Annotated in this window: 60 protein-coding genes and 2 tRNA genes (3 of these 62 cut by a window edge); 30 read left to right on the forward strand and 32 right to left on the reverse strand. The window is 44.2% G+C overall.

Annotation, left to right across the window (positions count from 1 at the left end; genetic code table 11):
• The 3 genes in view from JKJ11_RS10100 to JKJ11_RS10110 are tightly spaced (at most 48 nt apart) and all read right to left on the reverse strand, a layout consistent with a single transcriptional unit that may run on beyond the window.
• Positions 1–994, reverse strand: the 5' portion of a protein-coding gene (locus JKJ11_RS10100; RefSeq protein WP_006071821.1) for a zinc-binding dehydrogenase. 278 nt of this gene lie to the left of the window's left edge; the window shows 994 of its 1272 coding nt (coding positions 1–994); the start codon lies at positions 992–994; the stop codon falls past the left edge of the window.
• A 48-nt stretch (positions 995–1042) separates the two neighbouring features.
• Entirely contained in the window at positions 1043–2446 is a 1404-nt protein-coding gene (locus tag JKJ11_RS10105) for a PTS mannitol transporter subunit IIBC (RefSeq protein ID WP_286036698.1), read from the reverse strand.
• Between the two features lie 13 nt (positions 2447–2459).
• Complete coding sequence (locus JKJ11_RS10110; RefSeq protein ID WP_038222468.1) at positions 2460–2903, reverse strand: PTS sugar transporter subunit IIA; 444 nt, start codon at positions 2901–2903, stop codon at positions 2460–2462.
• Between the two features lie 611 nt (positions 2904–3514).
• On the opposite strand from JKJ11_RS10110, the gene JKJ11_RS10115 reads away from it, so the two are divergent.
• A complete protein-coding gene (locus JKJ11_RS10115; RefSeq protein ID WP_006071826.1) occupies positions 3515–3886 on the forward strand; it encodes a c-type cytochrome in 372 nt (123 codons plus the stop codon).
• 64 nt (positions 3887–3950) lie between these two features.
• Here JKJ11_RS10115 and cyoE read toward each other — a convergent pair whose 3' ends face one another.
• From cyoE to JKJ11_RS10145, 6 genes are all read right to left on the reverse strand, one after another.
• The gene (gene cyoE, locus JKJ11_RS10120) at positions 3951–4817 is read right to left on the reverse strand and encodes a heme o synthase (RefSeq protein WP_006071827.1); all 867 of its coding nucleotides are present in this window, start codon (positions 4815–4817) and stop codon (positions 3951–3953) included.
• Positions 4818–4824: 7 nt separating this feature from the next.
• A complete protein-coding gene (gene cyoD / locus JKJ11_RS10125) occupies positions 4825–5136 on the reverse strand; it encodes a cytochrome o ubiquinol oxidase subunit IV (RefSeq protein WP_252038115.1) in 312 nt (103 codons plus the stop codon).
• Positions 5133–5732 (reverse strand): cytochrome o ubiquinol oxidase subunit III, encoded by a 600-nt coding sequence (gene cyoC, locus JKJ11_RS10130; RefSeq protein WP_252038116.1) that lies wholly within the window; start codon positions 5730–5732, stop codon positions 5133–5135. The genes cyoD and cyoC overlap by 4 nt, the downstream gene beginning before the upstream one ends.
• Positions 5722–7758 (reverse strand): cytochrome o ubiquinol oxidase subunit I, encoded by a 2037-nt coding sequence (gene cyoB / locus JKJ11_RS10135; protein WP_252038117.1) that lies wholly within the window; start codon positions 7756–7758, stop codon positions 5722–5724. The genes cyoC and cyoB overlap by 11 nt, the downstream gene beginning before the upstream one ends.
• A gap of 5 nt (positions 7759–7763) precedes the next feature.
• Positions 7764–8645 carry a ubiquinol oxidase subunit II gene (gene cyoA / locus JKJ11_RS10140; RefSeq protein ID WP_124939862.1) on the reverse strand — a complete coding sequence of 294 codons (882 nt, stop codon included), beginning with the start codon at positions 8643–8645 and terminating at the stop codon, positions 7764–7766.
• 476 nt (positions 8646–9121) lie between these two features.
• Positions 9122–9988 carry a LysR family transcriptional regulator gene (locus JKJ11_RS10145; RefSeq protein ID WP_252038118.1) on the reverse strand — a complete coding sequence of 289 codons (867 nt, stop codon included), beginning with the start codon at positions 9986–9988 and terminating at the stop codon, positions 9122–9124.
• 146 nt (positions 9989–10134) lie between these two features.
• Between JKJ11_RS10145 and JKJ11_RS10150 the strand changes: the two genes are divergently transcribed.
• Entirely contained in the window at positions 10135–11394 is a 1260-nt protein-coding gene (locus tag JKJ11_RS10150; RefSeq protein ID WP_107307001.1) for an adenylosuccinate synthase, read from the forward strand.
• Positions 11395–11489: 95 nt separating this feature from the next.
• Here the strand turns inward: JKJ11_RS10150 and JKJ11_RS10155 are convergent, their stop codons facing one another.
• Positions 11490–12560 (reverse strand): class I SAM-dependent methyltransferase, encoded by a 1071-nt coding sequence (locus JKJ11_RS10155; protein WP_006071841.1) that lies wholly within the window; start codon positions 12558–12560, stop codon positions 11490–11492.
• Positions 12561–12588: 28 nt separating this feature from the next.
• Positions 12589–12981 carry a hypothetical protein gene (locus JKJ11_RS10160; protein ID WP_006071843.1) on the reverse strand — a complete coding sequence of 131 codons (393 nt, stop codon included), beginning with the start codon at positions 12979–12981 and terminating at the stop codon, positions 12589–12591.
• A 70-nt stretch (positions 12982–13051) separates the two neighbouring features.
• On the opposite strand from JKJ11_RS10160, the gene JKJ11_RS10165 reads away from it, so the two are divergent.
• From JKJ11_RS10165 to JKJ11_RS10270, 22 genes are all read left to right on the forward strand, one after another.
• Positions 13052–13720 carry a beta-ketoacyl synthase chain length factor gene (locus tag JKJ11_RS10165; RefSeq protein WP_240206052.1) on the forward strand — a complete coding sequence of 223 codons (669 nt, stop codon included), beginning with the start codon at positions 13052–13054 and terminating at the stop codon, positions 13718–13720.
• 15 nt (positions 13721–13735) lie between these two features.
• On the forward strand, positions 13736–14524 hold the full coding sequence (locus JKJ11_RS10170) for a lysophospholipid acyltransferase family protein (RefSeq protein ID WP_252038119.1): 789 nt from the start codon (positions 13736–13738) through the stop codon (positions 14522–14524).
• A 10-nt stretch (positions 14525–14534) separates the two neighbouring features.
• The gene (locus JKJ11_RS10175) at positions 14535–14795 is read left to right on the forward strand and encodes a phosphopantetheine-binding protein (protein WP_006071847.1); all 261 of its coding nucleotides are present in this window, start codon (positions 14535–14537) and stop codon (positions 14793–14795) included.
• Between the two features lie 15 nt (positions 14796–14810).
• Entirely contained in the window at positions 14811–15068 is a 258-nt protein-coding gene (locus JKJ11_RS10180; RefSeq protein WP_006071849.1) for an acyl carrier protein, read from the forward strand.
• Complete coding sequence (locus tag JKJ11_RS10185) at positions 15068–15625, forward strand: COG4648 family protein (RefSeq protein ID WP_006071852.1); 558 nt, start codon at positions 15068–15070, stop codon at positions 15623–15625. Before JKJ11_RS10180 ends, JKJ11_RS10185 begins: the two co-directional genes overlap by 1 nt.
• Positions 15626–15649: 24 nt before the next feature.
• Positions 15650–17029 (forward strand): AMP-binding protein, encoded by a 1380-nt coding sequence (locus JKJ11_RS10190; RefSeq protein WP_252039109.1) that lies wholly within the window; start codon positions 15650–15652, stop codon positions 17027–17029.
• A 70-nt stretch (positions 17030–17099) separates the two neighbouring features.
• Entirely contained in the window at positions 17100–17468 is a 369-nt protein-coding gene (locus JKJ11_RS10195) for an ApeI family dehydratase (RefSeq protein ID WP_240206054.1), read from the forward strand.
• A complete protein-coding gene (locus tag JKJ11_RS10200; protein ID WP_252038120.1) occupies positions 17461–19239 on the forward strand; it encodes a glycosyltransferase family 2 protein in 1779 nt (592 codons plus the stop codon). Before JKJ11_RS10195 ends, JKJ11_RS10200 begins: the two co-directional genes overlap by 8 nt.
• Entirely contained in the window at positions 19223–20761 is a 1539-nt protein-coding gene (locus tag JKJ11_RS10205) for an HAL/PAL/TAL family ammonia-lyase (RefSeq protein WP_252038121.1), read from the forward strand. The genes JKJ11_RS10200 and JKJ11_RS10205 overlap by 17 nt, the downstream gene beginning before the upstream one ends.
• Before the next feature lie 85 nt (positions 20762–20846).
• Positions 20847–21299 carry an acyl-CoA thioesterase gene (locus JKJ11_RS10210; protein WP_088877568.1) on the forward strand — a complete coding sequence of 151 codons (453 nt, stop codon included), beginning with the start codon at positions 20847–20849 and terminating at the stop codon, positions 21297–21299.
• The gene (locus tag JKJ11_RS10215) at positions 21289–21942 is read left to right on the forward strand and encodes an outer membrane lipoprotein carrier protein LolA (RefSeq protein WP_252038122.1); all 654 of its coding nucleotides are present in this window, start codon (positions 21289–21291) and stop codon (positions 21940–21942) included. The genes JKJ11_RS10210 and JKJ11_RS10215 overlap by 11 nt, the downstream gene beginning before the upstream one ends.
• On the forward strand, positions 21914–24286 hold the full coding sequence (locus JKJ11_RS10220) for an MMPL family transporter (RefSeq protein ID WP_252038123.1): 2373 nt from the start codon (positions 21914–21916) through the stop codon (positions 24284–24286). Before JKJ11_RS10215 ends, JKJ11_RS10220 begins: the two co-directional genes overlap by 29 nt.
• A 71-nt stretch (positions 24287–24357) precedes the next feature.
• Positions 24358–24954, forward strand: a complete 597-nt coding sequence (locus tag JKJ11_RS10225) for a DUF3261 domain-containing protein (protein WP_252039110.1) — start codon at positions 24358–24360, stop codon at positions 24952–24954.
• Between the two features lie 9 nt (positions 24955–24963).
• Positions 24964–26169 (forward strand): beta-ketoacyl-[acyl-carrier-protein] synthase family protein, encoded by a 1206-nt coding sequence (locus JKJ11_RS10230; protein WP_252038124.1) that lies wholly within the window; start codon positions 24964–24966, stop codon positions 26167–26169.
• Positions 26162–26626, forward strand: coding sequence for a hotdog family protein (locus tag JKJ11_RS10235; protein WP_006071868.1), 465 nt, complete (start codon positions 26162–26164; stop codon positions 26624–26626). The genes JKJ11_RS10230 and JKJ11_RS10235 overlap by 8 nt, the downstream gene beginning before the upstream one ends.
• Positions 26623–27348 carry a 3-ketoacyl-ACP reductase FabG2 gene (locus tag JKJ11_RS10240; RefSeq protein ID WP_006071869.1) on the forward strand — a complete coding sequence of 242 codons (726 nt, stop codon included), beginning with the start codon at positions 26623–26625 and terminating at the stop codon, positions 27346–27348. The genes JKJ11_RS10235 and JKJ11_RS10240 overlap by 4 nt, the downstream gene beginning before the upstream one ends.
• Positions 27345–28571, forward strand: coding sequence for a beta-ketoacyl-ACP synthase (locus tag JKJ11_RS10245; RefSeq protein ID WP_252038125.1), 1227 nt, complete (start codon positions 27345–27347; stop codon positions 28569–28571). The genes JKJ11_RS10240 and JKJ11_RS10245 overlap by 4 nt, the downstream gene beginning before the upstream one ends.
• A gap of 262 nt (positions 28572–28833) precedes the next feature.
• Positions 28834–30828 (forward strand): alkyl/aryl-sulfatase, encoded by a 1995-nt coding sequence (locus JKJ11_RS10250; RefSeq protein WP_252038126.1) that lies wholly within the window; start codon positions 28834–28836, stop codon positions 30826–30828.
• A gap of 235 nt (positions 30829–31063) precedes the next feature.
• Complete coding sequence (locus tag JKJ11_RS10255; RefSeq protein ID WP_063603842.1) at positions 31064–31954, forward strand: LysR family transcriptional regulator; 891 nt, start codon at positions 31064–31066, stop codon at positions 31952–31954.
• Positions 31955–32041: 87 nt separating this feature from the next.
• Positions 32042–33124, forward strand: a complete 1083-nt coding sequence (locus tag JKJ11_RS10260) for an efflux RND transporter periplasmic adaptor subunit (protein ID WP_236109517.1) — start codon at positions 32042–32044, stop codon at positions 33122–33124.
• Positions 33125–33134: 10 nt separating this feature from the next.
• Positions 33135–36209 carry an efflux RND transporter permease subunit gene (locus JKJ11_RS10265; protein ID WP_252038127.1) on the forward strand — a complete coding sequence of 1025 codons (3075 nt, stop codon included), beginning with the start codon at positions 33135–33137 and terminating at the stop codon, positions 36207–36209.
• Between the two features lie 3 nt (positions 36210–36212).
• Complete coding sequence (locus JKJ11_RS10270) at positions 36213–37718, forward strand: efflux transporter outer membrane subunit (protein ID WP_252038128.1); 1506 nt, start codon at positions 36213–36215, stop codon at positions 37716–37718.
• 392 nt (positions 37719–38110) lie between these two features.
• On the opposite strand, the gene JKJ11_RS10275 is transcribed toward JKJ11_RS10270, so the two are convergent.
• From JKJ11_RS10275 to JKJ11_RS10295, 7 genes are all read right to left on the reverse strand, one after another.
• Positions 38111–38494, reverse strand: coding sequence for a hypothetical protein (locus JKJ11_RS10275; protein WP_006071882.1), 384 nt, complete (start codon positions 38492–38494; stop codon positions 38111–38113).
• Positions 38491–38664 carry an ANR family transcriptional regulator gene (locus JKJ11_RS26080; RefSeq protein WP_006071884.1) on the reverse strand — a complete coding sequence of 58 codons (174 nt, stop codon included), beginning with the start codon at positions 38662–38664 and terminating at the stop codon, positions 38491–38493. The genes JKJ11_RS10275 and JKJ11_RS26080 overlap by 4 nt, the downstream gene beginning before the upstream one ends.
• Before the next feature lie 14 nt (positions 38665–38678).
• Positions 38679–39329: an EAL domain-containing protein gene (locus tag JKJ11_RS10280; RefSeq protein ID WP_124939879.1), complete on the reverse strand. Its 651-nt coding sequence runs from the start codon at positions 39327–39329 to the stop codon at positions 38679–38681.
• 49 nt (positions 39330–39378) lie between these two features.
• Positions 39379–39747: a winged helix-turn-helix domain-containing protein gene (locus JKJ11_RS26085; RefSeq protein WP_006071887.1), complete on the reverse strand. Its 369-nt coding sequence runs from the start codon at positions 39745–39747 to the stop codon at positions 39379–39381.
• Positions 39748–40370: 623 nt separating this feature from the next.
• Positions 40371–40447, reverse strand: a tRNA-Val gene (locus tag JKJ11_RS10285).
• A 40-nt stretch (positions 40448–40487) separates the two neighbouring features.
• Positions 40488–40564 (reverse strand) — tRNA-Val (locus JKJ11_RS10290).
• 171 nt (positions 40565–40735) lie between these two features.
• Positions 40736–41395 carry a DUF2726 domain-containing protein gene (locus JKJ11_RS10295; RefSeq protein WP_038225778.1) on the reverse strand — a complete coding sequence of 220 codons (660 nt, stop codon included), beginning with the start codon at positions 41393–41395 and terminating at the stop codon, positions 40736–40738.
• Between the two features lie 147 nt (positions 41396–41542).
• On the opposite strand from JKJ11_RS10295, the gene JKJ11_RS10300 reads away from it, so the two are divergent.
• Entirely contained in the window at positions 41543–42082 is a 540-nt protein-coding gene (locus tag JKJ11_RS10300; protein WP_236109513.1) for a lipocalin family protein, read from the forward strand.
• On the opposite strand, the gene JKJ11_RS10305 is transcribed toward JKJ11_RS10300, so the two are convergent.
• Complete coding sequence (locus tag JKJ11_RS10305; RefSeq protein ID WP_252038129.1) at positions 42079–42840, reverse strand: MBL fold metallo-hydrolase; 762 nt, start codon at positions 42838–42840, stop codon at positions 42079–42081. The two genes, JKJ11_RS10300 and JKJ11_RS10305, sit on opposite strands and share 4 nt — an antisense overlap.
• 109 nt (positions 42841–42949) lie before the next feature.
• On the opposite strand from JKJ11_RS10305, the gene JKJ11_RS10310 reads away from it, so the two are divergent.
• Positions 42950–43666, forward strand: coding sequence for a glycerophosphodiester phosphodiesterase family protein (locus JKJ11_RS10310; RefSeq protein ID WP_252038130.1), 717 nt, complete (start codon positions 42950–42952; stop codon positions 43664–43666).
• Here the strand turns inward: JKJ11_RS10310 and JKJ11_RS10315 are convergent.
• The gene (locus JKJ11_RS10315; protein ID WP_252038131.1) at positions 43650–44576 is read right to left on the reverse strand and encodes a LysR family transcriptional regulator; all 927 of its coding nucleotides are present in this window, start codon (positions 44574–44576) and stop codon (positions 43650–43652) included. The two genes, JKJ11_RS10310 and JKJ11_RS10315, sit on opposite strands and share 17 nt — an antisense overlap.
• Before the next feature lie 102 nt (positions 44577–44678).
• On the opposite strand from JKJ11_RS10315, the gene JKJ11_RS10320 reads away from it, so the two are divergent.
• Both JKJ11_RS10320 and JKJ11_RS10325 read left to right on the forward strand, forming a co-directional pair.
• Positions 44679–45611 carry a DMT family transporter gene (locus JKJ11_RS10320; protein WP_006073762.1) on the forward strand — a complete coding sequence of 311 codons (933 nt, stop codon included), beginning with the start codon at positions 44679–44681 and terminating at the stop codon, positions 45609–45611.
• Positions 45612–45721: 110 nt separating this feature from the next.
• Positions 45722–46828 (forward strand): M20/M25/M40 family metallo-hydrolase, encoded by a 1107-nt coding sequence (locus tag JKJ11_RS10325; RefSeq protein WP_062457403.1) that lies wholly within the window; start codon positions 45722–45724, stop codon positions 46826–46828.
• Positions 46829–46881: 53 nt separating this feature from the next.
• On the opposite strand, the gene JKJ11_RS10330 is transcribed toward JKJ11_RS10325, so the two are convergent.
• The 3 genes from JKJ11_RS10330 to JKJ11_RS10340 form a co-directional block, all read right to left on the reverse strand.
• A complete protein-coding gene (locus tag JKJ11_RS10330) occupies positions 46882–47235 on the reverse strand; it encodes a ribosome recycling factor family protein (protein ID WP_031493027.1) in 354 nt (117 codons plus the stop codon).
• Positions 47214–47651, reverse strand: coding sequence for a DUF3859 domain-containing protein (locus tag JKJ11_RS10335; RefSeq protein ID WP_006073772.1), 438 nt, complete (start codon positions 47649–47651; stop codon positions 47214–47216). The genes JKJ11_RS10330 and JKJ11_RS10335 overlap by 22 nt, the downstream gene beginning before the upstream one ends.
• A 76-nt stretch (positions 47652–47727) precedes the next feature.
• The gene (locus JKJ11_RS10340; RefSeq protein WP_088877588.1) at positions 47728–48096 is read right to left on the reverse strand and encodes an ATP-binding protein; all 369 of its coding nucleotides are present in this window, start codon (positions 48094–48096) and stop codon (positions 47728–47730) included.
• 182 nt (positions 48097–48278) lie between these two features.
• On the opposite strand from JKJ11_RS10340, the gene metA reads away from it, so the two are divergent.
• Positions 48279–49220 carry a homoserine O-acetyltransferase MetA gene (metA, locus tag JKJ11_RS10345; protein ID WP_038225793.1) on the forward strand — a complete coding sequence of 314 codons (942 nt, stop codon included), beginning with the start codon at positions 48279–48281 and terminating at the stop codon, positions 49218–49220.
• 93 nt (positions 49221–49313) lie between these two features.
• Here metA and JKJ11_RS10350 read toward each other — a convergent pair whose 3' ends face one another.
• Both JKJ11_RS10350 and JKJ11_RS10355 read right to left on the reverse strand, forming a co-directional pair.
• Complete coding sequence (locus tag JKJ11_RS10350) at positions 49314–49565, reverse strand: DUF3081 domain-containing protein (RefSeq protein ID WP_006073778.1); 252 nt, start codon at positions 49563–49565, stop codon at positions 49314–49316.
• A 94-nt stretch (positions 49566–49659) separates the two neighbouring features.
• Positions 49660–51327, reverse strand: a complete 1668-nt coding sequence (locus JKJ11_RS10355) for an AMP-binding protein (RefSeq protein ID WP_038225794.1) — start codon at positions 51325–51327, stop codon at positions 49660–49662.
• 250 nt (positions 51328–51577) lie between these two features.
• Between JKJ11_RS10355 and pilW the strand changes: the two genes are divergently transcribed.
• Positions 51578–52303 (forward strand): type IV pilus biogenesis/stability protein PilW, encoded by a 726-nt coding sequence (gene pilW / locus JKJ11_RS10360; RefSeq protein WP_252038132.1) that lies wholly within the window; start codon positions 51578–51580, stop codon positions 52301–52303.
• Here the strand turns inward: pilW and rlmF are convergent.
• Positions 52295–53353: a 23S rRNA (adenine(1618)-N(6))-methyltransferase RlmF gene (gene rlmF / locus JKJ11_RS10365; RefSeq protein ID WP_124939889.1), complete on the reverse strand. Its 1059-nt coding sequence runs from the start codon at positions 53351–53353 to the stop codon at positions 52295–52297. The genes pilW and rlmF overlap by 9 nt on opposite strands.
• Positions 53334–53846 (reverse strand): M48 metallopeptidase family protein, encoded by a 513-nt coding sequence (locus JKJ11_RS10370; RefSeq protein WP_031495766.1) that lies wholly within the window; start codon positions 53844–53846, stop codon positions 53334–53336. Before JKJ11_RS10370 ends, rlmF begins: the two co-directional genes overlap by 20 nt.
• 155 nt (positions 53847–54001) lie before the next feature.
• On the reverse strand, positions 54002–55114 hold the full coding sequence (ribB, locus tag JKJ11_RS10375) for a 3,4-dihydroxy-2-butanone-4-phosphate synthase (protein ID WP_124939890.1): 1113 nt from the start codon (positions 55112–55114) through the stop codon (positions 54002–54004).
• 13 nt (positions 55115–55127) lie between these two features.
• Positions 55128–55970, reverse strand: coding sequence for a sugar phosphate isomerase/epimerase family protein (locus JKJ11_RS10380; RefSeq protein ID WP_006073790.1), 843 nt, complete (start codon positions 55968–55970; stop codon positions 55128–55130).
• Between the two features lie 16 nt (positions 55971–55986).
• Entirely contained in the window at positions 55987–56895 is a 909-nt protein-coding gene (locus JKJ11_RS10385) for an AEC family transporter (RefSeq protein ID WP_006073791.1), read from the reverse strand.
• Between the two features lie 2 nt (positions 56896–56897).
• Positions 56898–57671 carry the 3' portion of a triose-phosphate isomerase gene (locus JKJ11_RS10390; protein ID WP_252038133.1) on the reverse strand. Its footprint extends 3 nt past the window's final position, so the window shows 774 of its 777 coding nt (coding positions 4–777); the start codon falls outside the window, past its right edge — the gene reads right to left on this strand; the stop codon is at positions 56898–56900.
• Position 57671 carries a 1-nt sliver of a dihydroxyacetone kinase subunit DhaL gene (gene dhaL, locus JKJ11_RS10395; RefSeq protein WP_062457366.1) on the reverse strand. It continues 632 nt past the right edge of the window, so a 1-nt sliver of its 633-nt coding sequence is all that appears in the window; its start codon lies beyond the right edge, outside the window; the stop codon is cut by the window's right edge — 1 of its three bases falls inside, at position 57671. Before dhaL ends, JKJ11_RS10390 begins: the two co-directional genes overlap by 4 nt.

The raw sequence follows: 57671 nt of genomic DNA on the forward strand, positions 1-57671 counted from the left end.
TTGCAGAAAGGTCTAGAGACTCAATCATGTCTCCGGTAGAACCACCTGACGTCCCGACAATGTGAGTCGCTTCGTAGTGCACATTATAGAAGTTAAACGGTACTTTGAATTTCTTATCTGTAGGACCAGCAAAGAAGTTTAAACAGCCGTCGTTACCTAGCAACTCATCCGCTTGCTCTAATACTTGTGATACAGCGGCGTAGACCATAACGTCATCGTAACCTAATCCGCCGTTCAGTGATTTAAGGTACTCAACTGGATCTTCCACATTCGCCGTATTCACATAGTGAAGCTCAACACCATTCTCCGCCGCTGTGCTTACTGGAATTAAGCTCTCAGCGCGTGCGAGACGTTCCGCATCAATGTCAGTAACAACCAGTAGTTTAGGTTTTACTGGACCATTGATCGCGTAGTCGATAGCACCGATACCCATTGGACCAGCACAAGCGAGAAGCGCGAGTGACCCGCCCTCTTTGATACCCATATCATGTTCATACACGTAAGGAGTTGTATGGTAGCTCGCATGATAGGCGCCAATAATGCACGACATTGGTTCTGCTAGCGAAGCGTCAGCAAAGTAGTTCCCTTCATAAGGAAGCACGCAGCCAAGGTCGATAGCGATTTTTGGGATAATTGAATAAGTAGCGTTACCACCAAATGTCTCGTAGCTGTAGCCGGCAGAGTAACCAGATGGTAAGCCCATTGCTGGTTGGAGTACAAAAGAGTCTCCTGGCTTGAACTTGTCTTTTAGGTTGTCACCAACTTCAACAATAATACCGGCATACTCGTGACCTGTGATAACTGGTGTTTCTGCAATATCTTCTGGTACACGCTTATGTTTACTACCTAGAAGCGCTGCTTTATACGTTGATAAACAAACGCTGTTAGAAATGTTTTTGACCAGTAGTTCATCCGCCGAAATAGCTGGTAGGTCAAAAGTGCGAAGTTGAATGTTCTTTTCTCCGCAGATGACAGCTGCCGTAGTTTCAACCATGTTCTCTCTCCTCATAGGGGCGCCGAGACGCCCCCGAAATAATAGTTATTAAGCTTGTTGTTCGATAGTCACCAGCAGCTCATCTAGTGCTGGGTCATTAATAAAGTTCTTGATAGTAATTACAGGCAACCCTGTTGCTTTCACTGCTCGACTTTCTAGGCTCTCATGAGTCACAACTATATCTGCGTCGCTAGGTACTTTTTCGATAGCGAAGTTCTTCACTTCGACATCGTAGCCCGCTTGTGTCAGTTTTCTCTTGAAGGTAGACGCTCCCATAGCACTTGAGCCCATACCAGCATCACAAGCAAATGCAACGAACTTGATGTTTTTGCCTTCAGCTGTAGCTTGAGTTGCAGCCGCTGTGTTGATAGCACCTTCCGCTTTCATGTCCTTCATATTGGTGACTGATTGCTCGAAGTCTTCTTCAGACTCTGTGCTCTTGGACATTTTCAGAATGGCACTTGCTACCAAGAAAGAAACAATTGTTGCTGTTGTCACACCAGCGATAGTCGCTAGGAAGCTTCCTTTCGGCGTTAGCGCCAAGTAAGAGAAGATAGAACCTGGACTTGGACCCGCTACTAGACCTGCATCAAGTAGATTGAAGGTTGCGATACCTGTCGCTGCACCAGCAATCATTGCTACGATCATGATTGGCTTCATCAAAACATATGGGAAGTAAAGCTCGTGGATACCTCCGAAGAAGTGGATGATGATGGCACTTGGCGCTGAACGCTTCGACAAACCTTCACCAAATTTTGCATACGCAAGTAGCATACCTAGACCAGGGCCTGGGTTAGACGCCACCATAAAGAAGATGGATTTACCAGTTTCAGCCGCAGCTTGAAGACCTAGAGGGTAATAAATGCCTTGGTCGATTGCATTGTTTAGGAACAATACTTTTGCTGGTTCATTGATAATCGCAAGTAGAGGTAAGAAACCTGTTGCTACCAAAGCTTCAATGCCTGATTTAACGAACAAGTTTGCAGCAGTCACAGCAGGACCAACAACCTCATAAGCAAATAGGCACAAAAGCATACCTACGATACCCAGTGAGAAGTTGTTCACGACCATCTCAAAGCCAGACGGGATACGGTGTTGGATTCGCTTATCCATTTGCACCACAACCCATGCACTAAGTGGGCCCATAATCATTGCACCAACAAACATTGGAATGTCAGCACCTACGATGACACCCATAGTAGCGATAGCACCCGCTACTGCACCACGCTTGTCACCAACAAGTTGACCACCTGTGTAACCGATTAACAGCGGTAACAAGTAAGTGATCATTGGGCCAACAATGCTGCCAAACGCTTCGTTAGGCATCCAGCCTGTTGGGATAAATAGCGCAGTGATAAAACCCCACGCAATAAATGCGCCTATATTGGGCAATACCATGGCGGTAAGATGTCCGCCAAATGATTGCACTTTCGCTCTCATATTTGTAGTCACGTTACATTCCTTATTAGCAGGTTTTTATAATATCCAATACTTCTGTTTTCGATTTTGCTGCTGCGAGCTTCTCTATATTTGTCTCGTCGACAAGCATTTCACTTAAAGATTGGATTACTTGAATGTGAGTATCTGAATCCTTGGCAGCTAAGGTTAGCAGTACGTTAGCGGGGCCAAGATCTGAACCAAAGTCTACTGGTTCAGGGAAGATGTGAATGCCTAAACCGGTTTTTAATACACCGGCCTCAGGGCGAGCATGCGGCATCGCGATGCCCGGGCACAAAACGTAGTAAGGACCATTGTCGATGGTAGACTGAATAATGGCATCAGCGTAATTCGACGTCACATAGCCCTTCTCTTCGAGGTATTGTGTTGTCGTTCTTACAGCCTGTTCCCATGATGTGTTATCATGTTCTACAACGTCTACTAGGTCATGGTCGATTAAGTCATACAGCATTGTCTTGTCCCATAATGAATGTCGTTTCGTTGAGTTCATTATGAGTTCTTTTCCTGGGGACATGCAATTCCGCACCAATTGCGATACAAATCACAAAAAATTACCTGTCAATAGGCAAGTAATGATCAAGTTAACATATTACAATTGAAAGTTTTGGTAAATATTTTATTTTAATTACAAGTCAATAGAACAAAGTTGATACGCACATCATTTTTGGACATTTCTTAAATTACATAAATATTGAACTTGATCACATTATTCATATTGACGATCGCTTTTATGTGATATAGAGATCATTACTTATAAGCACTTTAAAGCCTATTCCAGTCACTAGTAGCACACTTTTCACCAAATTAATAAAAGCAACAATAATTTGTTGCTCAGTTTCAGGTAACTTTACACTTCACTTTATTCTTCCACGATTGTGTTTGCTGATTTCTTTATTCTTGGAAGTAATAAGCCGCGTCTCAACCCTTCTGCTTTTTGATTGCTAGTCTATCCACTGAGAATATTCACATAACTAACTGATGAATATAAATATAACTTTATATTCACCCACTATTCATTCTTATGTCGTTAGGATTCGAGAAAACACATAGGAAGTACACAATATGAAGATCAAATTGAAATTACTCATCGCAACATTATTAGGTGCAATGGCGCTTTTCATTGGCAGTTTCACTTTCGTTTCAGCAGCAAAGCCACCCATTGACGGCAACGTCGCTATTGGAAAACAAAAATACGAGGCGCTGTGTATCTCCTGTCATGGTTCTAAGGGGCATGGTGATGGTGTAGCGGCTAACGCTCTGCCAAATGAACCAGCCGATATCGCTCAGAAGATCAACAAACCTTTCAAAACACCCACCCAAATTGCTAATAAAGTGTTAGCGGGAAAAATCGACGAAGGTATGCCTGCTTTTAAGGGAGTACTTACCGAGAAAGATGCTATTGATATCTTGGCGTATGTGCAGTCCATTCAATAAACAATCTGAAAAGTTTAAGGATAAAAGGTTCACGAATCGTCAATCACGACTGTGAACCTGTCAATTAAAAATGAAGGGGTAGTAGCTCTAGTCCTAGCACTCCGCTGAAACTTGTCACCACCAGCAACGAAACTTTAAATACCGCTTTGGACCAATCAATATAATTGCTGCTATTCATATCGCGGAATGTAACTCGAGCCCAGAACGCACTCATCGCTCCTACTACAATCAGATATTCGTAGTTCGCCTCACCAACAAAGAAAAGTGCGGCAGCAACCGCGCAAAATGCCAACACATAGTGTCGAATATGTTGGTTCGCTTTATTCAAGCCTTCCTTAACAGGTAAAACAGGAATACCCGCTTGACGATAATCTTCCATTCGAAAAATCGCAATAGCGTAAGAGTGTGGCATTTGCCAAAGACAGAACAACAGGAACAATAAGACAGATTCAACGCTCAAATAATTAGTGACCGCTAAGTAACCGACAAGTGGAGGTACTGCTCCTGAGATACTTCCGATCAAGGTTCCATACACTGAATGTCGCTTGTACCACATGGTGTAAAAGAACACGTAGAAGACATAGCCGATGAGCACAACAACCGCAGATAGTGGATTGGTCATCTGATATAACAACGCTGTACCAACAAGCAAGAGGAATAGCGCGTAAACAAACGCGACATCCATATTGACATAACCCTGAACTAAATCGCGATGTTTAGTTCGCTCCATCTTCTGATCAATATCCCTATCGAAAATATTGTTCACAACACAGCCTGACGCTATGACTAGCCCCACACCAACGAGTGCTGCAAAGAACAAGGTAATATCGACATGCTCACTTTTAGCGGCAAGGAAAAACCCTGCCGCTGTTGAGACCATGTTGCCAAAAATAATACCTGGTTTTGTAATCGTCAGATAATTTTTGAGCATACTGCCTCTACATCATCATGTTCATATTCATGTTGTACATTATCCACAGCGACCCGGCGATGAGGATAAACACCACAACGATGGTGAACAGCAACGAAACCAAATTCCACTGCCCATCAGAGGCCTTCGCTTCCATATGTAGGAAGTATTTGAAGTGAACAAACACCTGAACAATCGCGCAAGCAAATAAAACAAAATACGTTGTACTCGCTGGCAGAGATTGTGCCCAAACCAAATAGAACGGTACTACGGTCAGTACCAAAGCCGCACAAAACCCTTTGATGTAGTCTGATGCAGCTATATCTGTATTACTGCTCATGACATGACTCCCAGTAAATAAACGATGGTAAATACACAGATCCAAACAATATCTAAGAAGTGCCAGAACAGGCTTAAACAACTAAAACGCATCGTCATGTTGCTGTTTAACCCTTTCTTCGACAGCTGGTGATAACACACCGCCATCCAGATCAAGCCAAATGTCACATGAAGGCCGTGAGTCCCAACTAAAGTAAAGAATGCTGACAAGAAAGCATTGGTTTGAGGTCCATATCCTTCAACTATCAGGTGATGAAACTCATACACTTCCATGCCAATAAAACCTAGCCCAAGCAGAAAGGTTACTTTCATCCACAACTTGAGGTTGGTAATATCCTGACGCTTCATCGCAATCATGCCAAAACCAAACGTGATACTACTCAGTAGCAGCAATATGGTTTCTACGAAGACAAACGGCAACTCAAACAGTTCTCTCGCTAATGACCCCGTCATAGGGTTACTGGCAAGTACCGCATAAGTAGCGAACAACGTTGCGAAAAGCACGCAGTCACTCATCAAGTAAATCCAGAAACCAAACAGCTTGTTATCACTATGATCGTGGCTATCATGAACTGGTGCACTCACACTACCCTGCATAATTCACCTCCATATCGTCCTTCTTATTTCCGTCGGCATGAGTGTGTTGCTTGGCTAGTTCAAGCTGCTGTCGTCTAGCGTTTTCGATGGCTTCGATTTCCTCAACCTCGACGTAATAATCCACATCATCGTTGTAACTATGTTTGATACAACTTACGACAATGCCAACGAAACTAATGGCCGCTAACCACCACATGTACCAAATCATTCCAAAGCCAAAGGCCAGTGCCCAAGCTGAAATATAGATACCTGTCGGCGAATTTTTCGGCATGTGAATACGTTGATATTCCACTTTCTTCATTGGATCAAACTCACCGCTTTCTTTCTGATACCAAAATGCATCAATTTGGTCGCCTTTTGGTAAATGTGCAAAGTTATAGAACGGCGGAGGTGACGAGGTTGCCCATTCAAAGGTACGGCCGCCCCACGGGTCTCCAGTGAGATCGAGATGCGCTTTTCTATCACGAACACTGACATAGATTTGAATGAACTGGCACACAACGCCGAGTGCAATTACGGCAGTTCCTGCTGCTGCAACAGCAAGTAATGGGAAGTATTCAGGGTTGATATCTTGACTAAGACGTCGCGTCATCCCCATAAAGCCCAGCGCATACAAAGGTAAGAACGCCATCAAGAAGCCAATAATCCAGAGATAGAATGCTCGTTTGCCCCACGTCTCATTCATCATGAAACCTGTTGCTTTCGGGAACCAGTAAGTGATAGCAGCAAAGCAACCAAACACCACACCACCGATAATCACATTATGGAAGTGCGCAACTAGGAAGACCGAGTTGTGTAGTACGAAGTCAGCACCCGGTACCGCCATCAATACACCAGTCATCCCGCCGACCGAGAAGGTAATCAAGAAACCTAGTGTCCATAACATTGGCGTGGTAAAGCGTACTCGTCCCTTGTACATAGTGAACAACCAGTTAAAGATCTTCACCCCTGTAGGGATCGAGATAATCATGGTCGCAATGCCGAAGAATGCATTGACGTTTGCACCAGATCCCATGGTAAAGAAGTGATGTAACCAAACGACAAACGCCAAGATAGTGATCGCAATGGTCGCCCAAACTAGTGAGGTATAGCCAAACAGTTTTTTGCGTGAGAACGTCGCTGTGACTTCCGAAAAGACACCGAAAATTGGCAGTACTAGGATGTACACCTCTGGATGTCCCCATGCCCAAATCAAGTTGACGTACATCATCATGTTGCCGCCAAAGTCATTGGTGAAGAAATGCATTCCTAAGTAACGGTCTAAAGTCAACAGCGCAATGGTAACCGCCAAGATGGGGAATGAAATAATAATCAGAATATTGGCGCACAAAGATGCCCAAGTGAATACCGGCATTTTCATTAACGGCATAGATGGAGTTCGCATGCGCAATATAGTGGCAAAGAAGTTCACACCGGTTAAGGTTGTTCCGACACCAGATATTTGTAACGCCCATATCCAATAATCGACCCCGACCCCGGGGCTTGCATCAATCCCTGACAATGGTGGGTACGCCAACCAACCTGTGCGACCAAATTCACCAACACCAAGCGATAGGTTGGTGAGTATCACGCCAACAATAAACAGCCAAAAACTGAGATTATTTAGATAAGGAAAGGCGACATCTCGCGCTCCTATTTGCAAAGGAACGACGATATTCATAAGACCAATCACAAGTGGCATGGCAACGAAAAATATCATGATCACGCCGTGTGCAGTAAAAATCTGGTCATAGTGGTGGGGTGGCAAGTACCCGGCTTCACCAGCAGACGACAGCAGTTGTTGGCTGCGCATCATCACCGCATCAGAGAAGCCCCTAATCAACATCACCATTGCCACAGCGATGTACATGAATCCCAGTTTTTTATGGTCAACTGTGGTAAACCATTCATTCCAAAGATATTGCCACTTTTTAGCTTTAGTAATGGCCGTGACTAATGCTAATCCAGCAAGCGCAATCACGACTAAAGTGACAACAATAATCGGCTCATGGTATGGAATCGAATTGAGCGATAATCTTCCAAACATAACGTTTATCCTTCGTGTTCGGGTAAACGGTTCATCGAACCTGGATACTGAGTTACAACATCATTAAACAGCGCGGGAGGGACACTCGAATAAAGACTGACAGGATCAGCCACACTCGGTTCTGCCAGCGCTCGATATTGCTGCCAGTTTTCGATCTGTTTTGGACTGTGTTTCACTTTGTCCACCCATTGAGAAAAGGCCTGTTTGTTTTCCAAAGCGGCGGCAGTGAATTTCATTTCGGAGAACCCTTTACCGCTGTAGCTAGAAGCAAAGCCTTTGTAATCTCCTTGATGGTTCGCAATCAGATTTAGTCGCGTCACCATGCCGGGCATCGCGTAGATCTGAGAGCCGAGCCTCGGGATAAAGAACGCATTCATAATGTTGTCAGAAGTGATTTTGAATGTGACCGGAACATCCTTAGGAAAGGCTACATAGTTAACCGTTGCTATCCCTTGTTCTGGGTAGATAAACAGCCACTTCCAATCGAGTGAAACCACTTCGATTGTTAAAGGTTTTTCTGGATGTGGGATGGGTTTAGATGGCTCTAAAGCGTGAGTAGAACGCCAAGTGATAACCGCCAAAATCGCGATAATAATAATCGGGATAGTCCAAACCACCACCTCAATTTTGGTCGAGTGAGCCCAGTCTGGAGCGTACTCTTCTTCGGTGTTAGTTGAACGATACCGATAAGCAAAATAAACCGTCATCAGAATCACAGGAATGACAACTATCAACATCAGCAAAAGAGCAGTGATGATCAGCTCTTTTTCTTGAACGCCAATTGCACCTTTGGGGTCAAGTAAAGCAGAACTGCATCCAGAAAGAGTAAGTATGGCAGTCGCCACACCTCCCCTAAGCAAGATGCTTTGATATCTTGAGGCTTTCATTAACTTTCTCGAGTATATTCGGGCTTGACTACATTGTCGGAACTCGTTGTCAAAACCCATTAGTTAGAATTATGTTTTTGTTGAGCGTGTGTAAGCAAAATCATCAAGGTGAAGCGTAAAACCCATGCTTCAAACATGGATTTATTGTTACACTTTGAAATATATTGTTACAGCAAGTGCATTATGCGTAGATAAAATGTGAAGCACATCTGTCGTATTTGAAATCTAAGCTTGCGTGAATCAAGTTAGACAACGGGATGTGATAGTAAGAACTGAGGCGAGATAGTATTACTATCTAATTGATATTAAATAATTAAAAAGGTACTTGAAGGTATATTTACGTTGTTATCAAATGCGTTCAATAACACGTCATTTGTTGCATTATTGTTATCACCACAACGATGGAAATGTGATTTTATTCATGAATTTAGGATTTCAAGTTAACATATAAATTACACTGCAATTCACATAAACCCTTATTTCTGTAAAATAATCATCTCATCTCCGACCCATTGAAGTAATTGTTTAGTCGCTTTAGACAAGATTTGATTCTGACGAACAATATAACCAAGGTTCGTTGTCGGGAAATCACATAACGGCGTAACATCTGTCTGAATATTTCTTTTCGTTGACAGCGCAAACTCAGGGATAATTGCCACCCCAAAACCAGCTTCAGCCCAATCAATTTGTGCATCAACGCTCCCTACTTCCATCACACGATAATTCGAAAGATTTAATCTGGGTAACGCGTCATCAATTAGATCCCGCGTTCGGGTGTCATGGCCAAGTAGAATCAAAGTAATTTCGCTTTGATTGGCGATAGCTTGTTGAAACCCTTCACCAAACGCCACCCATTTGACCTGTTGTAACTCTACAAAGTGCAACGGCTGAGATTGCTGTTGGGAAATAACAAATCCCACATCGGCCTCGGCCTTTTTAACTAAATCTGCTGCTTGAGATGACGTGGTATTTAAAAGCACGATATCCATTCCAGGATAAGCATTTCTGAACAGTTTAAACGCACCAATAAGTAGCATACGTGAAATTATATCGCTTGCTGCTACGGTGATGGTTCCCTTGTCTAACTCATTAAGTGCATTCAGATCGGATTGACACACCTGTAACTCTTCCAACGTCTTGATACTGCTTTGTAGTAAACGCTCACCCGCTTGCGTGAGATGAAAAGGATTACGATCTAACAGCTTCACGCCTGTTGTTTGCTCTAACTGTTTTAACTGTAAGCTCACATTAGGCTGAGTCATGTGCAACGCATTGGCCGCTTTACCGAAATGCTTGTATTCAGCCAACGTTACAAACGTCTTTAACCAATGAATATCTAACATTTTTCTTCCCTCTTAATGCGTGAGTTAGTCAATAGAATAATCATAGTTCCGATATGAGTTCCTTATTAACTTAATAATTATAATTAATTTTTCTTATTCACACTACAGGGTTAAGCTGACTCCCTAATCAATTAGGAGAACTTATTATGTCGTCTATCGTTGTTGTAGGTGCTAACTGGGGTGATGAAGGCAAAGGCCGCATCGTTGACTTTCTAGCTGCAGACGCGTCTGCAAGCATTCGCTTTCAAGGTGGAAACAATGCCGGTCACACTGTAGTCAATGACTTCGGTACCTTCAAACTGCACCAACTTCCTAGTGGCATTTTTAATCCTGATTGTACCGCTGTGCTTGGCCCAGGTATGGTCATCAGCCCTGCCGCACTAAGTGAAGAAATAGCTGAGGTCGAATCAGCAGGCGTTAAAATTAATCTATGTATTTCAGACCGTGCGACATTATGTCTGCCTCTTCACGCTCTTGAGGATACTTTAGAAGAGCAACGTCTAGGCGATGCCGCTTACGGTTCAACTCGACAAGGTATCGCACCAGCTTACGGCGATCGTGTGATGAAAAAAGGTATTTTAGTCGGTTGGTTACAACAGCCTGAAGTCCTAGAGCAACGCCTTCAATTTATGCTCGATTGGAAAATGCCTCAGCTAAAAGCGCTTTATCCACAATGTGACTATTCACAAAGCGCAAAAGAAATCACTGAATGGCTACTAGAGGTGACCAAATCTTGGCGTCCATTTATTTGTAATGTCACCGAGCCACTAAAAGCACTGCAAGCTAAAGATGCGAACTTGTTGTTTGAAGCACAGTTAGGTGCAGGTCGCGACCTAGTATACGGTGAATATCCTTGGACAACGTCATCTAACGTAACAGCCGCTTATGCAGGTATCGGCAGTGGTCTACCAGCCCTTAGACCTGAACGCGTGATCGCGGTAGCTAAGGCATTTAGCTCATCCGTTGGGACAGGTACATTGGTTACAGCGATGGAAGAGCAAGATAACTTCCGTGAAAGCGCTAACGAGTTCGGTGCAACAACGGGTCGCCCACGTGACATGGGTTTCTTTGATGCCGTAGCCACCAAAAACGGCGTTGAGCTACAAGCGGCCACAGAAATTGCACTCACGAAAATCGACTGTTTGACGGGCTTAAAAGATTTAAAAATCTGCGTCGCATACGATGGCGAACATACTGAAAACCCTATTTGGCCTCAAACGGCTGCACTGGCTCCAGTCTACGAGCAAATGGAAGGATGGGATGAAGACATCACCGGCTGTCGTAGTTTCGAGGAGTTGCCAAAAGCAGCTCAAGATTATGTGACACGTATCGAAAGCTTAATGGGTGTGCCTGTACGCATGGTATCCGTTGGTCCAGAGCGTGACCAGATGATAATTCGCGATTAACAGCAGCGAACTTCACAGGTAAAAAAGCCCAGCTCGATAGCTGGGCTTGTTGCATTTTATAACTTTAAAAGTTGGTGCGAATGAATCACGTACTATTACGACTTTATTTTTAATTTCAGTAAAGTATGACCTAAACCAATATCGTCAGTACGTTCCACCACTTCTAATCCGGACTCTTCGACAATTTCTAAAAAGTCTTCACTGCGATAGAAACGACTATTACCGTTTGCTAGACAGGTGAAATATAGAGACGTCGCGTTCAAACTAAACGACGCCGCATCGTATTTCTGTGCATCCCAAAATAACTCAAGAATATAGACCGTTGAATCTGGAGTCAGCTGAGAACGAACATTTCTTAAAATCGTTAGAATCTCCATTGGAGAGAAACAATCTAAGAACTGGCTCATCCACCAGACATCTGCTTTCTCAGGTAAGGCTTGAGACTTATCCAGCATGTTAGCAGGGAAAGGATGTACACGCTGCGCAAAGCCATTGTCTGCCACATTCTTCATTGCCACATTAAGCTGTTGAGGCAAATCGACTATTGTTACTTCAACATCGCTATTGTAGCCACAACATTGCATCGCCCATTTACCGGTGTTACCACCAATGTCCACAATATGTTTCGGCTCTTGGCTAAACACTTCTTTCAATAAAATAGGAAACGATCTGTCCGAGTAGAAATGATCAAACTTGAACCAACTCTCTTTTGCTTTCTCTGGCAACTGAGACAAGCCTTGATATATGGTTTCCCATTCACCAAGTTCCTTTAAACCCGCTGGTTTGCCTTCTTTAATCGATTCCGTCAAATGCATCATAGCGGCGTAACAAACATCAGCTGTGAAATCCATATTTGCCTGAGTCATACCATCATGAAGCAAAAAGAAGCCCATATTAGCTAGCGAATAGTTAGGTTTGTTCCACAATACGATATGGGCACTGATTGCCATGTCGAGTAGTACTTTGACACCATACTCAGAGACACCAGTTGCTTGGGCAATTTCAGGAGCACTTAGTCCCTGCTCTCCCGCTTTATCGAGCTCAGCTAAAATCCCTAGGTCTCGTAAAGTGCGAGCGGCTTGAAATACAATTGGGGCAAAAGACAGCTCTTGAGCCGCTGTCTTTGCTTCAAATGCATTGTATGGATCAATATTTTGTTTTGACACATCAATTCCTGGTGGTTGTTCTGTTCAATTATTTTGCTGCTGCGATAGCGGCAAGTTGCTTTCTTATATCAGTATTCAAATTGTTGATCCAGCGATTGTAATTTCTATGAATTTCGCCGTCTGCAGCTTTTAGGTTCTTAGAGCTTACATAAGTAATTGAATAGAATTTATTAGTGTAAGGAATTTTAGCTTCAGCTTCATGGCTACGAACCAGAATTGCTGCTTTTAAAACGCCTTCTTCAGGTTCAGTGATCACCCAACCGCGATTCGTCGCAGCTTCGGTAATCGCCGACTTGACTTGTGCTGCGGTCAAATCATATGTTACCGGCTCATTGTCAAAATTCAGTACAGGTTGGACTCTTCCACAACCTACTACGACCAATGCTACAACAACTGCCATCGCGAACTTTAACGCTTTCATATTAATTCCTTACATTTTAGTTTATAAAACGATATAATTATCCAGTCGTATCTAAATAAATCAATACCTTATGTCAAATTCAACTCCATTAATTTCCTTTCACCTTGACGCATGGAGTGCAAAATCAAACGGTCTGCATACTTTTTCTGATTGGCAAGATTGGTACCATACAGGCAACTGCCCTAGCGAAGGCACGTTAGAAGTGAACCGCATACCTGCCATGATGCGCCGTCGTATGAGTACATTAAGTAAGCTGGCCGTCCAATGCGCACTTGAGCTTATGGAAGAACAGGATATTGATTATATTGTTTTTTCTAGTAGACATGGTGAGCTACGACGCAGTTCCGAATTAATTAAAACTATTGTCAGTGGTGACGACGCGTCTCCAATGGCGTTTTCTCAATCTGTACACAATACGGCAGCCGGACTCACTACCATTGCAGCAAAGAAGGCCATTCCAGTCACTTCCATTGCAGCATCGGACAATACGTTTAATAGTGCATTAATTGAAGCGTGGAGTTACTTAGAAGAAAACCCTGAACATCGAGTCTTGGTTGTAGATTTTGATGAACCTCTACCTGAGATTTATCAACAATTCAAAGATCAAGAGTTTTGCGGCTATAGCCTTGGTTTGGTATTGTCTCGCGGAAATTCGATACAAGTCCCTCCCGTAAAGGCGTCTAATCAACCGCAAGCTTTGGACTTTCTTCGACACCTTTTAGCCTCAACGCAGTCATAACCTAAAAATAATCGCATGATAGTGAAGTCTCTATATCTAAAAGTTAATCAGTTCTGGCGTATTGCTGCGACAGGCTTTTGCTTTAGTGTGTTTGGCATTGGGGGATTAGTGCTTAGTTTTGTGCTAATTCCGTTCATTATCCGAACCACATCTGAGACAGAACTAAGAGAACATCGCGTACAGGCATTGATTCAATCTTCTTTCCATGTATTTTGTCGGTTAATGAAATTTACTGGTGCTATCGATTACAAGATAACTGGCGCTGATGTGTTAGAAAACGACAGCAATTGCCTAATTGTGGCTAATCACCCAAGTCTAATTGATTACGTTTTGATTGCCTCGCAACTTAAGCAATGTGATTGCTTAGTGAAAAGTGCAATATGGCGTAACCCGTTTATGAAGCACATCGTCCAAGCGGCAGGCTATATTCCTAATGAAGCCCCAGATGATGTTATTACAATTTGCGAGCAACGATTTGATCAAGGCAACGTGTTACTCGTTTTCCCTGAAGGAACACGCACCACTCCTGGTGTCGAATCAAAGCTACAACGAGGTGCGGCTCAAATTGCCGTGCGTACTCAGCGTGATTTGCGGGTAGTTCACATTACTGTAACTCCCTCTTTTCTCACGAAACAAAAAAAGTGGTACCAAGTTCCAGAGACCAAGCCCTTTTTCCATGTCGAAATAAAGGGTAAGATTGAAATCACGCCCTTTATTGAGCAAACTAATTCTCCGACTTTAGCGGCAAGAAAACTAAACCGTTATTTGGCCGAAGCGATTTTCCCCGAAAATGAACACCAATAAGTAGGACCCTGTGGAAGCACTACAAAACCAAATCAAACAACTAATTATTGACGCCCTAAACCTTGAAGATATTACTATTGACGATATCGAAACTGATGCACCACTGTTCGGTGATGGTCTAGGGCTAGATTCCATTGATGCTCTTGAACTCGGCTTAGCCATTAAGAAAACGTTCAATATCGTAATTGACGCGGACGATACCAATACACGTGAACACTTTGCATCTGTAGCAAACCTTGCAAAGTACATTTCGTCTCAAACTAGCAACTAATCGATAGATATCAGCATGACAGAATTAAACCAACAGCAAGTATTTGACCAAGTAAAAGACGCTCTCGTGGAGCTGTTTGAAATTGACGAAGCGGATATTCAACCTGAAGCTCACCTTTATCAAGATCTTGATTTAGATAGCATTGATGCTGTTGATCTAGTAGTTCACTTGCAAAAAGTAACGGGCAAAAAAATCAAGCCTGAAGAGTTCAAAGCTGTACGCACCGTTAATGACGTTGTGGTCTCTGTGACTGAGCTATTGAAAGATAAATAATGCGAGCTTTGCTGACCATACTGTCTGCAATCGTAATTTTTGCCTATCCTTTTGCCGTCTACTTCGGTGCAGAACGATTTGGTCTCCAAGCTATCAGTCTGATTCTTATCACAGTATTTGTGGTAAGAATCATTTCTAGCAAGCAGGCAAAGTTCAAGGAACTCAAACAGCTCGCATGGATAAGTGGCCTCACTGGAATCACGCTTAGTGTATTAGGTGCTCTATTTAAACAGCACGGATGGCTAACCTTTTATCCCGTCGTCGTTAATCTTTGTATGTTGGCCGTTTTCGCCATAAGTTTAACGCAGCCACAATCCATCATCGAGCGTTTTGCTCGTCTTCAGGAACCCGACTTACCCGCAAGTGCCATTTCTTATACTCGAAATGTTACCAAAGTATGGTGTGCCTTTTTTATTATCAACGCGGGCATTGCTCTCTACACTTGCTTTCAAACGCTAGAGGTTTGGACTTTGTACAACGGATTGATTAGCTATCTAGCAGCCGGAAGTCTTTTTGCAGGTGAGTGGATAATCAGACAGTTTGTACGCAAGGATTAATTCAATATGGCAAATGTTGAGCAGATGAACCGCACTAACAACACACACCAGACGCTTGCGCACTTGCTCTGCACCTCTAAAATCGGTGAAGACATTGTCGCATTCGATATGGAAAAACAGTGGACTTGGCAGCGATTTTTACACGACATTCGTGCCACGAGTGACATGCTCGAACACTCGACCTCACAGCGCGTTGCAGTGTGCACACTAGATAGCTATCAATTTGCCGTTGGATTCTTAGCCTGCTGCTATGCGGGCAAAAGTGTGGTCCTTCCCGGTAACTACCAAAATGCGGCATTGACTGAGCTTTCCTCTCAATTCGATTTATTACTCCATGACGCTGGCATTGAACCCATTGCGACCAAGCCATGCGAAAAGGTCGCTATTGATTCTCACCTTGAGAACCTAGAATCATTTTCTGCCCTTGACTTAAAGCAAGTTGAAATCATCTTATTTACTTCTGGCTCGAGTGGAACACCTAAAGCTATTGTTAAAACACTCGAGCACTTAGACACAGAAATTGCCATCCTAGAATCTATTTGGGGCGATCTGCTGGGCAATGCCCTAGTCGAAAGCACGGTCTCTCATCAACATATCTACGGATTGTTGTTTCGCGTACTTTGGCCACTATGCACTGGGCGTGCATTTGCTTGCCGAAACCTAGAGTATCCTGAGCAAGTGATGACTCATGCGTCGGCCAATCGTGTGCTAGTGAGCAGCCCAGCTCTACTCAAGCGGTTATCGACCCAGACAGACTCTGCTGAGATACGCGCCTTGTTCTCATCAGGAGGACCATTACCTTACGACGCCGCGAAACACGCGCACGGACTTTTTGGACAATTACCTATCGAGGTCTACGGAAGCACGGAAACTGGTGGTATTGCCTACAAGCAACAATACAGTCCAAGTGAATTTTGGCGACTATTTCCCGGCATCGAAGCTGAGCTAAATCACGAACAATGTTTAAAGCTCAAATCACCACATATTGATGCTGACAACTGGTACCAAACTGCGGATGCTTGTGTATTTCATGATGCACAACGCTTTGAATTAAAAGGACGAACCGACCGTATTGTCAAAATAGAAGAAAAGCGCATTTCTTTAGTTGAAGTTGAAAAACGTCTCGATCAGCTAGACTGGATTTACGAAAGTGCCGTATTCTGCTGTCACGATCAACAACGCTTGTCACTCAATGCTGCTATCGTACTCACGCCCGCGGGTCTTGATAAGCTTAAATCCCTAGGGAAAGGCAAATTTTGGCTACTGCTGCGCGCGGAATTGAGGCAATGGATTGAGCCAATCGCGGTTCCACGACGTTTTCGAGTCGTTGCAGAAATACCATTGAACAGCCAAGGTAAAAGGCAAGCATCTGAACTCGAGAAGCTTTTTGCCGACTCGCTATAGTTCGTTTATCTCAAAGAACACTGCTTACATTTACACGACTTACATTTAAAAGACTAAGACCGACACGACCATGACAAAAAGAAAACCGACCGTACTAAATTCTGATGTACAATCAGCGTCTGCAACGCTTTGTATTCAAGCAGACGCCGATATTCTGGATTTTTGCGGTCACTTTAATCACTTCCCTTTACTTCCTGGTGTAACTCAAATTGATTGGGCACTCCACTACGCTGTTGAGTACCTTAACGTTCCTTCTGCATTTAAAGGAATGGAAGTGATTAAATTTCAAGAGCCTATTTTGCCTGATGCAATCATCACACTGACTCTGAATTGGAATGAAGAGACGCAAAAGTTAGCGTTTAAATATTCGTCAATATCTGGAGAAGACATCGTCGTGCATTCCTCCGGTAAAATGAAACTAGGTAGTTCGAGTGAGTAACAGCAAAGAACGTGGACATGCAGAGAGCATCCAAGAACAAGGCCGTCAGTATCAGCCTTGCTTTCTCATACCATGTTTTAATCATGGCTCTACTGTTGAAAGTGTAGTGAAATCGTTAAAGCCATATGGTTTTGCAATCATCCTTATCGACGACGGCAGTGACCAGACTACAAAAACAGCGCTTAACGCCGTGGCTATCGCTCATGACGTGCACCTTATTACCCTTGAACAAAATCAAGGGAAAGGTGGCGCAGTGATGGCAGGAATTCGTCATGCAAGTTCGCTTGGGTTCACTCACGCCATACAAATTGACTCTGATGGTCAACACGATTTAGAGTCACTGCCTGTCTTAATCGAAACATCACAAAACCAGCCATATTCGCTTATCTCTGGCAAACCGGTTTATGACAGTAGCGTCCCCAAATCCCGTTTGTATGGGCGCTATATCACGCACTTTTGGGTTTGGGTTGAAACACTTTCGCTGTCAATAAAAGACAGCATGTGTGGCTTTAGAGCCTATCCAGTTGAGGCTACTCTCAATGTTCTCAATCGATACAATATCGGCACGCGAATGGATTTTGATATTGAGATCTTGGTTCGTATGTATTGGGAAGGTTGTGACATTCAGTTTATTGATACCTGCGTTATGTACCCAGAGGGTGGTATCTCTCACTTTGATGCCTTGTGGGACAACGTAAAGATAAGCAAGATGCATACGAAGTTGTTCTTTGGCATGTTACCGCGTAGCCCTAAGTTGATCGCCCGCCATTTTCACAACCAAAATGTGAACACGCCTCATGGCTCTTCAGACAAATCGGGTACTCATTGGTCAACACAAAAAGAACGTGGCACCATTGTCGGCATCAAAACCTTGCTTTGGGTATACCGTTTGCTGGGGCGTCGAGCTTTCAATCTCGTTTTACCCATGGTTATTGGTTACTACCATTTAACCAATGCCCGAGCGCGTAATGCTTCGCAGCAATACCTCGACAATTTAAGGCACTACGCGGAACGTCGCAACATTGCTTTGCCCGATGATTTAACCAGTCAGAAACACCTATTGTCGTTCGGTCATACCATGCTCGACAAACTGGTAGCATGGCAAGGGGATTTCTCTCTAGATAATCTAACGATTCATGGCCAAGAGCAGTTTCAGCCTTTGATTGATAGCCAACGAGGTGTTTTATTACTGGGCTCTCATCTTGGTAATATCGAGTTGTGCCGTGCTCTCAGCCAGCGCTATTCTCATATCAAAATTAATGCCTTAGTTTTCACAGAACATGCTGAGCAATTTAACTCAGTAATGAGAGCCATTAATCCAAACTCTGACCTTAACCTAATTCAGGTCAGTCAGATGGGCCCAGATACGGCGATCATGCTGCAACAAAAAATCGAGCAAGGCGAATGGGTCGTTATTGTTGGCGATAGAACATCGACAAGCAAAGAGCAACGCTGCGTCTGGGCCGACTTCTTAGATAAACCGGCTCCTTTTCCTCAAGGGCCGTTTATGTTGGCGTCGGTGCTCAAAGCTCCGGTCTACCTTATTTTTGGTTTTCGAGACGATAGCCGCAAAGAACCACACTTTAATGTCTATTTTGAGCACTTTAGTGACAAAATAGCCTTACCACGTAACAATCGACAAGACGCTTTGGAACACGTTGTCCAGCGGTATGCGAACCGCTTAGAGCACTATGCCGTAAAGTCGCCACTACAGTGGTACAACTTTTTCAACTTTTGGACGCTAAGTAAGCACAATGACCAAGAAAAATAACATCACCTTCGGCGCAGAGCGCCTTTCTATTGAAGACGTCGTCGCCATTTCTGCTGGCGCAACGGCTAGTATGAATAGCGCTCCTGAGTATGTTGCCAAAATTGACCGCAGCGTGGCTTTTTTAGAACGTCTTCTTAAAGAAGAAGGCGTTATTTACGGTGTCACCACAGGGTATGGCGACTCATGTACTGTTGCCATTCCACCAAACCTTGTCGATGAGCTGCCACTTCATTTAACTCGTTTTCACGGCTGTGGCTTGGGCGACATGCTCACTCATGAACAATCTCGCGCTGTGCTTGCGACCCGTTTATGCTCGTTAGCACAAGGTATGTCAGGCGTTTCTCACGATCTACTCAACCAAATTACAACGCTGATCAATCACGATATAGCACCAAGAATTCCTCAAGAAGGTTCTGTAGGTGCCAGTGGTGACTTAACACCGCTGTCTTACCTTGCCGCGGCCCTCATCGGTGAACGAGATGTACTGTATAAAGGCGAGATTCGTGAGACTAAAGACGTCTTTGACGAACTGAACATCAAGCCTATCACGCTGCGGCCAAAAGAAGGCTTGGCACTCATGAACGGCACCTCTGTGATGACTGCTCTCGCTTGTTTGGCGTATAAGCGTGCAGAATACCTTGCACAACTGTGCACCAAGATCACTGCGATGGTTTCAGTAGGGATCCACGGCAATGACTTCCACTTTGATGAAGCACTATTTGCTGTAAAACCGCACCCAGGTCAACAGCAAATTGCAGCGTGGCTACGTGATGATCTTCAGGCTGAGCGACCGCCTCGTAACAGTGACCGTCTGCAAGACCGCTATTCATTGCGCTGCGCACCACATGTCATTGGTGTTGTTCAAGACTCACTGCCTTGGTTACGACAGCTGATTGAAAACGAGCTTAACAGCGCCAACGATAACCCGATCATTGACGGTGATAACGAGCGCGTACTGCACGGAGGTCATTTCTATGGCGGACATATAGCTATGGCAATGGACACGCTCAAGACGGGTGTTGCCAACCTCGCAGACTTACTTGATCGTCAAATGGCACAGTTAATGGATTACAAGTTCAACAATGGCTTACCGTATAACCTAACGGGCGCTGAAGGTGAACGTAAGCCTATTAACCACGGCTTTAAAGCGGTACAAATCGGTATCTCGGCTTGGACAGCTGAAGCTCTAAAACACACGATGCCAGCAAGTGTTTTCTCTCGCTCTACAGAGTGTCACAACCAAGATAAAGTCAGCATGGGTACCATTGCTGCTCGTGATTGTTTACGCGTTTTAGAGCTCACTGAGCAAGTTGCCGCGGCTTCTTTGTTAGCTGGTATTCAAGCCATAGAACTCAGAAAACGCCAAAATGAGTTAGATGAACATCATATGAGCGACAATCTGAAGGCAATTCGAGAATCCATATTAAGTGAGTTTGAAATGGTCATTGAAGATCGTCCTTTAGAAGCGGAATTGCGCCATTTCATGCAGCGCATACAACAGCGCCACTGGTCTCTTTATTAAGCTAAATTTACCGTTACAACGTAAATCATTCTCTGGTTAAATTGTTTAGTTAACCCCATGGGTTTATACAGTATTAGGAATCGTTATGACTGATATTCAACATCCGCTTACGGCTGAGGTCAACATCATTACCTCTTTTCAAGATGCGGATCCTATGGGCGTCATCTATCACGGGAATTTCTTTCGATTTTTCGAAGAAGCCCGCCGAGTTTTGATGAGTAAAATTAGCTACGATTATCGTGCCATGCAAGCCTCTGGCTATGCGTGGCCGATCATTGATACTCGAGTGAAATACGTGAAAGCCATTCCCTTCAATCATGAGATCCGAATAACGGCAGAGTTAACTGAATGGGAAAACCGTCTGAGAGTCGACTACGTGATTTATGATGCGCAAACTGGTGCTCGTATGTGTAAAGCGCACACCACACAAGTGGCGGTAGCCATTGAAACTGAAGAGATGTGTTTCGTCTCTCCAACGATATTCACAGACAAAGTTGAGCAATGGCATAAGCAAGGACATTTCAATAATGAAAATTAAACAAAATATCCACGTTAGACGCTATTGTTCACTCTTAAGAACTATAACCACAGTGATACTGCTCATTGCTTCTCCTTTTGCGTTGGCCCAAGTCAACACAATGGAAGAGTTGCAACAGCAACTCGCTCAACATCCTATCGTACGTGGCGATTTTGAACAGAAGCGCACGCTCGCAATGTTTGACCAACCTTTAACTTCAACGGGTCAATTTACACTCGATAAAACGCACGGTTTATTATGGCGGCAAGATGTCCCCTTTACAGTGCAGTTAGTGTTAACAAAAGACAAGTTACGCCAGACTTTCGCGGACCAACCTGCACAAGTTATCACAGCAAAGGATAATCCTATGGCATTTTATTTTAGCCATATTTTCCTAGCCGTGTTTCATGGTGATACCGACCAGCTTAAGCAGCAATTTGATATGACGTTTAAAGCCGACAATGGCCAATGGACCTTAGCTTTAACGCCTAAAGCCGCACCACTCAATGCCGTTTTTAATACCATCACACTAGGTGGAAAAAGCGACCTTGAGCGCTTAACACTGCAAGAGATCCGTGGCGATAAAACTGACATCCTTTTCAGCAACCAAAGCTACCAACCTGAAAGCTTAACGGATGCCGAACAAGCTCAATTCAAGTTCTAACATTATGCGCCGCCTACAGTTCACTCAAACACGTTGTTATCAACTGGCCACATTGTGGGCTGGCATCGTTGTATTTGCTGTTTTCTTACTGATCAAGCAATGGGGATTCTCAGCGACCTCACCAATTGAGACTGACATTCTAAAGCTACTCCCCGTCAACCAGCAAAACCCTATCGCGGAAAGTGCATTTAATAAAGTGACAGCCAGTATGAGTGACAAAGTGGTGTTTGTGCTATCGACTGACGATAACTCACAAGAGCACTCTACTCTCTTCAACGCTGCAAACACTTTTGCTAATCAATTGAAAGACAGTCCCTATTTTGCTTCGGTCACTGCGAAAATATCGCAAGACCAACAAAAGCAATGGGCTCAATATTACTTTCAACACCGCTGGCAGCAACTGACCAAAGATCAAAGAGAACGACTAACCACTAACCCTAGCGCCCAAACACAACAAGTTATTCAAGCGATTTACAACCCATTTTCTGGCGTTACAGGTAGCGAATTGGAGAATGACCCTTTTCTACTGTTTCGCGATTATTTAAGTCAAGTAAGTCACTCTTCTTCAGCGTTCCAATTACTGAACGGTTTCTTAACCACAAAATATCAAGGCAAAACCTATTTACTGGTGACGGCTGAACTCAACGACTCACCTTATAGTATGAAGGCGCAGAAAGCCGTGCCTGACATCGAGCACTGGCAGCAGCAACTCAAGCACAAGTTTGACGTTGATGTTGCACATACTGGTGTACTTTTTTATGCCGATTTCGGTACTCGCAGCGCTAAGTCCGAAATCAGTACAATTGGCGTATTTTCGCTCGTTGGCGTAGTGCTGTTAATTGTTCTCGTTTTCCGAAGTGTCGTGCCACTTGCTCTAGCACTTCTTTCAGTATCCATGGGTTTGTTGGTTGCTTTAGCAGTGACAACAGCGATATTTGGACAGGTTCACCTATTTAGCTTAGTGTTTGGTGCTAGCTTGATTGGCGTGTCTATTGATTATGCCTTTCACTTTCTTACTGACCGTTTAGCAGCGGGTAATAATTGGAACAGCCTTAAAGGGTTGCAACATATTTTTGTAGCGATCACTTTTGGGCTACTCACTAGTCTAATTGGTTACCTAGGTTTGTTAATTGCCCCTTTCCCCGGCTTACAACAGTTGGCATTGTTCTCGGCAATTGGACTGATCTCGGCCTATGTCACTGTAGTCGCGTGGTACCCAATCTTAGCAAAAACACCAAGTCAGCCGCGTGCTCTGCCGGGTCAGAAGTTGAGTCAGCTGTGGCTTGGCTATTGGCAGAATCGAAGTGTCTGGTTGGGCCTACCTCTGGTTGTTTTGCTGCTAAGCGCTATCGCTGTCACCAAAGTACGCTATAACGATGACATCCATCAGTTGCAGGCGATGCCAGCGGACTTAAAACAGCAAGAATCTACTATTTCTGGTTTAACCGGAATGCAATCCTCTCAGCAGATGTTAGTGATTACCGCTCAAAACAACGAAGCGCTAATGCAAACTTTAGAATCGCTAGAGCCGCAATTGGACTCGTGGCAAGACAATCACGTGATTACCGGTTACCAAAGTCTAAGCCGCTACCTTCCTTCGCAGCAAAGACAGGCACAAGATTTTGAGTTAATTCAGAATTTATACGCAGATCAAGCCGAACCATTAAAAGCGGCGCTGCAAATAAGTCAGTTGCCGCCTATGGCGAAACAGCCTCAATTGATCACGTTAACTGACTACCTTAAACAGGCGGTATCTGAGCCAGTTCGTTTCTTATATCTCGGCGATATCGAAGGTAAAGTCGCCTCAGTGATTTTACTAAAAGATGTGTCTAGCGCTGAAAGTATTAAACAGCTAGCCCACCAGCATAACAACATCACCTACCTGAACAAGGCAGAAGAAGTGTCTGATCTTTTTGCTCAATACCGAGTCAAGATTATGGAGTTGTTGGGTTTTGCCATTGCAACTATAGCCGCCGTTTTAGTGTGGCGCTATGGTCTGGCTCACAGCATACGAATCCTTCTACCCTCACTCATCGCATGTGTTGCAGGATTGGCCGTGACAGTGTTGTCTGGTGGAGAATTAAACCTGTTTAACCTACTGGCACTGATTCTAATCATTGGTATTGGCATCGATTACACCTTGTTTTTTGCTGAACAACAGCGATGCCAAAGCACCTTACTAGCGATCACGCTTTCTGCTATCACGACATTATTGTCATTCGGTTTGCTGTCTTTGAGTCAAACACACGCTATTCACAGCTTCGGAATTACCGTATTAGTCGGTATTTTCGTGGCTTGGCTGCTCTCGCCTTTAGCCATTGTTGATAATAAGGAAATGAAATGATCTTAACCTTTTCTCCTACTCTGGCTCACACACCGATAAAGATTATTAATAGGCTAAAGCAACGTATCGGTATGTTGATCGCAACGCTCTTTCTCCTAGTGACGACAGGCTGTGCTTTACAACCACAAGATGCCTCTACACAAGTGCAATTAAACCCAAATACATCGGTTGAACTGCCGACTCCAGCTCAACTAGGGTATCAGCTCAGCGCCAGTCAACTGATCAGTGCGACCTGGCAAACTCCAAAGGGACCAGAGTCCTCACAGCTGCCAGTGCAGTTGCAAGTGGATAAAGACAAACTTGTACTCGCGGGGTTCTCTTCTTGGGGAACACGCATTATGTCTCTGAGTTATCAGAATAACCTTATCGAGGCGAACGTACTGAACGGCTTGGAGAATACACTTCCTGAGCCGGAGCAAATTTTGTTTAATCTCATGATGACGCTCTGGCCAAAGAGCGCTTGGGAAGCCTCACTTAGCGCAATAGGTTGGCGAATCAAAGATTCCACGCAACAACGTCAGCTCATCGATGAGACTGGGGCTACGGTAATCACAATCCGTTACAGCAACCCAGATCCACTTCGTGGTAAAATTTACTTTGAGCACCAACAATTGGGGTACTCAATCGTAATCCAAACGCTCAACTTTCAACTCAACGGCAGTAAATAATAGATAGGTATGAAGCAAAGCATTCCCCCAATACCCATTTTCATCCAAGATTGCGGGTTCCACTCAGCTCTAGGACATACACCTGAAGGTGTAAGACGGAGCTTGTCTCAAGGTTATTGCAACCATATGGAACGCGACCATGGATTGTTGAATTCGGGAAAAGAGACTGTCGTAGGACGCGTTAAAGAAGCACTACCTGAGCTTCCCGCCAAGCTTAGCCGCTACGATTCAAGAAACAATCGATTGGCGCTTTCTGCATTGCAACAAATAGAAGACAATGTGCGAGCCGCCATTAATCATTATGGTTCAGAGCGCGTCGCCGTCATTGTAGGGACCAGCACATCTGGGATTTCCGACGGTGAGGTGGCTTACACTGAAATATTGGCTACAGGCCAATTTCCAAAAGAATATCATTACACCAAACAAGAGCTGGGTAACTGTAGTGACTTTATTGCTAAGTACTTTGGCATCAAAGGTCCTTGTTATGCGATTTCAACAGCCTGCTCTTCCAGTGGACGCGTATTCATCACAGCGAAACGGCTACTCAAGTCAGGGCTGGTAGATGCGGTTATTGTAGGCGGCGCAGATACGCTATGTGCACTAACACTGAACGGATTCAATAGCTTAGAAGCGCTATCCAATACGCTTTGTCGTCCATTCGATGCAGATCGAGATGGAATCAATATTGGTGAGTCCGCCGCCTTTATGCTGCTTGGTCATCAACCATTAGACACCGATAACAAACCAATCGCTTTGCTAGGGGCTGGTGACAGTTCTGACGCCCATCATATCTCAGCGCCTCACCCGGAAGGTCATGGTGCGGAAGAAGCAATGCAAAAAGCCCTAGCAGATGCTCAATTAAGCCCTGCAGATATTGGCTATATTAATGCCCATGGAACCGCGACACCATTAAACGATAGTATGGAAAGCAAAGCCATTTCTCGTGTTTTCGGTACTAACGTGCCAGTCAGCTCTACCAAGCCATTCACGGGCCATACACTTGGCGCAGCCAGTGCAACAGAAGCAGCGATTGCTTACCACATACTCAAATCGGATTTGTCTTTGCCTAAGCAATCCTGCAAAAACAAAGCACCCGACATCGACATTAGCCTTGTGGAGACTGACCTCAAACTCAATGGAAAAGCAATATTGAGTAACTCATTTGCCTTTGGCGGCAACAACATCAGTCTTATTTTTGGAGAATGGAATGACTAATTTTCCAGACATCGCCGAACTGCTTCCTCATGATGCACCGATGATTTTGGTGGACCGTTTGATTGATGTACAAGAAGAGTCTGTGCACTGCCAAGTGGATATTGGTGAGCACCAATTGTTTTTTGATAACGAATCTAAGACCACTCCCGCATACGTCGGTATCGAGTTCATGGCACAATCTATCGCTGCTTGGTCAGGGTTTCATGCCAAACAAAAAGGTGAGACACCGCCCATCGGTTTTCTATTAGGTAGCCGACGTTACCAGGTTGATTGTGACCGTTTTGAGCAGGGACAAACTCTCGATGTCTATGCAGAGAAAGTGATTGAAGATAGTGGAATGGCGGTATTTTCTGCCCGACTTGAGCTTGATGGAGTTCAACTTGCTTCATGCCAACTCAATGTTTACGTGCCATCTGAACAAAAATTAGAAGAAATGAAAAATAGGAACTCCCAATGAGCCGACAAGTTTTAGTCACTGGTGCCAGTAAAGGTATTGGTAAAGCCATTGCTATACAACTCGCTAATGATGGTTTTACCGTCGCCGTGCATTACATGGGCGATAAACAAGGCGCTCAAGCAACGCTATCAACCATCGAAGCGAACGGCGGCAATGGTCGCTTGATTCAGTTTGATATCAGCAATCGTGCGCAATGTCGTGAGCAAATTGAGGCGGATATTGAAGAGCATGGTGCGTACTACGGCGTGGTCAACAACGCGGGAATTACTAGAGATACCGCTTTTCCGGCAATGACGGAACAAGAATGGGACGGGGTTATTCACACTAACCTAGACAGTTTTTATAACGTACTTCACCCTTGTGTAATGCCAATGGTTCAAAAACGCAAAGGCGGCAGAATCGTCACTCTTGCATCGGTATCAGGAATCATGGGTAACCGCGGGCAAACGAACTACAGCGCTGCAAAAGCTGGCGTCATTGGCGCGACAAAATCGCTTGCTCTAGAACTGGCAAAGCGCAAAATCACTGTGAACTGCGTAGCACCTGGTTTGATTGACACTGGAATGGTGGACGAACACGTGAAAGAGCACGCGATGCCACAAATTCCACTCCGAAGAATGGGTGAGCCTGAAGAAGTGGCTGGTCTGGTAAGCTATCTGATGTCTGATATTGCCTCTTATGTCACCCGCCAAGTTATCTCTGTCAACGGAGGCCTAGTATGAGTCGCCGTGTTGTTGTGACAGGAATGTCTGGCGTTACCGCTTTTGGCAACGACTGGGCGGCGGTCGAGCCGAAGCTTCGCGCCTGTGAAAACGCCACTCAATATATGCCGAGTTACGAGCAATATGACGGGTTGAATACTAAATTAGCCGCACCAATTGATCAGTTCGAACTGCCAAAGCATTATAAACGTAAGCAAGTGCGCGGTATGGGGCGTGTTTCTAAGCTCGCTACTGTTGCTACTGAAAATGCATTACTGCAATCAGGGCTTATAGGCAACGACGTTCTAACCAACGGGCAAACTGGTATTGCTTACGGTTCTTCTACTGGAAGTACCGATGCCATTGGTGCATTTGGTGTGATGCTCAATGAAAAGAGTACTAAGGCCATCACCGCAACTACTTATGTTCAGATGATGCCCCACACTACCGCGGTTAATGTTGGCCTCTTCTTCGGCCTTAAAGGTCGCGTCATTCCTACCAGTAGTGCTTGTACATCAGGAAGTCAGGCGATTGGCTATGCTTTTGAAGCCGTCAAACATGGCTATCAAACGGTGATGGTTGCAGGCGGTGGCGAAGAGCTCTGCCCAACGGAATCGGCCGTCTTCGATACGCTATTTGCCACCAGTTTAAAAAACAATGATCCAAAGTCCACGCCGAGTCCTTACGACTCAAGCAGAGACGGCTTAGTTATTGGCGAAGGTGCTGGCACATTGATCCTTGAAGATTACGAACACGCCGTTGCTAGGAGTGCGACTATTTACGCCGAGATCATCGGTTTTGCCAGTAACTGCGATGCTGCACATGTAACACAGCCTCAAATGGAGACCATGCAAATCTGTATGGAGATGGCGTTACGAGATGCCGGTATCACCGCCGATAAGATCGGCTACGTTTCTGCCCATGGAACCGCTACAGAGCGTGGTGATATCGCAGAAAGTAACGCAACAGCCAATGTCTTTGGCAACATTCCTATCAGTTCTCTTAAGAGCTATTTTGGTCATACCTTAGGGGCTTGTGGTGCTATTGAAGCCTGGCTTAGTTTAGAGATGATGAACTCTGGCTGGTTTAGCCCAACGTTAAACCTGAACAGCCTTGATAAAGAATGTGGTGCATTAGATTACATCACCGGCGAAGGACGCAATATCGACGCTGAATACATCATGAGCAATAACTTTGCTTTTGGTGGTATCAATACATCGATTATTTTTAAGAAATATAAGTAGACGTTCTACGCGTCATACATACAGTTAGTCGCTATTAACCTCCGCTCAGTTCATTGAGTGGAGGTTTGTTGTTTTTAGTCCTCATACACTCTCTTGTTTCCCATAACCATTAGTCCCACCTGACATCACTATTCTGTCACAAATAGACATACTGATATTTATCGTTGTGATATCAGCTATCGCTCCCACTGCATTGTTGGTCCTTAGCTCGCTATCTACAATGCGCCTCAGACACTAAAAGCCCACGAATAATGAGGCCATTATGAAAAAATCCATTCTAGCTGTTTCCGTATTATCTATCGTTTCTGCACATGCATTTGCAGATTACGAGTCAGTAGAGACTTACCAAGGTAAACCAGCAACTTCACACACTATCGAAGCCAACAATGCGCTCGCCAAAACACTTCCATGGAAAGATACCACCGCGTTTGATCGTTCTAAGCGAGGTCTAATAGCCGAGTTTGGTGACCATCGTGCAGGAGAGCTAAAAAACCGCATGGCTCATTTAGATGATGATGAAATCCCGGCCTCGGTTAACCCTTCGATCTGGCGACAAGCACAGATGAACTTTACGTCAGGCGGTCTGTATCAAGTCACTGAAGGTGTGTATCAGATTCGTGGTGCAGACCTTTCAAACATGACTATCTACAAAGCAAAAACAGGCTACATAATTCACGACCCTATGGTAACGGCTGAAACCGCACTAGCAGGTTGGGAGTTTGCGAAAAAGCATCTTCCAAAAATCAACGGCAAGCATAACATCGTAGGTATGATTTACTCGCATACGCACGTTGACCACTTCGGCGGCTCGCGTGGTATCTACGAGTCAGGTGACTTTGTAGAAGGTGCTCCTATTATCGCACCGGTAGATTTCATCCGTGAAATGGCGGACGAGAATGTATTAGCGGGCAACGCAATGGGACGTCGTTCTGCTTATCAATACGGTTCAGAGTTGGGTAACGATGTCACTGGTATTGTTGATAATGCACTGGGCATGGGCTTATCAAAAGGTAATGTTACGCTCGTAGCGCCAACTCAGTACATTGAAGAAAGAGAAGAGACCGTTGATATTGGTGGGCTAGAGTTCCACTTTATCAATATGCCAGGAGCAGAAGCACCCGCAGAGATTGTTCATTACATCCCAGAATACCGCACACTGCATACTGCAGAACTGACCTATGACGGCCAACACAATATCTATACCTTCCGCGGTGCTAAAGTCCGTGACTCGTTAATCTGGACTAAGTACCTGACAGAGCTGAAAATGCGATTTGTAGACTCTGGATTAGTCGACAGTATTCACGCGGCTCACTCTGCTCCGGTGTGGAATGATAAAGGGAACGAAATTTCCGACTACATTACCCTTCAGCGCGATAACTATGGATTTGTCCATAACCAGTCGCTGCGCCTTGCTAACCACGGTGTCACCATTAATGATGTTGGGCGTGAAATTGACAAGATCATTCCGAAAACGCAGCAAAACAACTGGGCTTCAAGAGGTTACCACGGCTCCTACTCGCATAACGCACGTGCTGTTGTGAACATGTATTTGGGTTATTACGACATGAACCCAGTTAACACCAATCCACTGACTACAGTTGATAAGTCATGTACCTATGTTAACGCTGCTGGTATCGATACCTTCATGAAAGTCGGCCAAGAACATTTTGCGGCGGGCGAGTATCAACAAGCCTCTCAACTGCTCAATGATGTTGTCATGTGTAATCCCGATAACAAACAAGCACGCGAGTTGTTAGCTGACAGCTTTGAGCAGCAAGGCTATCAGTCAGAAACCATGGCGTGGCGTAATAGCTACTTACAAGCTGCGGTTGAGCTTCGTACCAACCAAATCGGTGAAGGAACTAAAGTAGCATCGGCGGATGTTATCGCCAACACACCAACTTCGAGTTTCCTAGATTTCATCGCCGTGCGCCTCAATGCTCCTAAAGCGGAAACACTAGGTTTAGAATTCAATATGAATGTGGTTCATCCTGACGTTCAAGAAACCTATTACGTTGAAGTGTCTAACGCCAATATGGCAAGCCTTGAAGTCGATGAAATAGTTAAAGATACCGATACCACCCTACGCATCAACAAATCCGATTTGACCAAGGTGGTGTTAGGTCAAACTACGCTTGATGAGTTGATTCAGTCCAACAAAGCTCAAGTTGAAGGTGATGCGAACACGCTCAAAGATTTGGCTAGTTCGCTAGATAGCTTTAAGCAAGGTTTCGAAATTATGCCTCTGGCTAAATAACTCTCTCGTCTAGAAAGTATTATCTAAAACAACAAAGGTAGTATGCAACTGGCAAACTCGAACGATACAGTCAATGCATACTACCAACCTACCCTTCCTCTTCAATATTCCATACCAATCTATTCATATCACGCTAGCTAATGAGGCAATCAGTCCTTTTTAGACCATGTTGTTCATCTTTTTAATTACTATCATACGCTCGAAAATTCCGTCTTTTTAGCACTACGATTCTGATATGAAAATTGCAGACCTAAAACTGTTCACAAAAGTAGTAGAACTAGGCAGTTTTACTGCCGCGGCCAATGCGCTTGATCTGCCTAGAGCCAATGTCAGTCGACGAATCAATGAACTCGAAAAGGCAGTAGGGTCGCAATTATTTCACCGGACAACCCGCAACCTATCGCTGACAAACAGTGGTAGCACCTATTTTGACGAAATTACCCAAGCCATAGAGTTGTTCGACCGTGCTCAACAATCACTGTCCAGTTCTAGAGATATGCTTACAGGGAAAATTAAGCTCGGAGTCCTACCCGAGACTTATGACCTTCTGCAGCCTATCTTGTTCGAATTTCATGACAAATACCCTGAGATTCAACTCGACATCCGCAGTATCAGTAACGGATTCAATGAGATTTTTCAGCAGGGTTTAGATATCGCTATTCACGGCGGAACCATATTCGACTCTGATATTGTTGCCCGAAAAGTGATTCAATATCGCCGAGCGTTAGTCGCTTCGCCTGAGTATGTTGAAGAGTTTGGAGCTCTAGAGTCGTTAGATGAACTTGACCAACATAAGTGTATTTGTTTTCGCTGGCCTAGTGGTGATATCGACAGCCAGTGGCACTTTGATTCAGGTACCGCTTCTGTGAAAGCAAGTTTAATCGCCAACAGTGTCGGCTTTATTAAAGGCGCGACCATAAGGGGGCGAGGTATTAGTTTCTTACCGACAATGATGATACAACGAGAGCTAAAACAAGGTACGCTCGTACCTTTGCTACCTCAAGAAACAGCCATAAAAGAAGATGGTTGGCTACTCTACCCTCAGCCAAAAACATTGAATAAAGCCAGTAAAGTGCTCATCGAGCACCTCTCTTCAGAAATACCGCGCCTCAATCAATTGTCATAATTTTTATGACAGTAAGTCTCATCAGAGACGGCTTATTTGAACACTGTTCAATATTAAGATAGCTCCATTATTACGGAGCTATCTATTATGAAAACAATAAACACAATCACACTCTGCATCGCAACGTCCATCGCGTTGCTTGGATGCAATCAAGCCAAGGTGCTAGAGCAACCTGAACCAAAACAAACCACTTTACAGGTCATCAGACTCAATAGCTTAGAAGATAATTCAACCAAGCATTTTAGTGGTGTAGTCCGTGCTCATGATAGCGCTAACTTGGCATTTCGAGTTCCCGGTACGCTGAGCGAAGTTCACGTACAAGCTGGCGATAGCGTTAGAAAGGGTGACGTAATTGCTCGCTTAGATCCTCATGACTATCAAGTAGCACTCGAAGAACTAGAAGCAAAGATGCTTGAAGCAAAGTCAGCTCACAAACTAGCAAAAGCCGAGTTAAAACGGGTTAAACAAGCAATCGCTGACAATGCGATTGCCAGTGTAAATTTAGACCGTGCCACGAGTGGTTATGAACGTAGCCTTTCAGCAGTGAAAGTCGTCAATAAAAACATTCAGAGAGCCAAAGACACATTAGGCTATACACAGTTGGTCGCACCTTTTGACGGTATTATCGCCAGCGTAGAATTTGATGCCCATGAGCAGGTTCTACCCGGTATTGCCGTAGCAACCATGCAAGATAACTCCGCATTGGACGTTGAGATTGATGTGCCAGAAAATATGATCGACCAGTTTAGTATCAACGATTCAGGTTCTATTAGCTGGTATCAATCAGACACTCCTATCAAAGGGTATGTCACCGAGATAGCTCCACTTCCTCATCTGATCAAACAGACCTATACCGTTACCTACACATTGGACAATGCAAACCAACATCTCTTCTCGGGCAAGTCCGTTACGGTGTCATCAAAAACAATGGTGGCTAAAGATTCCTTCTGTATTCCCTACTCGGCGCTAGTGGGAGAGAAAGAGGAACTACATATCAATGTGGTACGCAATAACGAGGTGGTCTCGACACCCGTTGAACTGAGATCTTTAGATGCTTATCAAGCTTGTATCTCTGGAAATGTGAAAGGCGACGACTACGTAGTAGTGAGCGGATCTTTCTATTTAAAAGATGGTGATGTAGCAGACAAACTTGTACTTAGGGATCTATAGGACATAGAACATGATTAAACTCGCCGAATTCGCCATTCGACAAAAAACGTTTCTGTTGTTTTTTATCACGCTTAGTATCATCGCTGGCATCTATTCTTATTTTGATCTTGGTAAGCTAGAAGACCCAAGCTTTACCGTAAAAACCGCGGTTGTCGTTACCTTATATCCAGGAGCATCGGCTGAACAGGTCGAGAAACAGGTGACCGATACGGTCGAAACCAAGCTGCAAGAAATGGGGGAACTAAATCGGTTACGATCACTGTCTCGCCCAGGCATGTCCATGGTATTCGTAGACCTTAAAGAAAGTCTGAACTCCCAAGACTTACCTCAGCAATGGGACATACTTCGCAGTAAGGTACAAGATGTAAAACTGCAGCTCCCTGCTACAGCGCAAATCAGCCTAGTGCAAGATGAGTTTTCCGAAGTCTATGGCATGTTGTTTGCCATTCATAGCAACGATGCTCAGCCGGAAGAACTTCGTCGTTATTCAGAAGAACTCCAACGTCGTTTAAAAACCATAAAAGGCATTAAGAAAATTGAATTACACGGTGTCCAACCACGTGTGGTCTATATCGACCTTCCCGATGAACGCCTTGCTCAGTATGGCTTGTCTGTAGCTCAAGTTTGGAATCAGCTTAATAGTACCAATACCACCTTCGAAACGGGTAAATTCGATGCTGGTTCAGAACGTATTCGAATACACCAAGGTAGTGAATTTCAATCTCTAGCCGATATTCGCAATCTCGTAATTAAAGGCGGGGTTAGTGAGTTTGGCACTGGGCTTATTCGACTCGGTGACGTTGCAGATGTCACCATGGGCTATCAAAAACCAGCACTTACAGAAAACCGCTACAACGGACAAGCTTCGGTCACATTGGCAGTAAGTCCAGTCCCGGGGATTAATGTCGTGTCGTTAGGCGATACGATCCAAGATATTATCAATGACTACCAAGCGAGCTTGCCTCTTGGGGTTGATATCTCGACTATTGCATTTCAACCTGACGAAGTACAAAAAGCTATCGACAACTTTGTCGGCAACCTGTTAGAAAGTGTTGCGATCGTCTTTGTGGTGCTACTGATCTTCATGGGCTTTAAGAGTGCAACAATTGTTGGCGGCAGTCTTCTTCTGACGATACTGTTAACGCTTATCTATATGAACATCAACGATATAGATTTACACCGAGTATCCCTAGGTACGTTTATCTTAGCACTTGGGATGTTAGTAGATAACGCCATCGTTATCACTGACATGATGATCGCAAAGTTAAATAAAGGTGTTGAGCGAACACAAGCGGCGTTAGACTCTGTTAAGGAAACTGGTGTTCCTTTATTGGGTGCGACTATCATCGCCATCATGGGAGCAAGTCCAGTTCTATTCTCGAAAACGGACGCTGCCGAATTCGCAGGCTCAGTATTTTATATCATAGCGTCTTCACTCTTACTCTCTTGGCTTGTTGCTATGACATTCACCACTCTCATGTGTTGGCTGTTCATCAAACCTAATTCAGAAAGCAGCGAAGACAAAATGGCTCGCTACAAACAATGCGTAAACTGGACAGTCGATAATCCCAAAAAAGCGCTAGCAGCATTGATTCCATTAATTGCGGTTACCGCAATGGCTGTTCCGTACATTGCTATTAACTTTATCCCACAATCAGATCGCCCAATTGTATTCTTCGACTATTGGCTACCTAATGGAGCCAAAGTAGAACAAACCTCAATAGACATGAGGAAAATGGAATCCTGGCTGCTACAGCAACCAGAAGTGGAGAGCATCGCCACAGCAATTGGTAGTAGCGTTCCTCGATTCTCTGTGACGGTTGAACCAGAACCGTTTGACCCAGCTTACGGTCAAATACTAATTAACACCAAAGATTACCAATCAATATCTGCACTTGTTGCACGTGGTGATGCTTGGGTAGAGGAGCAGTTTCCTAATGCGGAGCCTCGATTCCGAGCCTTGAAGCTTGCCACCGCTGATAAATACGCGGTCGAAGCTCGCTTCTCTGGTCCAGATGAAGCTGTACTACACCAACTCGCTAATCAAGCTAAAGCCATTATGGCCCAGCACCCTGAAGCGAAGTACGTACGAGACGATTGGCGCCAACAAAGTAAGGTACTGACTCCAATTATTAACCAAGATAAAGCGCGCCGTGCAGGCATCAATCGAACCGATATCGCCTTTGCCATGAAGCGCGCCTCGGATGGCATGCCACTTGGTCAAATGAACCTCAATGATGAGTTAATTACCATTCAGCTTCGTGGTTCTGAACAAACCATGGCATCACTAGAGACATTACCCGTTAAGTCCATTCTTGGATTGCACAGTGTTCCACTAGGACAAGTTGTGGATGGCTTCGAGTTAAAAGCTGAAGAGAGCATGATTTGGCGTCGTGACCGCGTGAAAACCATCACAGCTCAGGCGGGGGTTGAACGTACCAGCACTCCTGCGAGAGTTCGAAATGCCATTAAAGACCAGATTGAAGCAATTGAGTTGCCACCTGGCTACACAATGACGTGGGGTGGCGAGTATTACGACGAACACAAAGCAGTGTCAGACATTTTGAAGCAGCTGCCTAAAGCACTGCTCATCATGGTGATTATCCTCGTCGCGATGTTTAATGGCTTTAAACAGCCTGTGATTATTCTTTCTACGATTCCATTAGCAGCAACAGGTGCCACCTTTGCCCTACTTGCTTTTGATAAGCCATTTGGTTTCATGGCGCTCATAGGTGCCGTAACGCTCATGGGTATGATTATTAAAAATGGCATCGTGCTCATGGATCAAATTGAACTAGAAAGGCAGAACGGTTTGGGACTTTCCGAAGCCATTAAGTCAGCGACGATTAATCGTACGATGGCTATATCTATGGGCGCATTAACCACGGCCTTGGGGATGATCCCACTACTCAGTGACCTGTTATTTGATCAAATGGCCGCAACCATTATTGGTGGACTGGCAGCCGCAACGGTGTTGTCACTATTTGTTATGCCAGCTCTTTATCGCTTGGCCTACAAAGAGACACCAACAACAGCAAAATCATCGACACACGGCACTATTGTCGCGTCAGAACAAAAGGCATAAAACATGAAAACGCATCACTCACGTAAATGCCTACTTAAGGCGATAAAACTTGCTCCTTTGGCTCTCGCAATAACATTAGCGGGCTGTGCTGTTGGGCCTGATTACACAGAACCAACGATGACTCTATCAAACACTTACTTATATAGTAGTAACAAGCAACAAGCTGAGAACGATTACTGGTGGACAAGCTTTAACGACGACTCACTAAATCAAATGGTACAAGATGTGCAGCGTCAAAATATCCCGCTTAAAATGGCAGCCGAGCGGATAAAAATGGCCAACAGTTATCAATCTGTAGTGAGCTCTTTTAAAGTCCCTACTGTTAACATTGGGGCGGGCTACTTTAACTATCAGTTGAGTAAGAATGATTCCCTGTTAGGTCCAGCATTAAACCCTATCGGAGACTCGCTGCCAACTGGCACACCTTTAGACTCCACAACCTTGCTAAATAATCAGCATGATGGCGTGTTTGCTGGCGCTAGCATAGGTTGGGAAATGGATCTGTTTGGGCGTATCGACAGACAGTCGAACGCCGCCAAGATTCGTGTTGAACAAGCAGAAATCTACCGCAGTGGGCTCAATACCCTAATTACCGCAGACTTGGTGCACAACTACCTACAGTATCGTGGCGCTCAAGAGAGAATGGCGTTGATTGACGCAAACTTGGCCGACCAAACTAAGACATTAGAGCTAGTAAAGAAACTGGTAAAAAGTGGCTATGGCTCTGAACTCGACTTAGCACAAGCTCAAACTATGCTGGCTGCAACTGAGTCGGTTATTCCACAACTGGAAATCGCCCAACAAGTTCATAAACAACGGATGGCAACTCTATTAGGTGAACCTCTTACTCAAGTCGATATTCGCCTTGCTAGCAGTGCTGGTCTGCCAAGTCTAGAAGGTGTTATCCCCGTTGGCCTGCCATCTGATCTTCTAAAACGTCGCCCAGATATACGCATTGCTGAACGTGAAATGGCCGCGTTAAACGAAGAAGTCGCAGCTAGCATTGCCAATCGTTACCCCAAGTTTTTCCTAACTGGAACTCCGGGAGTATCGGCAAGCAGCTTTGATGATTTATTTGATTCTGACTCTGTTGGGTGGGCTGGTGCGGTTGGCGTGAGCTGGAACGTGTTTGATGGAGGAAGAGGCGAAGCACTGGTTGAGTTGAACGAAGCACGCTTTGACGCAGCAGTACTTGGCTACGAACACTCGGTCAACACTGCAATCACCGAGGTCGACTCTATGCTGTTTGCGTATGGGCGAAGCCAGCAAAATGAGCAACGTATTCAAGAAGCACTAAACGCCTCTGACAACGCATTAAGTAAAGCACAATCATTGTACAAAGCGGGCCTTATCAACCATCTTGCATTGCTCGATGCACAACGCCAGCAGCGTATTATGGAAGATAGATTACTAGCGGCAAGGTTGCAGACCGCACAAGTGACAGTAGGAGTCTTTAAATCACTAGGCGGAGATTGGCAGCTTCCTAATTTAGTACCAGAAGACGCTTAACATATTGCATTATGAAAGAACGCGGATTACTGAATCGCTGCGTTCTTTCATTTCGTAAAGTACAACAGTTCATCACTGACAGGCTATCGTGAAAGAATGACACTTAGCTACTAGTCAGTTGAGGTCACTACATCAAAGCACTCTTGCTTAACCCGAGAGCGTAAAATCTTCTAGATAATATTTCTCGAATGTTCAGTATTTTCAGAACGATTATTTCGAATTAAAGGAGTGGGGTCATGTTATTTCAACGTTAAGTTTTAACCGACTGTAACCATAAATTCGATACCAAGATGAAATATACGGATAGAGTTAATTTCATTTACTTCTGAAAAATATAATGTAGCAAAACTCGTAAAGCAATTTACGCCTCACGAGCTTTCAAAACTCTAAGGTTAACCTATTTGGTTTTGTTCTTTTAACCTCTTTAGTTGGTTAATAGCACTGAACTTAGCACGCGTCTGTACATACTTCGCCAAGGCTCTCTCTTGGATATGAGCCACCCTGATGGCACCAAGTACATTTACCTCCAATGGCGCATCAATCGAAAAAACCATCGTTGGAATATCTGATACAAGGTTGTGATAGCCATTGTTAGCTAGGATATCGCACTCGTAACTCTTACTTATCAAGTTGCAAGATATACAGATATTTACATATTTGAGTTTTCCTATAATAAAGAAGTTAGAGTCATCACTCCCACGCTGAACTTCAGTGAACCCAAACTCCTGCAAAGAAGCAGTAATCGTTTCAGTATGCTGTTCAACGAAAGAACTCATAATTTTTCCCTTTGCTTGGCGCAAAATCGGTACCTTATTTGATACCACGCTTTATCCTGACGAGCAGTGGCTTGCTCTACGGCCTTCTTCCAGTAAATAGATGCTTCATTAAATTGACGCTGTCTCTCTAACTTTGAAGCGGTCTCTGCATACTTCTCGATATCAGTCAAAATTAAACCCTCAGCTAAATATAGATTGGGGTACCTTTGTCAAAGCAGTAGCCTTGATATCCCCAAAAGAATCGATTTAAGCCAACTAACATTTTGAATATCGACGTAGACTCAACATGTTCCATGATTATTTTTTCCGGCCTTACCTGTGCGAAGGTTTCAAGCATATCCACTTCTCTTGCCGAACTGGGAGATTGAATTTTGATGAACTCGTATAAGTTCATATCCAATTCATTAGCACGAAAGTCCGACTTGTAAATATCGTAATCATCCGCTGCCGTCACTACGCCATTCTGTTTTAGCAGAGTAAGCCCCTCTATGATTCGTACGCAGCTGCCACACACGTTTCGTTCAGTCATTTCCACAACTAGCCCAATTTGTTTTTCTAATAGATAGCTATTTAACTCAATAAGTCTCGCTAACAAGGTAATATCACATAGATTGCTTCGCTCTATGTTGAGAAAGATATACTTCCCAGACCAATCACATTCAAACCTACCATTCTCAACGGCGACTTTTATTCGTTCTAGCAAATAATTAGCTGATGATGAAAACGTTAAGTCACTATGAACATTGGGGCCAAGCAAAGTTTCTCGACTTCTTATTTGGTCAATTAGAACCTCATACCCTATACATTGCTCACTTGCACTATATATACCTTGCATTTTGTACTGGTAATTTGCGCTGCTATGCTTGATTCCTTTAATAAATCTGTCAATTTGCACACACATAAATGGCGTTCTCCCCTTCTACGAGTGCGTAGCCTACGCCCCGTATGCTTATAATCCTTATATTTTTATCTGCCAGATTCCTTCTCGTGCAGTACACCAATTGGAGCAAACTACTTTCGCTTATTGGTTCTCCGTCCCAAACAAAATCAACAATCTCATTTTTCGATAGAACCACACCTTGAGGTGTTTGGTTTAAGCAGCAAAGCATTCTTAAACATGTCTCACTCCATACTCGATTGCTTTTTCGGTCTATTACTTTGTTCTTTCTCTTCTCTAATTGAAGATCAAACCGGTACTCAATATTCTTAATTCGAATACAGTTAAAACATTCAAGACTTTTAAGACATTCCATTAGTTACTCCCCCGTAAGCGAAAATGCTAACAAACAGACCAACTGACATGACGTTTAATGATTATTATTATTTAGAGCAAGAATTCTATTTTAGGGCAGCAGCAAAGTGCGAGCTAAAAATATACACAGATCACATTACACCACTACACTAATAACATTAAAATCAATAACAACTCAATTTAAACCAATGTTAGAACAAAAGGTAATGGAGTGTCGGAATAAGTAATATTACGTCATAGAGAAATAAAAGCCTCCGTATGGAATGCTGAATAATTAACAGTTAATAGGCTAGGAAAAATTAAAAATAGTCCACATTCACCATAAGAACTATGTATTCTGGTAAATATAATGTTCATATTTGGATATATATAACCACATGGCGTCATGTAAAAATTAAAGATCACTGAGGGCGAGCCGTACTTCTCAGCGTTTTTGAAGGGGAACTTTGCCAAAAAAGAACGGCATAGTTAGTTATTTGAAGAGTATCTAAGTTATGTGAATTATGGTTATCTATCTTGGGGATAACAAATAAATCACGGTTAGGCTTAAAACAGTTACTATTTGGAACATGAGTTTTTTACATACGAAAAAGCCCGCTTCAGAGAAGCGGGCTTTCGAAAATTTGGTGGGTCCGGGCGAACTCGAATCGCCGACCCCTACCATGTCAAGGTAGTACTCTAACCAACTGAGCTACGGACCCAAATTTTGTGTTCCCTTTGAATCGTGATTCAAAGTGAGGATGGTGGGTCCGGGCGAACTCGAATCGCCGACCCCTACCATGTCAAGGTAGTACTCTAACCAACTGAGCTACGGACCCATCGTCTTTGGAACGAGATGGATATTAACGAGAGATACCAAGCTGTGCAAGTAGATTTTTGTGTTTTTGGTATCGTTTGGCTTAGAAGCCATCAATTCGACTCTTTTTTATGCTTTTAACCAGTAAAAATGTGAATTACATCAGTTTGTTGAACCTAATGGTACTACGTATTTATTCCTCATCATCGAAAACCACGTTGTAGTTTTCGGTGTATTGGCACAATGGTTGACGACTACAAGTAAAGAAACGTCGTCCTTTGAAATCACCCTGCGTTGCCGTCTTTATCGTCATAGGGCTACCACAACGTTTACAGAAACGGACTTCTTTTTCGGGTTCAATAAGATCAATATGTGCAGCAAGCAAACGTCTTATCTTACTGACTTGGTAGCTCAACTTAACAGATGCACCTATGAGTGGGATATTTGCAGATTTACACACTTGCATAATCAGCTTTTGACGTTCAACTTTGCCTTTATCCAACTTTTGACCGTTGTCGTACTCGATCACGACTCTGGGTTGCATCGTTCTCGGATCGCAAATAACAAAATCGAAGTAGCTTTTGGCAATCACGTTATTAGCAATGAACCATTGCTTCTTATTACTAATGTTCTGAGGAGTCACTACATTAGCCATGCTGACCTTAGTTAAGATGACACCATGCTCCCCTACAGCTTCTTTTAATGCATTATAGAAAGCTGTTTGTGCCGAAGAGAGAATTGGTCCCTTCACTTTGTACTGATACGATCTTGTGTCTTCCTGCTTTACAAAGTATTTCTGAGCAACAAGGAACAACCCCACCAGTAACGCTAATACAATGAATATCTCAAACATTGACGCAGTAATACCTAGAATTAATGAACATGTTCGTTTCCAGAGTATTCGCAATAGGATATAGATGCAATCATTGTAAGCTGAACTCTGATTTTTGTCGTATATTCTATTTAGAAAGAGTCAGTTAGGTATTAAAAGGAGTCTACCTTGATAAAAACAATTCTTCGCTATTTTGTGGTGAGCTTACCACTGTTGTTACTCGGTTGTACTGGCATTCCCGACAAAGTACAGCCCGTTACAGGTTTCGATCTCGACCGCTATCTTGGCAGATGGTATGAGGTGGCTCGACTGGACCATAGCTTCGAGCGGGGGCTAGACAATGTCACCGCTACCTACTCATTGAATGACGATGGCTCTGTAAAAGTGCTAAATCGTGGTTGGGACACGAAAGAGCAGGAATGGTCGGAAGCGGAAGGCAAAGCAAAATTTGTCTCGTCACCCGATATCGCGCACCTTAAAGTGTCTTTCTTCGGACCTTTTTATGGAAGCTATGTGGTCTATTATTTAGAACCAGATTATTCTGCTGCACTAGTCAGTGGCTACAATTCCGATTACTTTTGGATTTTATCGAGAACACCTACCATCAAGGAAGCAAAGTTAGACCAGTATTTGAAAATCGCTTATGAAGCCGGATTCGACACATCGGCGCTTATCTTCCCTAAACACGATAAGCCTAAGCAAAATTAACGCGCAGTCAGCACGGACTTAAACATCCCTTTAAGTTTGATTTTCGTTACCCGCCAATGAGTCACTGGTCTCATTGGCGCGGTGTCAAGAATATGCTCTTTTGCACGCTCATCAAAAACCACAGGGCCTCGGTGCGCCAACAGAATCTGCTCAGCGTTTAAGTTGTACACTTTCTCCACTGATCTTCGATATTGATTTGGATGAAATATAGGAAATGGTGCGGTGAGATGCTGCTTCACTTGCACCATTAAGTCCGCAACATAAACAATCGACTCATTAGGGTTATAGACCGAGATATCTCGGTCTGTGTGACCCGGCGTGTCAAGTATTTGCCAATCAGCAAATAACGGTACAGTATCACCATCAATCAGTTGGTAATCCGCATTTAATGCCTTGTTGTACCATAGGTTTTTTCTAGGTTGCCCTAACCGCTTCGCCATATACCAAGCCAACACTAAGTCTGTAACATGCATCAAAAAGCCATCTATCCCGGAATACCAATCGCGCTCTTTCGCCGCTGAGACAATTTTAGCTCCTGTAATAGCTTTGAGCCGATGAGCAGCTCCAGCGTGGTCTGGGTGCATATGGGTCACGACGATAACTTTTAAATCAGAAACTTGCCTCTGTAAATCATCGGTGATAAAACGCAGTATAGTGCCCACGTCAGCTCGGCTTGCACCGTCTAACAAGAGCAATTTATCTGGGTACTCAACCAAATAGATTTGTTGTATATATCCTTTAATTTGATGAATCTTCATCTTTCACTGACTGGTCTGATGTCTTTTCACCAAGATAGCCTTCAGGTAACATTTTTGCAACATAAACATCATTCATCTATGTTGAATTGATAAGTGTCTAGGAATATTTATGAGCACATTAATTGCGGGTCATCGCGGTGTTGCTGGAACTCATCCAGAAAACACCCTAGCAAGTATTCAAGCAGCAAAAAGAGCGGGCCTCACCTGGGTTGAAGTGGATGTTCAACCGACTAAAGATGACATACTAGTGGTTTGTCACGACCACACTATTAACCGATGCAGTAATGGCACCGGCAGAATCGATGAATTAACATTCGAACAACTTAGTCAGTTCGACTTTGGGTCATGGAAAGCACCACAGTTTGCTGGTGAGCGACTGATGAGCTTCGATGAATTACTCAATTACTGTCAGACTAACCAGCTGAGCATCAATATTGAGGTCAAGGTTGATAAACATGATGCGGAGCACGTCGTTGCTCTACTTGCAGAACGGCTCAATGCCTGTGAGATAGACCGAAATCAGTTGCTTATCTCAAGTTTTAGTCGTGAGGTAATGCTTGCACTGTATCAAGCAAAACTTGGCGTGCGCCTAGGTGTGCTAGGTAACCGGCTTAATAACCGTCTTTTAAAAACTATTGATGAGGTAGAGGCATTCAGCTGCCATCTCAATTATCGTTGGCTTACCCAAAAGCACATTAGAACGTTGCGAGAGCGTGGCTTACAGATCTGGTGCTATACCGTTAATAACCCGAAATCTTTTAAGCAGTTACAACAAGTTGATGCAATTTTCAGTGACTACCCGCAGCGATTTATGAACTTGCTTTAGTGGGCTTCATTGACGCAACCATATAGTCAATAAATGCTCGTCTTCGGGCGGGCATAAACTTTGACTGGGGAAATTGCATCACTAATTCCCCTTGATACCGAGAATTAATATGCCATTCCGGTAACACCTGTAAGACGTCACCTTCTCTCAAAGCTTTTTCCACCACAAATTCTGGGAAGATACCAATACCAATTCCACTTTTCACTGCATTTAACCGCATCTCGGAGTGGTTAACTGAGTAACGGCCGTCAACTTGAACTTTAACGTTTTCCCCATCCTTATTGAAAAGCCATACATTATCGTTTGGTTGTTCATTGAGAAATAAGCAATTGTGATTCAATAAGTTATTTGGATGGAACGGAATACCATGCTCTTGAAGGTATGATTTGCTTGCACACAGCACGGCTTTGATTTCACCAAGTGTTTTTGCTACCAAATTTTCTCTTGGGAAGTGTGTCAGCTCGAAAACGATATCTAGGTTGTGACCAAAAGGGTCAACGAACTCATCACTAACCAATAGGCGAAGTTTTACCTTCGGGTACAAATCGAGAAACGGCAGCATTAATGGCTCTAAAATGTGGCGACTGAAAGCTTTGGGAGCTGAAATCCTTAGTTCGCCTTGGGCTTCTCCCCCTTCCTGACTGGCAATATTGGCGATATCAGAAGCAGACTCCATGATTTTCTTACTGAACTCGTACACTACCTTGCCAGTGTCCGTTGTTACCTGTTTTCTCGTTGTTCGTTCAAGTAGATCAGCATTAAGCGCAGCCTCAAGTCGACTTATTTGGCGGCTTACTCCTGATGGCGTCATACCCAACCTCTGCGAGGCGGCGGTGAAGCTCCCAGCTTCAACAACTGTCACAAACGCAGCAATATCCGGCAAAAGTGCCATGAGTTTATTTGTGTCCATCAGTCATAAGTCCTATGCATTTCGGAAGTATTATCACTTTGTTATTCATAAGTTAGCATATCGATAGAATTATTCACAAAAAATATTTAAGAGCAATTACAAATGGATAGGAATTACGCACAAAGTTTCACAGTGAATTGGGCGGTTATAGGGTTACTCGCGGTATCAATCGTCTGGGGTACCAGTTACGGAACGTCAAAACAGGTTCTTCAAACACTTAGTGTCCCACAACTATTGTTCGCCCGTTTCGCTTTAAGCTGTGCCGTACTAGTCGTAATCCTATATAAGAAAAAGCTCTTCATTGAATTTACTAACAACGCAATTGGCTATTTAAAAGTAGGATTACTTACTGGTGCTATCTTGAGCTGCATATTCATTACCGAAACATGGGCTGTGATGCTCGCTCAAGCAGGACAAGTTGCTGTCCTCATCAGTCTCTGTATCCTGTTCACTCCATTCTTGGAAAAGGTATGGCTTAAGGTTTCATTGCCTAAAGGCTTGGTAGGATACTGTTTTATAGGGGTGGTAGGTGTCGCTTTGCTTTCCAACGTGACTCAACAGGACTTTACCTTCAATTTGGGAGTCGCATTAGTTCTAATCGCAGCCGTACTCAGAGCGATCATGGTTGTTACCTGCCGAAAAGCCTTCACGGGACACGAGTTGAATACCGAACTGATTACTTTTATTCAACTCTCGGTTGTTACTGTCGTAAGCTTGTTATTAATGTTCAAAGAAGGGTCGGCTACCCAGTTTACAACAACTATGATGCAACTTGATTGGGTCACCTCGAGTTGCTTAATATACCTTGCTTTAGGTTGTACCCTTATGGCGTTTTTCCTGCAGAACTACGCCGTCAAGTTTCTTCACGCAAGTCAAGCATCACTTTTGATGGGCACAGAGCCACTATTTGGGTTGATTTTCGCGGCAATTTTCTTGCAAGAGCAACTTACAAACCTTCAATGGTTGGGTAGTTTTCTTATCATTTCCACCACTGTTGCAGCTTGTTACCAATTTTCTAAGCACAAACAGCCTTGATGTCAGTCGATTTACCTAAAATGCGGCACTTTTTTTGATTTACCTCAGGTCTAGCACGTAAACATAGGGTGTAAAGTGAGTGTCCCTGTTTCATAACGTGAAGTAATCCTATGACACTAGTAAATACCGACCGCCTTGTTAACCACTTCTTTGATCTTGTTAAAATCGACAGCGAATCTGGCAATGAAAAAGCCATTGCTGAAGCTATTGCTGAACAGCTGGGTGAGCTAGGTTTCGCCGTAAGCAAACTTCCTGTACCAGAACAGTATACCAATGGGTTTAATGTATATGGTCGCCTTGAAGGTACGCTTGACGGTAGCATTGTATTCAGTGCTCACATGGACACAGTAACTCCAGGTATTGGCATCGAGCCAATCATTGAAGACGGTATTATTCGCTCAAAGGGCGATACGATTCTTGGTGGAGACGACAAGTCTGGTATTGCAGCAGTAATGGAAGCGGTACGTTGCCTTAAAGAGCAAAACCGTGAACATAAAACTATCGAAGTCGCTTTCACCGTTCACGAAGAAGGTGGCCTGTTCGGTTCGGAACACTTCGATATGTCCTACATCCAATCAAACAACGCGATAGTACTTGATACTGGTGGCCCAATCGGAACCATCGTAACGGGTGCTCCGGGCCAACAAAAAATTGTTGCTAAAATCAAAGGTCGCCCAGCTCACGCAGGTCTAGCTCCCGAAGAAGGCATCAGCGCAGCAATGGTTGCCGCAGATGCTATCGCAAACATGAAGCTGCTTCGCATTGATTCAGAAACTACAGCAAACATCGGTTCTGTTAACGGTGGCCAAGCAACTAACATCGTAATGCCAGAGCTAACTGTGGTTGCCGAAGCACGTTCACTAAACAGCGACAAGCTAACCGCTCAAGTTAAGCATATGGTTGATACTTTCCAAGCGTCGGCTGAGAAATTCGGTGCAGAAGTCGAGATCGAATCAACACGTGCCTACGACGCTTTTGTTATCGCAGAAGACGACGCACACGTTCTGAAGGTTAAACAAGTCTTTGAAGCAAACGGCATCGAAGCCAACACAAAACATACTGGTGGTGGTAGTGACGCGAACAACTTCAACGGTAAAGGTCTAACAACTGTAAACCTTTCTACTGGTATGGCAAAAGTTCATACTACTGAAGAGTACATCGCTATTGACGATATGGTGAAAATCACTGACTTCGTTATTGGCTACGTAACGGCTTAAATCTAGCAATAGAGCTTAGCGCTGCATTTCACACCTGTGGAATGCAGCGTTTTTTATAGCCCCTCATATTCATCAATGGCTGCACGAGCTTCCACTAAAGTACAACCCGACTCATGCATCAATTCTGCAATGGTTACTTCAGGGTTTCGCTCTAATACTTGTTGAATGGGTGACTTATACTCCGATAACACTTTCTCTATCGCAACCGATATCCAACCTACACTGGCATCTAATGCGAACGACGCCAGTTGTTCTTTGCGACCAGTAACGAGCCAATTGCGTGAGCGGCGGATGCGTTTGAGCGTGCATCCGGATTGGGAAGCGCTTGCGATAACCTGTGCTTTATCCTCAACTCGATGGACGAAGCTATTAAGACGAACTGATATTAAAAGCCGCGATTTTTCCAAAACTGACCTTCATCTCTTGCTGTTACTTTGAACTTCTTCTCCGCAACCACACGTCCTTGCATTTCAAGTACCATGCGCCACTCCCCTAGATTGCTTTCAAAGCCATCGATAGGGTGAAGCAGCTGAATGGTGTCCCCCAGATAGAAGTCCCAATCATTACTGCCGATATGCTCTTCACCATCAAAAGGTTCCAACACCTGCCCTTTCTTACCAAGGATGCCAGGATGGTAAATACAGTATCGAACGCGCTCCCCTTTGGCCTTTTTGATATTAACAATAAAGCCAAATTCAATGTGCTCATCGGCTGGCACTATGGTGGTGAAATCTTGAATTTTAGGCAGCTCTTTAGAGCCGGAATCCCAAGTGGAATAAATACCATAAGACGTCATTTCGATGACGGGTGAACGTTTAGCCATTGTCCCATTGAGCCTTTAATTTGATCAGCGTTATTTGATACATCATTATCACGACACTGCGCTACATTTCATGCGTTCAGTCTTGCCAGCGAGCACGCATTTTAGCAATGACAGCATCACTAACTCCATGGATATTTTGGTATTTACCGTTACAAACGATAATTTCCAAATCCGCATTGAATTGCTGCGCTAGCGTTTTATACGCCTTCATTTCCCAACGTCGCACGAAGGTATTTGCCACTACTACATTCTCACCTTTGGCAAGAGCCAGTTCGACCTGCTTCTGGCACCACAAATGTGCTTGTTCAATCAAGTCAGGATCATAGCAGTAGTCTCCGTGAACATTAACAAAATACATGTCGGCTTCGAAATGTTGTGCATCATATGTCTTTGCTAACGTTGTTTTTCCTGAGCCAGGTAAGCCACGGATTAGCGTCAATTTCAATTGCTGGTACCTTCAAACATATAGAACCAAGCATTGTACCCAATTTCAGGCTCAGTACACGGTTTGATTCGTTGGTCATACTCGAATTGAACTAAAATTAACTATCGACAAGCAAAAACGTTTGCGTTAACTTTAGATGTATAGACGTCCAGATGACCAAACATTAGCTTAGGGAGAAAGCTGTGCCAATTAAGATTCCCGATCAACTGCCTGCATCCAACGTATTGAGAAACGAAAATATCTTCGTGATGTCGGAGACGCGTGCTGCCACGCAGGAAATTCGACCACTCAAAGTACTGATCCTCAATTTGATGCCAAAGAAAATTGAAACGGAAACCCAGTTCCTAAGATTGCTTTCTAATAGTCCACTACAAGTTGATGTCGAGCTGCTGCGCATTGATGACAGACCAAGCAAGAACACACCAACGGAACACCTAGATACCTTCTACCGTCAGTTTGAAACGATCAAAGATCGTAACTTCGATGGACTTATTATTACCGGAGCACCACTCGGTCTAGTTCAATTTGAAGACGTGATTTACTGGGAACATCTGCAAACCATTATGAATTGGGCCAACAAGCACGTGACCTCTACCTTGTATGTGTGCTGGGCGGCTCAAGCGGGACTGAAGCTGTTATTCGACCTGCCGAAAAGAACTCGCAAAGAGAAATTGTCCGGTGTTTACCACCATACTATTCAGCATCAATACCACCCGCTACTGCGTGGTTTTGATGATTCTTTCCTTGCCCCCCATTCGCGCTATGCGGATTTCTCGCCCGAGTATCTGGAGTCACATACGGATCTAGATATCCTAGCGACCTCAGATGTAGCAGGTGTCTACCTTGCGGCAACCAAGGACAAACGAAATGTATTTGTGACAGGTCACCCTGAGTACGACTCACACACTCTACACGGCGAGTATGTCCGTGACCTTGGTGAAGGTATGGAGCCCGCAATTCCGGTCAATTATTATCCGAACAACAACCCTGATAATAAACCTATTGCGAGCTGGCGAAGTCATGGGCACTTATTGTTTGCCAACTGGCTCAACTACTGTGTATACCAGCAAACGCCTTACGATTTGGAACACTTCAGTGCAGATGCGTTTACCACAGACGAGTAAGGCAGTCTTGCGACCTACTTTCTAAATCCTATTGCGGCAATATCTACCTATCTCCCCAGCTATTGGGGAGATATCATCTGCTTTCCTACGATTTTACTTCGCCAATAACGCTACTTTTTTCAAAAAGCTATCACGCAAGTGTTCTTGGTCGTATTCCAAATGATAGGTATTGTGAAAGCCCACTTTCAGCTCTACACCATTACCTCTCATATACACGTTATAACCATCATAATCTGAGAATGCTTCAACACCGCCATAGATCTTGCCAAACTCTGTATCAGCGCCATGTTCCATTATGTTGTCGTAGGCTTGAAGTACTTTTCCGGGGTCCAGTTCGTTTTTCATCGCTGCCTCCTAACAAACAAAGCCACACTAAAAGTGTGGCTTATGAATATGCAGAGCGCCAATTTTCTCCGACTATTGCGTGAGCTGTCCGATCTTATTCATCACGTAGAACTCGACGTAATATTTTACCCACGTTGGTTTTTGGCAGCTCATCTCTAAACTCAATTACTTTAGGGATCTTGTATCCTGTGAGATGTTGACGGCAGTGCTTTTTAATGTCATCAACGGTAACTGGACCACTAGTCACTACGATTAACTTGACGCGTTCCCCAGCTACATCATCAGGCACGCCTACCGCTGCAGCCTCAACAATTTTCGGGTGTAGCGTCGCTACCTCTTCAATTTCCGTTGGGAACACATTGAATCCAGAAACCAAAATCATATCTTTCTTACGGTCTTCGATATAAAAGATACCGTCTTCGTCCATACGACCAATATCGCCCGAATACAACCAGCCATCTTTGGTTAAGATAGCGTTGGTTTCCGCTTCTTGCTTCCAATAGCCTTTCATTACTTGGTCACCACGGATTTGAATCTCTCCGACTTCGTTTACACCCAGTGGCTGACCGTTTTCATCTACGATACGCAGTTCGGTACTTGGCAAGGGCACTCCTACCGCAGGCACGTAGGACTGCTGCGTATGAACACCACCTGCGACTACAGGCGAGCATTCCGTCAAACCGTAGCCTTCAATGATTGGCATCCCTGTAATCTTTTGCCATTCGTCCGCGATGTGTTTTTGAGTAGCCATGCCACCGGCGATGGTGAACTCAGCATTGGAGAAATCCAACTCTCTAAATTTGGCGTGATTGTTCAATGCAGCAAATAACGTATTAAGACCAAATATCATCGTGAACGGATATTTACTTAAGTCATTGACAAAACTATTCAAATCACGAGGATTCGTGATCAAAAGATTGCTACCACCCATGTACATCATCAACATCATACTGACTGAATTGGCAAAGATGTGGTAAAGCGGTAAAGGAGTTACCGCACGCTCTTTGTCTTTCGAGGTTCTAGGACCGAAATGGCCATAGACTTGCAGCACGTTCGCAATGATGTTTCTGTGGGTTAGCATTGCGCCTTTCGCAAGACCTGTGGTGCCGCCAGTGTACTGCAGATAAGCAAGGTCACTGCTTTCAATCACAGGAGGGTTAAAGTCCATACGTTTACCGTCAGTAAGCGCACGTCTCAATGAAATCGCCCCTGGCAAATGATACTTAGGCACCATTTTTTTCACGTACTTAACCACAAAATTCACTAGCGTTCGTTTATGTGGCGCAAGTTCATCACCAATGCTCGTCAAGATGACATGCTTGATGCTGGTCTTAGCAATGACCTGTTGTAAGCTGTTGCCAAAGTTAGTCACTGCCACAATGATCGTCGCACCCGAGTCACGCAACTGATGCTCAAGTTCTCTTGGCGTATAAAGTGGGTTGACGTTAACCACAACAAGTCCTGCCTTCAATGCACCAAGAATGGTGATCGGATATTGCAGTAAGTTCGGCATCATCAGAGCAATTCTATCGCCCTTTTTCGCCCTAAGTTCGTTCTGAAGATAGGCAGCAAAGGCATCACTTTTCTCGTTTAAATCGCGATACGTGAGTGAATGTCCCATGTTGACAAACGCTGTGTTGTCCGCGAATTGCTCGAACGGCTTAACGAACATCTCATTGATGTTGGTGTATTGGTCGATATCGACAAACTCAGGAACATCATCGGGGTACGTCTTTAACCAAGGTTTGTTATTTGTGCTCATTGCTATTACACCTATTTATTTTGTCTCGAGTACTCTAACGAAGTTCACACAATAGATATAGATTAGAGTCATTATTCTATCTTAACTGGCTACTTTATAAGCAAAATAATTTGCACTCACTACACAACCATCATTGAGTTTTGACGATTCGCTCGCACAGTTACCCCGTTTTCCTACGTTAGTTCCGGCATCTACTTATGATGATCGGAACAAAACCACAGTATGACATTTAGGAATTTGGGACAGAACTATGAAAATCCATACTCATATCGTAATGCTCGCATCGATGACATTAAGTGGTTGTGTTACCGTGCGTGAGGATAATAGCAATGCTCAACACAGCCCCATAGATATGGCTGATACACGTATTGCTTTGGGTCTTAACTACGTCAAACTTGAACAGTATTCCAAAGCACGTCAAAGCTTAGAAAAAGCCATGAAATATGCACCCCACTACTACAAAAGCAGTTTGTCTTTAGCGTACTATCTCGATGTAGTCGGAGAAGTTGATAGAGCGGCAGAGCTATACAAGAAAACACTTGATGAACATCCAAACAACGGCAATGTTTACAATAACTATGGTACTTTTTTGTGTAAGCAAGGGGAATTTCAAAGGGCTGATGTCTTATTTAATCAAGCGATCGACAAGCCTAATTATTATGCTGTCGCCGAAACCTATGAAAATGCGGGGTTATGCGCTCTAAAAGCGCGAAAAAGTCATCAAGCCAAATACTATTTCAGCAAGTCAGTTGAACACCAACCGCTGCGTCCAATCTCTAGTTTGCAATTAGCGGCGTTAGAAATAGAACAGGACCAATTGCATCAAGCTCGATTGAGATTGCTCGACTTTAGCCAACGTTATGGTTATCAGCGAAACAACCTCGTGTTATTAATCGAGCTTGAGCGAAAATCGGAGAACTGGATGTTAGTCAACAAGTACCAAGCGTTGCTTGAGCAAGTTAACGTATCAAAGTAGTGCTTTGACCCTATCTTGTCTTTCTTCTGCCGACATGAACGTCCATGCCAAGAAACGACTTTTCTTCTGCCCTTGTGCCATTTCTTGAATCACAATTTCAGAGACACCTAGTTTTTCTAGACGCTTTCTAAGTGGGCGGATATTGTCTTTTTTGGACAGTAAGGTGCTAAACCAAATCACTTGTGATGCAAAGTCTTTACTTTCCTGAGCCATATTGAGGACAAATGCTTCCTCTCCTCCGGGACACCACAGTTCTGCATTTTGTCCGCCAAAATTGAGCTTCCCATTCAACTTGGTTGCACCGGACTGACCACGCGACTTTTGGTTTTTCGAGAGATTGTTGTTTTTTCGCTCTGTGCCTTTTTGCGCGTCTTCCATCGATTTATGGAAAGGCGGATTGCAAGTGGTCGCGACAAAGAAATCATCAGGAGCAATCACACCAGCAAAGATATGATTGCTGTTTTGCTGATGACGAATCTCAATTTTCCGCGCCAGTTTGTCGTTATTATTGACGATTTCTTTGGCACAACTCACCGAGACAGGGTCGATATCCGATCCTATCCAATTCCAGTGATGACGCGTCGCACCAACAATCGGATAGATGCAGTTTGCGCCAGTGCCAATATCAAGCGCTTTAACCTTAAGACGAGCTTTCTCAGACTGCTCTCGCATTAAGTCATATTGCAGCCACTCATTAAGTCGATGAACATAATCTGCTCTGCCGGGGATAGGAGGACACAAGTAACTCTCAGGAATGTCCCAAAAGTTTATACCATAGTAGGCCTTGAGCAGAGCGCGATTGAGGAGCTTAACCGAAGCAGGATCAGAGAACATAATCGTCGCCTCCCCTTTAGGGTTGCTGATAACATAGTCCTTCAGTTCAGGGAGTGCCTGCGTGAGCTCTACAAAATCGTAGAGTCCATGGTGTAAATTGTCTTTGTGAAGACCCTCAGCATGACGCTTAACTAGCGTGGTTTCTGAGCTCACCTTTTTGTTCTTCTTAGTGTGACCCGATTTGCTCTGAGCACGTTTATTGTTGTCGGGCTTCATGCTTAAGTTCCTGATAGATCATAAATAGGCGCGCATCGAACTCTAACTGGTGATAGTCAGGCTCCATATGACAGCATAATTGGTAAAACGATTTGTCGTGCTCTTTTTCTTTGATATGAGCAAGTTCGTGCACCACTAGCATCCGCAACAACGGCTCAGGCGCATGCTTAAACACGCTAGCAATGCGAATTTCGTTCTTAGATTTTAGCTTGCCGCCATGAGAGCGGGACACATAGGTGTGCAAACCAAGCGCGTTATTTATCAAATGAATTTTGTTGTCCCAAATGACTTTTGAAATCGGCGCTGTCTTTTTCATGTAGCGCTGCTTGATATCCATGGTGTAGTCGAATAAGGCTTTTTCACTTTGGATTTGATGACGTTCGGGATAACGCTTTTCAAACCACGTGACAAAACGTCCGCTTTCAATTAGTGAAGATACTTGTTCAATAAGGTTTTGCGGATACCCCGCAATGTATTTGAGACTACTATTCATCCGCTTTTAGCGCATCCTAGGTTAAGTTTGTCGCCATTCTATAGAAGTCCCTTTTTGAAAGCCATAAGATGGTTCTGCCAATCTAACTGCTCTAAACCAACAAGCAAAAAAGCAGCCGAAAGCTGCTTTTTGATTATTAGTGTCATGGTTAACGATTAAATGGGTTCAATATAATCCACAACCTCCAGACCAAAGCCAGACAGCGAGTGGTATTTTTTGTCTGCCGAAGACAGGAGATTCATCTTGGAGACACCGAGGTCAGCAAGGATCTGGGAACCAACTCCTACCTGTCGAGATGAGCTGGTTTTCTTGCTTTGTGGGTAGTTTTCCCCTTGGTCTAACGCCTGATAACGTTTTACTTTTGCTATCTGCGACTCGGTACTATCCTGCCCTTCTAGGATCACCAATACCCCTCCTCGATCAGCAATGGTGGCCATGGCTTTGTTTAGTGTCCATGATGATTGAGATTCGCGAGTAGAGAACAGCACATCTTGGAAAGTGTCTTTCACATGAACTCGAACGTTAGTCGGCTGCTCATCAATACTCCCCTTCACCATGGCGTGATGAATTTGGTTATCCACGGTATCTTTATAAGTCACCATTGAGAACTCACCAAATTCTGTCGGGATCTGACAGCTTGCAACGCGTTTAATGGTCGTTTCTGTCGCGTTTCGGTATTCGATAAGATCGGCAATCGTCCCTAGTTTAATGCCGTGCTTTTCAGCAAACACTTCCAATTGCGGACGTCGAGCCATCGTGCCGTCGTCATTGAGGATTTCAACGATAACTGAAGCTGGCTCGTGACCAGCTAATCTCGCTAAATCGCAGCCTGCCTCTGTATGCCCAGCGCGAACCAACACCCCGCCATCTTTGGCCGCCAACGGGAAAATATGCCCCGGTTGTACTAAGTCTTGAGGTTGCGCACCTTTGGCAACAGCAGCCTGCACAGTCACTGCTCGGTCCTCAGCAGAAATACCAGTCGTGACACCTTGCGCTGCTTCAATCGATACGGTAAACGCGGTTGCCCAAGGCTCAGTAGGATTTTGAACCATAGGGAACAAATTTAACTCTTGGCAACGCTGCTGCGTTAATGTGAGACAAATCAGCCCTCGACCATGGGTTGCCATAAAGTTGATATCTTGGGCTGAGATACACTCAGCCGCCATCATAATATCGCCTTCATTTTCACGATCTTCATCATCCATTAGGATGACCATTTTTCCTTGTTTATAGTCTTCAATGACATCTTTGATACAGCTAATTGGCATAAGAAAACCTATGTTATTGTTCGGCAAGTTGTTGAATGTAGGACACGCTAGATTGTAGTGCTGCTACAATGTTTTCCATACTTTCTGGCGAGCGCCCACGAATTGGGAAGGTGTCTTTGCGTCGATACATACGCAGGGGCTTTTCAATACTGAATGGCAGTTGACGGTTAGCAAGCGTCTGGATAATTGGCTCAAAGTTAATTACCCCCTGCCCTAGCGCTGGGAACGTAAACTTGTCATCATGAATTTGCACATCTTTAATGTGGAAATGCTGACAGAAAGGCAACGCCATCTTAGCTTCTTCACTCGGGCTTAAATTGGGTACAAGAGAGACTGAGTTACCCGGATCGAAATTTAGCGCTAACGCATCATGGTTAACTTCTGAAAGCATTCGAACACCATCGTGGGCCGTCGCAAACGCATTAAAGTTATGATCACCACCATTCTCAATGCAGATGACACAGCCCTTGTCTTTGGCGTATTCCGATAACACTTTAAGATTGGCGATAATGGTTGCACGATCGGCAATGGGACCAGTACAGGTATTAAGGTAAGTCACTCCTAGATGATGCGCAAAATCGATTCTCATCATAAAGTCATCTATCGCACTCGGTGCCGCCAAATTCATGGTACAGCCCAGCGCATCTGATTTAAGTTGCTCTTTCTCTAACAGAGACAATAAGTATTGAGCATGGCTCTCGGAGAACATGTCACTATCAAGTTGACCAACATAGCCTTGGTTGAAGGCAAATTCGACTTTACCTAAGCCCAATTGACTGATTGTTTTCAACGACGTTTTTAAATCATGTCCATCAAAAATCGCCGTATTGATGGCTAATCTATCTAATATTCCCATCACATTAATCCCTTAATTATGTTACTTGGAGCACCTTTTCCCATGTCACTAGCGACACCAACGAGAGCATAGTGGTGAACAGTATCACGCTCGCCGTTGCTTCTTTTGCCACCTGGTATCGCTCAGACAATAAGTACACGTTAATACCCGTTGGTAGACTGGCTAGAATCACCAGGACTTGAACTTCTATTTGAGAAAGTTCAAATACCAAGCTTGCGAAGAGCAGCATTGTTAGTGGAAATACGACGATTTTCACAGTAAGAAGAAGTAACACTTTCTCTTGCATCAATGAGCGGAACGGATAGCAACTTAGGCTTGCACCAAGAATAAATAAAATAACCGGAAGAGCGGCCCAGCCAATGAGCGCGAGGCCATCAACAACTGCCGGATAAAGAGTAATGCCCCATACATTAATCAATAACCCTGTGGCAATTGCGAGTAGAATCGGGTCGGTCACGACTTTTTTATAAGAGTAGAAACCCGGCTCCCCCGAACGAATCATAAGTATGTTGACCATGGGCAACACCACGACCAAATTGGTCACGATAATTCCCATCAAGATCAATTCAGCTTCTGGACCATACAGTGAGAACACCAATGGCACCCCAATACCAACGGCGTTAGGGTACAGCGCAGAAATCGATTTGATCGTCGCCGCCGCTGCAGTGTCATTGCCTTTGACGGAGAGCCAGAAACGGACGGCGAAAAATAAACCTCCCAATCCCAAACCATAGGTAGCTAGTAGCTTTGGTGAAGGAAGTTGAGAGAGGTCAGCCTGAACAAGCGAAGTAAAGAACAAACAAGGCGTGAGATAACTGAAAGCCACATTTCTACTCCAATCAATGCGACTTTTCGTCATGATTGGTAACGTTTTGGCGACTAACAGTCCAAACACAATGAGTGATAGTAACTTCACTTGCTCCATAGTTAGTGCTCCAACTTGCTATTGGCAATACTGAGCAGTTCAACGTAGCCTTCGGCATTCCATGCCGTACGACCAACAAACACGCCATCAATATTGGCTTGGTCTAGTAGCTCTGAGGCATTAGTTAGATTGACGCTGCCACCGTATAGAAGTACCACATTATCCGCGACCTCTTGACCATAGCACTCCACCAGTGCATCACGGATTGCGCAATGTACCTTTTCGGCTTCTTCTTTGGTTGCCGGAGTGCCTCCTTCCCCAATTGCCCATACAGGCTCATAAGCAAGAACAACGTTGGCTACTTTATCTAGAGGAACGTCATACAACGCAATTTTAACCTGACGCACAACAGACTCTACTGATACGCCCCACATCTTTTCCTCTGCGGTGTCACCGACACAAACCAGTGGCGTTAGGCCATGCTTTAAAGCCGCGAGTACTTTAAGATTGACGGTTTTGTCCGTCTCGCCAAACATGGCGCGTCGCTCAGAATGACCGATCTCCACAACAGAGACACCACAATCTTTCAGCATCAATGGTGACACTTCACCGGTAAATGCTCCGCTGTCTTGCCAGCACATATTCTGTGCGCCAAGTTTGATCGCATCTGCATTTATCGTTTGTGCCATTTGAGAAAGGTAAGGGAATGGCGGAATAACAAAAGGTTGAATTCGGCCATCTGACCGTTCGACCGCCTGTTCCACTGCCGCTGCCCATGACGCTGCCGAGGCAGCGTCTTTGTTCATTTTCCAGCTTGTGCCGACCCAGATTTTCTT

This window comes from Vibrio sp. SCSIO 43133 (genome assembly GCF_023716845.1).
Classification (GTDB): Bacteria; Pseudomonadota; Gammaproteobacteria; order Enterobacterales; family Vibrionaceae; genus Vibrio; species Vibrio mediterranei.

What these genes read in the sequence shown, in the direction of transcription:
- JKJ11_RS10110 (WP_038222468.1), bottom strand. Translation starts at nt 2,903, where the DNA reads ATGCTGTATGACTTAATCGACCATGACCTAGTAGACGTTGTAGAACAT.
- JKJ11_RS10115 (WP_006071826.1), top strand. Translation starts at nt 3,515, where the DNA reads ATGAAGATCAAATTGAAATTACTCATCGCAACATTATTAGGTGCAATG.
- cyoE (WP_006071827.1), bottom strand. Translation starts at nt 4,817, where the DNA reads ATGCTCAAAAATTATCTGACGATTACAAAACCAGGTATTATTTTTGGC.
- cyoD (WP_252038115.1), bottom strand. Translation starts at nt 5,136, where the DNA reads ATGAGCAGTAATACAGATATAGCTGCATCAGACTACATCAAAGGGTTT.
- cyoC (WP_252038116.1), bottom strand. Translation starts at nt 5,732, where the DNA reads ATGCAGGGTAGTGTGAGTGCACCAGTTCATGATAGCCACGATCATAGT.
- cyoB (WP_252038117.1), bottom strand. Translation starts at nt 7,758, where the DNA reads ATGTTTGGAAGATTATCGCTCAATTCGATTCCATACCATGAGCCGATT.
- cyoA (WP_124939862.1), bottom strand. Translation starts at nt 8,645, where the DNA reads ATGAAAGCCTCAAGATATCAAAGCATCTTGCTTAGGGGAGGTGTGGCG.
- JKJ11_RS10145 (WP_252038118.1), bottom strand. Translation starts at nt 9,988, where the DNA reads ATGTTAGATATTCATTGGTTAAAGACGTTTGTAACGTTGGCTGAATAC.
- JKJ11_RS10150 (WP_107307001.1), top strand. Translation starts at nt 10,135, where the DNA reads ATGTCGTCTATCGTTGTTGTAGGTGCTAACTGGGGTGATGAAGGCAAA.
- JKJ11_RS10160 (WP_006071843.1), bottom strand. Translation starts at nt 12,981, where the DNA reads ATGAAAGCGTTAAAGTTCGCGATGGCAGTTGTTGTAGCATTGGTCGTA.
- JKJ11_RS10165 (WP_240206052.1), top strand. Translation starts at nt 13,052, where the DNA reads ATGTCAAATTCAACTCCATTAATTTCCTTTCACCTTGACGCATGGAGT.
- JKJ11_RS10170 (WP_252038119.1), top strand. Translation starts at nt 13,736, where the DNA reads ATGATAGTGAAGTCTCTATATCTAAAAGTTAATCAGTTCTGGCGTATT.
- JKJ11_RS10180 (WP_006071849.1), top strand. Translation starts at nt 14,811, where the DNA reads ATGACAGAATTAAACCAACAGCAAGTATTTGACCAAGTAAAAGACGCT.
- JKJ11_RS10185 (WP_006071852.1), top strand. Translation starts at nt 15,068, where the DNA reads ATGCGAGCTTTGCTGACCATACTGTCTGCAATCGTAATTTTTGCCTAT.
- JKJ11_RS10190 (WP_252039109.1), top strand. Translation starts at nt 15,650, where the DNA reads ATGAACCGCACTAACAACACACACCAGACGCTTGCGCACTTGCTCTGC.
- JKJ11_RS10195 (WP_240206054.1), top strand. Translation starts at nt 17,100, where the DNA reads ATGACAAAAAGAAAACCGACCGTACTAAATTCTGATGTACAATCAGCG.
- JKJ11_RS10205 (WP_252038121.1), top strand. Translation starts at nt 19,223, where the DNA reads ATGACCAAGAAAAATAACATCACCTTCGGCGCAGAGCGCCTTTCTATT.
- JKJ11_RS10210 (WP_088877568.1), top strand. Translation starts at nt 20,847, where the DNA reads ATGACTGATATTCAACATCCGCTTACGGCTGAGGTCAACATCATTACC.
- JKJ11_RS10215 (WP_252038122.1), top strand. Translation starts at nt 21,289, where the DNA reads ATGAAAATTAAACAAAATATCCACGTTAGACGCTATTGTTCACTCTTA.
- JKJ11_RS10220 (WP_252038123.1), top strand. Translation starts at nt 21,914, where the DNA reads ATGCCGAACAAGCTCAATTCAAGTTCTAACATTATGCGCCGCCTACAG.
- JKJ11_RS10225 (WP_252039110.1), top strand. Translation starts at nt 24,358, where the DNA reads ATGTTGATCGCAACGCTCTTTCTCCTAGTGACGACAGGCTGTGCTTTA.
- JKJ11_RS10230 (WP_252038124.1), top strand. Translation starts at nt 24,964, where the DNA reads ATGAAGCAAAGCATTCCCCCAATACCCATTTTCATCCAAGATTGCGGG.
- JKJ11_RS10235 (WP_006071868.1), top strand. Translation starts at nt 26,162, where the DNA reads ATGACTAATTTTCCAGACATCGCCGAACTGCTTCCTCATGATGCACCG.
- JKJ11_RS10240 (WP_006071869.1), top strand. Translation starts at nt 26,623, where the DNA reads ATGAGCCGACAAGTTTTAGTCACTGGTGCCAGTAAAGGTATTGGTAAA.
- JKJ11_RS10245 (WP_252038125.1), top strand. Translation starts at nt 27,345, where the DNA reads ATGAGTCGCCGTGTTGTTGTGACAGGAATGTCTGGCGTTACCGCTTTT.
- JKJ11_RS10250 (WP_252038126.1), top strand. Translation starts at nt 28,834, where the DNA reads ATGAAAAAATCCATTCTAGCTGTTTCCGTATTATCTATCGTTTCTGCA.
- JKJ11_RS10255 (WP_063603842.1), top strand. Translation starts at nt 31,064, where the DNA reads ATGAAAATTGCAGACCTAAAACTGTTCACAAAAGTAGTAGAACTAGGC.
- JKJ11_RS10260 (WP_236109517.1), top strand. Translation starts at nt 32,042, where the DNA reads ATGAAAACAATAAACACAATCACACTCTGCATCGCAACGTCCATCGCG.
- JKJ11_RS10265 (WP_252038127.1), top strand. Translation starts at nt 33,135, where the DNA reads ATGATTAAACTCGCCGAATTCGCCATTCGACAAAAAACGTTTCTGTTG.
- JKJ11_RS10270 (WP_252038128.1), top strand. Translation starts at nt 36,213, where the DNA reads ATGAAAACGCATCACTCACGTAAATGCCTACTTAAGGCGATAAAACTT.
- JKJ11_RS10275 (WP_006071882.1), bottom strand. Translation starts at nt 38,494, where the DNA reads ATGAGTTCTTTCGTTGAACAGCATACTGAAACGATTACTGCTTCTTTG.
- JKJ11_RS10280 (WP_124939879.1), bottom strand. Translation starts at nt 39,329, where the DNA reads ATGCAAGGTATATATAGTGCAAGTGAGCAATGTATAGGGTATGAGGTT.
- JKJ11_RS26085 (WP_006071887.1), bottom strand. Translation starts at nt 39,747, where the DNA reads ATGGAATGTCTTAAAAGTCTTGAATGTTTTAACTGTATTCGAATTAAG.
- JKJ11_RS10295 (WP_038225778.1), bottom strand. Translation starts at nt 41,395, where the DNA reads ATGTTTGAGATATTCATTGTATTAGCGTTACTGGTGGGGTTGTTCCTT.
- JKJ11_RS10305 (WP_252038129.1), bottom strand. Translation starts at nt 42,840, where the DNA reads ATGAAGATTCATCAAATTAAAGGATATATACAACAAATCTATTTGGTT.
- JKJ11_RS10310 (WP_252038130.1), top strand. Translation starts at nt 42,950, where the DNA reads ATGAGCACATTAATTGCGGGTCATCGCGGTGTTGCTGGAACTCATCCA.
- JKJ11_RS10315 (WP_252038131.1), bottom strand. Translation starts at nt 44,576, where the DNA reads ATGGACACAAATAAACTCATGGCACTTTTGCCGGATATTGCTGCGTTT.
- JKJ11_RS10320 (WP_006073762.1), top strand. Translation starts at nt 44,679, where the DNA reads ATGGATAGGAATTACGCACAAAGTTTCACAGTGAATTGGGCGGTTATA.
- JKJ11_RS10325 (WP_062457403.1), top strand. Translation starts at nt 45,722, where the DNA reads ATGACACTAGTAAATACCGACCGCCTTGTTAACCACTTCTTTGATCTT.
- JKJ11_RS10335 (WP_006073772.1), bottom strand. Translation starts at nt 47,651, where the DNA reads ATGGCTAAACGTTCACCCGTCATCGAAATGACGTCTTATGGTATTTAT.
- JKJ11_RS10350 (WP_006073778.1), bottom strand. Translation starts at nt 49,565, where the DNA reads ATGAAAAACGAACTGGACCCCGGAAAAGTACTTCAAGCCTACGACAAC.
- JKJ11_RS10355 (WP_038225794.1), bottom strand. Translation starts at nt 51,327, where the DNA reads ATGAGCACAAATAACAAACCTTGGTTAAAGACGTACCCCGATGATGTT.
- pilW (WP_252038132.1), top strand. Translation starts at nt 51,578, where the DNA reads ATGAAAATCCATACTCATATCGTAATGCTCGCATCGATGACATTAAGT.
- rlmF (WP_124939889.1), bottom strand. Translation starts at nt 53,353, where the DNA reads ATGAAGCCCGACAACAATAAACGTGCTCAGAGCAAATCGGGTCACACT.
- JKJ11_RS10370 (WP_031495766.1), bottom strand. Translation starts at nt 53,846, where the DNA reads ATGAATAGTAGTCTCAAATACATTGCGGGGTATCCGCAAAACCTTATT.
- ribB (WP_124939890.1), bottom strand. Translation starts at nt 55,114, where the DNA reads ATGCCAATTAGCTGTATCAAAGATGTCATTGAAGACTATAAACAAGGA.
- JKJ11_RS10380 (WP_006073790.1), bottom strand. Translation starts at nt 55,970, where the DNA reads ATGGGAATATTAGATAGATTAGCCATCAATACGGCGATTTTTGATGGA.
- JKJ11_RS10385 (WP_006073791.1), bottom strand. Translation starts at nt 56,895, where the DNA reads ATGGAGCAAGTGAAGTTACTATCACTCATTGTGTTTGGACTGTTAGTC.